Genomic DNA, 42,104 nt, shown 5'->3' on the forward strand with positions numbered 1-42,104 from the left:
CTGGGGTCTGTTCCAAAGTTCTGTCCGTAGATAACAAGACGCTGGCCTGCACCACCTGATTCAGGGGTGAAACCAGAAACCACAACGGGTTTCGAAGCGTCAAAGGGCGGATAAGTCATCTCTTCCTTATCATCACTTTGACAACCATAAAAGCCAATACTTACAAAAGCCAATATTAAACAAAGAGCATGAAATCTCCATTTATTGTATATTATATTTAAATACATAGTTTTTAGATTTTAAATTCACAATATTTACTGGGTTTATTTCCCATTTTTTCAACTGTATCGTTACGTTCCATTATTACCATTCTATTTGTTGGTCTTCATCTGGAATCTGAGTATTTAATTGACGCTCTAGAATCAACGATCCCGAAACTTTGTAATTAATATTTACATTAGGTACCAAAGTATAATCTGAAAATTCATAATCGATATTATTAATGGTTAAATATCTATGTAAAAGATAAGGACGAATATCATCCGCTTGTTCAGAGATTGTATAACTTGCATCTTTATTTAGCTGAAAGTTCATATCTGGGTTATCTGCAGAGAATGTAACGCCGCCAGTTTCGTCAAAAGTTGCATAAATTTTATAATTTTGGCGATCTTGACGTTCATCATCTATATTACCTGCATAGAAGAATATGGTATTCTCATTCACCACATAGGACTTTATTTCCGCTTTTACAAGAGGCGTCTCATTTTCATAGCCTTCCATCACGGTCTTGAGTGCAGTACCGCTATAGGTCCCGGAGTAGTCGTTAAAAGGGTTAATGCGTAAAAGTGCTTTTCGATAATGTTTCCGCGGATTTGCAACATAACCATAAGATGGATCATCTTCGATAGTTATGGGTAACACCCACTTATCTACCATATCGATGTCCTTTAATGTAAAATCGATAGCCATTAACGACGTATCCTCACCAGCTTTGATCTCTACAGTAGAAGGCATCGTATAATATTCACTATTTAGCTCCTTGTAATAAAAATCTTCCCGACTTTGAAAGCGCTCATAATTTAGTACATTCAACGTATCGGAGTCTATAGCGACATGTACTGTTATGTCTTGAGCGTTTGTTTTAGACCCACTCACGATCAAAGGTTGCTGGAATGTCGTTTTCTCATCTCCCTTATAGCGAACATAGATATCGCTAACGCCTTGATTTGTTATAGGAGCCTTGAATGATATATAATTTTCAAATTGCTCTTCGGTCCACTCATCATTACATGAACTGCCAATTAAAAGCAGCGTGAGTGAAAGAAACAGTATAAATGGTTTATTCATGATGATATATGTTTTATTAATCGTTGTAATTCCATCCTGGATTTTGAGTAAGACGGTTATTCCGTTTGAGTTCGGTTAAGCTAATCGGCCAAAACCACATCTTATCTGCAAAGGTGGTTTCGAGTGCCCATACAGCTACAGGTTGATGAAAAAGATCTCGTTCCTCACTATTCATAAGAACATTACAACCATATATAGGTAAAGACTCTTCTACAGGAGCATCCATCCACCGGCGCAGGTCGTAATAGCGCTGCCCTTCTGCTAAAAGTTCAATAAAACGTTCTCGCTTCAACCTTTTTCTTAGTTCATTCTTGTCATTGTATGCACTGGCCGAGTAGTCTGGTACACCGGCGCGGATACGTACAGGATGAATCCCTCTTTGTATTTCGGTGATATTGCGCGTGATATTGTAATTTCCGCCATTCCATGAAGGCATGTTGTACGACCCATCCAATTCATTCAACGCTTCTGCATACATAAGCAAAATATCTGCATAACGAATGGCAGGTTCGGATTTAAATACAATCTTATTAATATCTCCACCCTCATAAGTATCGCTCGGATGCACATATTTTTTTACTCCAAAACCTGTTCGTAACCAATATGCATTGGATGAATTAAATCCGTTTCCTTTAGCATTATTACGGTAATAAAACGCCTGTTGGTTACGGTTACGTTCTTGAGACTCATTTAACAATGGCCAGAAACTACCATTGAAGGCCACAGATGCATAAAACCTGGGTTCACGATTAGCATACTGTAAAGAAACATCAGCTCTTAACGGTCTGTAACGACCAGCATCATAATCCTCCTGTGTCACATAACCACTTATCCGTTCGGAACCATCCCCACGACCAATTTCACTATCCTTACCAGGTACATCGCTACCATCATTCATAGCATAAGCATCTACCAACTTTTGTGTTAACCCATGCGTATTCCAACCTGTAGCAGATCGTGGCAATTGATGAGCAACCATGGCTCTTATATCTTCTCCGTCTTGATTATTACCTCTAGTAAAAATCAATTCTGGATTTCCTGAAGGAGGTAAGGTACCGTCAAATACCTGAGCATATGATTTGGCTGGATCAATATCTGCCCATCCTTCTGGCCAGGCTTTTTCAGAAAAATTATTATCATCAGGAGGAATAACTGTAGCATCCTCACCTGTTTCCTGAACAGGTACCGTGTATAAATGGTATACACCAAGTTCAATCACATCTCTGGCTGCAGCAGCTGCTTTTGCCCATTTTTCCTCTTGGTAATCTGGAGAAAGCAACTGGTTTCCCTGATCATCAACTAATTGTGTAGCAAAATTTGAGGTATTTCCATTTGCCAACGGACTGGCCGCATAAATCAATGCTTTAGCACGGGTAGCCAAAGCTGCTCCAACAGATGGTCTGGCAGAACCATCTTGACCACGCACCATACCTCTTGCCTCCATTTCTTGCGCAGCAAGTAACATTTCACTACTTATAAACGCTGCGCAATCTTCGTAAGTACTACGTGGAATAGCCAGTTCATCGTAACTATCTGCATAATCCAAGCCTTCGTCCGGTAACAATGGTATAGGGCCATATTTACGTAATAGCAACCAGTATAGGTAAGCTCTTGCAAATCGAGCCTGACCTCTGTAGTCATCAATTTCATCTTCGGTCATCTCTATATTCATGTAAATATTATGAATGAAAGTAGATGCATTGCGAATACCACGATAACACTGGGTCCAGGTATCTTGTTTATCATTTTCATTATATTGCCCCATTCTGAACATATTGTAGGAAAGCTCATTTTTTGATGGGTCATAATCACTATCTCTATCGCCGTAATACATATCATCGGCAAAATTATGAGGTGTTACCCCTTTACTTGCAACATCGGCATTGATCCCTTTTAGTTCTTCAAATACGTGGGCAAGCCATTCTTCTGAATATACTTTGCCTTCAAATACCTTTTCTTCTGTGAGGCGATCTTTGAAATATTGGCCAGAATCAAGGTAATCACTACAAGAAGACATTAAACCTGAGCCACATACAAGTAATAAAACAGTATATATTATTTTTTTATTCATCATTTTTCAGTTTACAGATTAATACTAATTCCCATTGTAATGGATTTGGCAGGAGGGTAATCTTCTCCTCGAGGGGTAGCTAATTCCGGATCCCAAAGTTTGAATTTAGACCACGTTAACAAATTGGTTCCAACCACATATAATCTAATATTTTCTACTTTCATTCGACTTGTGAGGCTTTCAGGTAGATTATAGCCAACATCTATGGTCTTAAGACGCAGATACCTACCATCTTTCAACCAAAAAGTTGATTCCCTAAAGTTGTTAGGGTTGGGCCCAAAGCTCAATCGAGGATAGGAGGCATTAGGATCTTCGGTAGAAGGATCTCCCGAAATATCAGCAGAAATCCAACGGTTATCTCCCATAACTCCTTCCATAACTTGTCCCCACTCTCCTTCGCTAAATGCATGCACGGTCTTTCCATAGGTTGAAAAAGTAGATTTACCTGCACCTTGAAAATGAACTCCAAGGCTAAATCCTCTCCAATTGGCGGAAGCCCCTACTCCGTATATTAAGTTAGGACGTCTGGTTGCACCTATTGCCACGCGATCGCCATCATTAATAACACCATCACCATTTACATCTTTATATTTGATATCTCCTGGTTGATAATCTCCAAACGTTTGCGTAGGGCTGTTTCGAATATCATCATAATCTTTAAACATACCTAAAGCTATTAACCCTCTAGATTGGTCTATACGAAAACCTTCTTGATTTTGATAGGGGTAAACATTATTTTCTTCATCCCTTTCAATAATTTCATTTTTGCTATAAGTAACATTGCTCCTTGCGGTTAAGACTAACTCTCCAAGTTGTTTCCTGAATTGGAAACGCCCGTCGAAACCACGTGATTTTACGATACCTACATTAGCTCTTGGCGTACTTTCCAATCCGACCATACCAGGCAAAAAATTCCTTGCCATGTAAATACCGGTACGTTCCTCGTCAAAGAAATCTAAATTTGCTGTAATGTCCCTGGTTTCTATATCAAAACCTAGATTTTGTTTTGTTGCCACCTCCCAAGTGACATTGGATGAAGCTACTTGCGAATACCTGATGCCTCCATAATATCTATCAGAGCCATAGTCTGCCCACTGATAGCCGCCAGTAGGATCTCCATCGTCATTAAAAATCTCTGAGATCGTGTATAAATAAGGAAAACGTTCGCCTCCCAGTAACTGATCGTTTCCTACTTTACCGTATGAATGCCTAATTTTAAACAATTTAATCCAACTTAAATGATCTTTCATGAACTCCTCTCCGGCTATATTCCAGGCAAATGAAACAGCAGGAAAGAAACCATACTGGTTTCCAGGAGCAAAATTCTCTGAACCTGTATAACCGAAATTGAAGTTGAAAAAATAGCGATTTTCCCAGTTATAAAGAACCCGTCCAGACAAGCCTTGATTTCTTCTGGAAATACCGTTTTTGATATCATCGCCAAGATCAACTGTCTGTACAAACGCATCACGGGTTAATCGTACAGCTCCACCAAGATTATGGCTACCAAAATTACGGTCATAATTAAACATCAGATCATAAAATTCAAGTCTGTTACCCGATGAACTACTGGACTGAGTCAATTCACTTGGATCAGAAACCTGTGTAAACACCAAATCTCCGTTTGCATCACGGGCCCGGGCAGCTCGCCATTGCTCCGGCCATTTGCGGCGTTGTATGTTGTTCGTATTTTGGATGTCATAGCCCACTATTCCTCTCATACGGAGGCCTTCTGTAATGAAGCTAAAATCCTGTTCAACAGTAATATTGGTTTGGACATTATTCACCCAATTCTCATTAAACCCTGTTTGGGTAGCCATTACCCATGGGTTGGTCTGGTTTCCCGTTCCAATTGACGGTACATAGCCATTTGAATAAAGGACAGGCGTACGAATAGGGGAATAGCCAAATAGCGAACCCCAAAAATCAGCATCGCCAAGTCCGGGGCTGTTCCTTTTACTAAGAGAACCTGCAACGCCAACTTTTGCCACTGTTGTACTGGTGATATTAAAATCTGCATTGAGGCGGTAGTTCCAGCGTCTGTAATTTGCATTGGTATTATAATCGTCTTTCAGTGATTTATCGACTTCATACATCCCACCTTCGTTTACATAACTGCCCGAAACATAATACCGGGAAGTTGGCCCACCACCACTCATATTCAAATTAGCACGATATGTCATGCTTCCATCTCTTAGTAATCGGTCTTTCCAATCTACATTTGGATATAAATCGGGGTCCAGACCCAAACGTAAAATTTCCAATTCTTCTGGCTGATAAATGGGCCCTTCGTTACGGGTAATACGCGATTCATTTAACAGATTAGCATAGGTGATACCATCTACAAAGTTAGGTGTAATAGTTCGGGTATTGTAAATGAATTCATCTTTAAAATTAATTCTTATTTTGCCGTCACTTCCTCTTTTAGTGGTAATCAGTATCACGCCATTTGCTCCTCTGGAACCATACATAGCTGTTTCCGAAGCATCTTTTAATACAGTGATCGTTTTAACATCTTCAATGTTCAGTTCATTTAAATCACGCTCGATATTATCTACCAAAACCAGGGGACTGCTACCGCCTCCGAAAGTAGATATTCCACGAATCCAGAATTCAGAAATGTTCTTTCCCGGTTGACCTGATTGCATCATGCCCATAACACCCGCCACATTTCCAGCGAAAGCATTTGATATACTCGAGGTAGGGTTTGATTTGACATCTTCTAAATCTACAGTAGAAATCGCACCAGTTAGCGTTATTTTTTTCTGCTCACCAAAGCCTACGACAACAACTTCATCCAAACTGTCGGCTTCTTCAACCAGAACAATGTCAAGTTCTGTTTTTCCCTTTATCGGAACTTCTTGTACAGTATAGCCAATATAGGAAATAACCAATATGGCATCCTCATTTGTAACATTTATAGAGAAATTACCATCAAAATCGGTTACAACACCATTGTTCGTTCCTTTTTCAAGAATACTTGCACCAGGTAAAGGGGTATTGTCCTGAGCAGAAGTAATATGGCCTTTTATTTCTATCTGTTGTAATTTTGGTGTTAATGCCTCCCCGTCATTTAAAACTTTGTCCCCCTTTAACTTGTTATATGTTGAAAAATTGCTTGATAAAAATTCAGAGCTAGCTATTACTTCTAAGGCATTGACCTTTTCACTTAACTCATATTTTGAATTATTGATATTTGTATTTGCCTGAGTCTTAAATAATGATAATAAAAATAAAAATGCTAATAGTTTCCTTTTTAGATTTCTTCTAAAAAAGTAAAGAGAAGAATCCATGGTTATTGGATTTAACCTCTCCTTTATTATGATTTTTTTCATAATTTAGATTAGTTTAGTTTTGTTTTTTTTGGTTTGGTTTTCTTATTAATTCAATCGTAAAATTTGAGAAAAGCCAAATCTATTTCCCTAATTTTTGTGAATTGTTTTATTTATTTTTTATTTCATCCCATACATGTTTATTTCGTTAGTTATTAGTTTAGTTGTTATTGTCTTTGGTATGACATTTTTGGTAAAATTTATATCAAACATTCATTAAGCGTGAATCAATGTTGAACTGAAAATTCATATAAAGAAACCGTATGATAATTTTCTTCAGGTTTTAAAATTATTGATGGAAAACTTGGCTGGTTAGGAGCATCTGGAAAATGTTGTGTTTCAAGACAAAAAGCTGTTCTAAAATCATCTTTAGCACCGGATTTAAGGAGGTTTTTAGAATCCATAAAGTTACCACTATAAAACTGTACACCAGGTTCAACTGTATAAATATTCATTACGATCCCAGATTTATCTCCAATAACCCTAGCTGCATGGTTCATTCCATTCACTTTAGCCCCATTAAGCACATAATTATGATCATATCCCCCACCATACTTGAGTTGTTCATCATCAGCTTCAATTCGCTCACCAATAGTGTGAGGATTAATAAAATCGAATGGGGTCCCATTAACTTCCTTTAGTTCGCCAGTTGGGATAAGGCCATGATCTACAGGAGTGAATTTATTAGCGAATACCTGTAAAGAATGATTCAAAATTGTTCCGCTACCTTCGCCATTCAAATTAAAATAGGCATGGTTCGTTAAATTAACCACTGTTAGCTTATCTGTTGTAGCTTCATATTCCATTTTTACAGCATTAGAATCTGTTAAGGAATAAGTCACTTTCACTTTTAAATTACCAGGAAACCCTTCTTCCATATCTATGGATGTGTAATTAAGTTCCAATGTGTAAGCATTTGGTTGTTTAGCGTCCCATATCACATCTTGAAAACCCTTATAACCACCATGCAATGCATTGTTTCCATTATTTGTTGGAACTGAGTATTCTTCGCCTTCTAAACTAAACTTTCCGTTAGCAATTCGATTCCCTACTCTACCGATTGTTGCCCCAAAATAAGACTCATCATGTTCTATATAGTTCTTTACGCTTTTTAACCCTATATTTACATCTACTAGTTCACCTTTTCTATTAGGCACATAAAGACCTACAAATCGGCCTCCATAATTAGTAATGGCAAGTTTGATATCATTTTTTTCAAGCCAGTATAATTTAACTTTTTTGCCATCAATTATAGTATCAAAATCTTCTGGGTTTAATAAATTAGCGTTTGTAATTTGCTCTACTTTGGTATTTGTTTCAACTGTTTTTTTTGTGGTTTTTTTACAGGATATACATACTAAAACTGTAAACAAAATCAATATTAAATTAACTTTATTATGTTTCTGTTTCATCTCTTTTATTTTCTTATTTGGTTTGTTTAGTTTGTTACTATAATTAAGTAGCTAATTATCTTAAATCTGCGACCCCTTACCCTTTATATTAGCTTTACTCAAAGCCATTATTTAACAGTAACCGATCAACAAAGATTTATCAATATGTTAATTATGATGTTTATTTTTTGTCAAAAAAACAATTTAAAACACTATTAAATGTCATATTGACAGTGTTTCCAAATAAAAGAATTATTAAGATAATTTTAAACATACATTTGTTTCATTATTTCAATAATACAGTTCTTAATCCTCATACTTAGTTAATTAAAACCAATTTTGAGTATATATGTTGAATTTTGAGACATTTTATTGAACTTAAAATTCTTATATTTCCTAAAAAATTTAAAAGGTTGAAAAAAGTAATAATTGCTCTAAGTATTTGCCTATTTTATTCTAGCAGTATAGAATGTCAAGAATATTATTTTAAACACTATAAGGTTGAAGATGGCTTATCTCATAATACTGTTTTAAGTTCCATGCAGGATATGAATGGTTTTATGTGGTTTGGGACCAAAAATGGCCTTAACAGATTTGATGGGTATTCTTTTCGGCTTTTTCAAAATAACCCTGAAGACCCCAAAAGTTTACAAGGAAATTATATTGGCTTTTTACATGAATATAATAACACCATGTGGGTTGGCACAAATAATGGTTTATTTCGTTACAATGAACAACAAGAAAATTTTGATTGTATAGGAGAAACAAATGAAAAAGCGATAAGAGGCATTGATAATGATACGTCAGGTAATTTATGGTTTATAGCCTCTGGAGAAGTGTGTAAATATAATACTATCACAAAAGAAACACATATTTTTCCTGCCCATGATTTTTTCGGTGCAACATCAATTGTTAAATCTAATACTAACGAAATTTGGGCAACTTCTTCAACTAAATTGCATCAATACATTAAAGAAACCAATTCATTTAAAACATATTCTTTACAAGTAAAAGAAGATTCAAAAGCTCCTTTTGGAATAAACAAGCTTTTCAGTTTAAATGAAAATACTTTGCTTATAGGTACATCCAATCATGGTGTTTTAGTTTTTGATACAAAAGAAAAAAAGCAAATAAAAAATGTACTTCCTAATTTAAAAACATCCTTATTTATAAGAGATTTTGTTTTAAATGGAAATGAAGAATTGTGGATAGCTACAGAGTCTGGCATCTACATTTATAATTTAAAAACCCACCATTATACTAATTTAGTTAAAAATTATAATAACCCATATAATATATCCGATAATGCCGTTTACTCCTTAACAATTGATCATGAAGGTGGTATTTGGGCAGGTACTTTTTTTGGTGGATTAAATTATTATACGCCGCAATATAGCATATTTAAAAAATTTCTTCCAAACCCCTCTCAAAACTCAATAAGTGGTAATGCCGTTAGAGAGATTCGCCCAGACAAATATGGGAATATATGGATTGGAACAGAAGATGCCGGTTTAAACAAATTTAACCCTAAAACAGGGCTATTTACCAATTATACATCTAAAAGCAAAGGCGGGATTCTATCTCATTATAATATTCATGGTATTTTACCAATTGATGATAAAATATGGATAGGTTCCTTTGATCATGGATTAGACGTTTTAGACCCTAACAGTAATAAATTAGTAACTAATTTTAATATAGGAGGTGCTTATAATTTACTCGATAATTTTATTTATTCATTCTATAAAACAAAAACCAATAAAATTATCTTAATTACAGGTTCTGCAATACAATATTTTGATGCAGAAACTAATAATTTTCTTCGCTACGAAGCATTTCCAAATAACACTTTTTACACCAGTTTTTTAGAAGATAATGATGGTGTTTTATGGGCAGGAACAAGTACTAGTGGTGTGTTTTATTTTAACCCTAAAACAAAACAAAGTGGGCGTTTTTATCAAGAAAAAAATAAACCTTTTAGTATCAGCAGCAATGGTGTTAATGGAATATTTCAAGATAGCAAAAACAACATCTGGATTACAACTGAAAATGGTTTAAACCTACTAGATAGCACTAAAACAAAATTTAAAAAATATTCTACAAAAGATGGTTTCCCTAGTAACACGTTTTATTCTATTTTAGAAGAAAGTCCAGATAAACTTTGGATTACAACAGCTAATGGTTTGGTTGCTTTTAATACCCAAAATGGTGCTAAAAAAACACATACTAAAGTAAATGGCCTATTAAGTGATCAATTTAACTACAGTTCCTCATATAAAGCTCCAGATGGCACTATGTATTTTGGTAGCGTAAATGGCATGATAAGTTTTAACCCACAAGACTTTAACAAATACAAACACACACATACTTCCAGAACATTAATAACAGGTTTACAAATAAACAATCAAGATATCATTGTTAATGATTCTATTTCTCCATTAAAATCATCAATAACATTTCTTGATGAATTAATTCTTAAACCCAATGAATCTTCATTTAGTTTAGACTTTGCTTCATTAAGTTTTTCTGGTCCTGAAACAACAGAGTATTGGTATAAAATGGAAGGCATTAGCGATTCATGGATTCCGTTAAAAAAAGAGCACAAAGTCTTTTTCACAGAATTACCAGCTGGAGATTATAAATTCAAAGTTAAATCTTTAAATTACAATTATGATGAAGCCATTGAGTCTCCTACTTTAAAAATAAAAATTCTACCTGTTTTCTGGAAGAGTAAGTTCGCTTATTTATTATACACATTACTTTGTATACTAACCATTTATCTAACCGCAAGATATTACCATAAAAGAACGGTTTCAAAAAACAATCAAAAAATTAAAGAGCTTAATAATGTAAAGGAAAAGGAAATCTATCAAGCTAAAATTGAGTTTTTTACTAATATTTCCCATGAAATACGCACACCTTTAACGCTTATAAAAATCCCACTAGACAAACTATTAAAACAGATAAATAACATTACTCCAGAAATAAAGAATAACCTTTTTATAATGGAGAAAAACACATCTCGCTTACTAAACTTAGTGAATCAACTACTGGATTTTAGAAAAACCGAAGTAGAAAATATAAACCTAACCTTTGTAGAAACCAATTTTACTGCCTTAATAAATAATACGTATCAACGATTTACAGAGGTTATAAAAGATAAAAATATAGATTTTGAATTAAATTTGGGAATAACAGATGTTTATGCCTATATCGATGCCGAAGCAGTAAAAAAGATACTTAGTAACCTCATAGGAAATGCTATTAAGTATTCTAATGGCAAAATTAAAGTGACATTAAGTACTCAAGAAGCATCATTGTTATTAGAAATTCAAAACAATGGAGAGTTAATCCCTACTCATCTATTTGAGAAAATATTTAGTCCTTTCTTTAGGGTCTCAGAAGTCAAAGACCAAACTGGAACGGGCATAGGTTTAGCATTGGCCCATTCCCTTACAAAACTTCATAACGGTAGCTTGACTTTTGATGTAAAAGAAAAACAGTGGAATACCTTTTTATTAAGCTTACCAATTCATCAAGAAAAAGAATTTAAACTCTATAGCTCAAAGAATGACAATAAAAAAGATATTTCAAACGACCTTGTTACCAATTTGGAGAAAAGTGATAATAAAACAAAGGTGCTATTGATAGAAGATGATATTGATCTTTTAGATTTTGTTGCTAAAGATTTAAGTGATGTTTACAAAATTTTTAAAGCAACTAATGGCGTTGATGCATTAAAAATTGTAGAAAACGAAAATATTCAGTTAATAGTAACTGATGTTAAAATGCCTAAGATGAATGGATTTGAAGTTTGTAAAACTATAAAATCTTCATTAGAAACCAGTCATATACCAATAATAATATTAACTTCTAAAGATGCTTTAAATTCTAAAATTGAAGGACTAGAATCTGGGGCAGACGCCTATTTAGCTAAGCCATTCTCTTTACCTTATTTAAGAAAACAAATAAATAATTTAATAGAGAATAGAAAAAATATACTCTCTTATTATATTAGTTCTCCCTTGGCTCATCTTAAAAGTATTGCTCTTACAGAAACTGATGAAACCTTTATAGATAAACTAGATGAAATAATTTCCCAGCATATTCCAAATACAGATTTTAGCGTAGAAACTTTGTGTGATATAATGAATATGAGTCGCTCTACCTTGTATAGAAAAATTAAAGAAATGTCCAGTTTAAGTCCAAATGAACTTATAAATATTTCGAGATTAAAAAAAGCTGCCGAATTACTAAATAAAGGAGATTATAAAATTTATGAAGTTTCGGAAATGGTAGGTTATAGTTCTCAAACTAGTTTTGGTAGAAACTTCCAAAAACAATTTAACATGACTCCTACAGAGTATATGAATTCACAGTTATAACTATAAGAAGATTATTTTCAATTAAAATATTTAATGTGAGTTCGATGTAAACATAATGTTATTAAGTTGACTATCAATAATTTAATCCTAGCTGTCTGGTTGAGTACTTCGTCTGCGCTCAAGATAAACTAAAAGTCGAAAGGCTCAAGGCGACAAATCGCTTTATTGGTGATTTTATTGTTATAAACTCTGCCTGGTCGGCAGACAGGTTTTATACCAATTATGAATTAAAATGAGCTACAGAAAACGACATTGCTTTTTTGTTTTTGCCTGCTACGTGTTATTTGCATAGCCTAAGCTATGGAAATGAGGAGTAAAGTGATAAAACGAATTAATGAATGTGTATGAATTGCGTATTTTAATTCATAATTGGTATTAAATCGAACTCTCGTTATTTACGCATATTTTTCCATATCCTGTTTTTTATTGCATAAAAAATGCTCTTCTAAAAAGAAGAGCATTTAATCTAAAAAAACTAACTACTACTACTAACTACTACTAACTTACTTTTGTAATGTTTCAATAACTTGTTTATTAACTCTATTTACGCTTTCAATATCTAATTTATCAACCTTTCTATCATAAGTCATAAAACCATTAATCTCTCCTTCTACATCTGTTGTTTGCGTATAAACTGCTGCTGAAAAACCAAGTTTTATCAATTTTATCAAGTGCTTCGCATACTTTATATACTCATCGGTGGTTTCTTTTGAATTCTTAAACTTAACATATCCCCAGTTATTATCGGTTTTCCAAAGATGCCCTTCTAAAGGCAGTCCTATGCCTCCATATTCCCCTAAAACTGTAACGCGCTCTGCATCGTACAAGTATAAATCTGGTCCTGGATAATTATGAAGATCTAAAATATCTCCTGTTCTGTAATGATTACCTCCACTGGCAGGGTTAACCAATCTGCTTGGGTCATATGTTTTAGTCCAATCTGCAATTTCTTCGGTTTTAAATTGCCCCCATGCTTCATTAAATGGAACCCAAACCACAATACTTGGATAAGAATATAAATAATCCATAATGTCTTTCCATTCCTTTCTGTATATCTGTTCCGATTCTGCTGTTCTTTTTAACTCCTTTCCATCAAAATACTTTCTATTTTGCCATTGTGGAGACACGCCTCCGTTAGGCATATCTTGCCAAACTAAAATGCCTAATTCATCACAATGCGTGTACCAACGTGCGGGCTCAACCTTAACGTGTTTACGAATCATATTAAAACCTAGTTCTTTCGTTTTTACAATATCATATTTTAAGGCTTCGTCTGTAGGCGCTGTATACAACCCATCAGGCCACCAACCTTGGTCTAAAGGTCCAAATTGGAAATAATCTTTATTATTTAATTGCATCCTTACAATACCATTCTTATCCTTTTTTGATGCTATTTTTCGCATAGCAAAATAGCTCTTTACTTCATCGGTTACTTTTCCTTTACTTATTAATTTGAGTGTTGTACGATATAAAAAAGGAGATTCTGGCGACCACAATTTAGCATTTGGAATAGGAATATTAATGTCTTGAGATACTTCAGATTTTACTTTTGATATTACTTTTTTCCCATCAAAAACGCTAATCTCAATGACATCTCCGTATACGGCACCTTTTACATCGGTTTTTATTGTAACTGTATTGTTATCAATATTGGCTAAGGTTTTAATATCATTTATACTTTTAGCATTCACTGGTTCTAACCAAACGGTTTGCCAAATTCCTGTAACTGGTGTATACCAAATGCCATCTGGATTTTTTACTTGCTTACCCCTGGGTTGTTGCCCATCACTACTTGGATCCCATACTTTTACTGTTAAAGTTTGAGGCGTATTACTCAAAAAAGGTGTTATGTTAAAAGAAAAAGGGGTATATCCTCCAGAATGCGATCCAATTTTAATGCCATTAAGCCAAATATCCGCTTTCCAATCTACTGCACCAAAATGCAATAATATTTGTTTGCCCTTCCATTTTTTTGACACAGTAAAGTTAGTTTCATACCAAATTTCTTTTGAGGCCCCTACATTTTTCATGACTCCCGATAAACTAGACTCTACGGCAAAAGGCACTAAAATATCTCCATCAAAATTATTAGGTTTAGCTTGACCATATTCTGAAATGCTATATTTCCATAAGCCATTTAAATTTTTCCAATCTTCTCGCTTCATTATAGGTCTTGGATACTCATTTAAAACGTTATCTGGGTCGATAGTTTCTGCCCACTTTGTTTTAATTTTATCCCCCGCTGGTTTCCATTGAGCAGAAAGTAAAGTAGTAAACATTACAAATAAAATAAAGAATTTTTGTTTTTTCATTTTTGTGTTATTTATAAAATATTAGTTTGGATTTAATGTAACTCAATATATTTATTCCGGACTAAACTTAGTTTAGAGCTCATAGTCATTCTTAAATTACTTTAAAATAAATATTTTTCAAGTACCACATATTTCTTTAAATATTGTCTTTTTCATGTGTCATTATTTCGTTAAAACTAATCAAACAATAATCCAAAAAACATTTTTATGCTTATTTGACACATTTTAAAGAATAGTGAGATCATTTGATGTAAACATATTCTTTTCTGCCCCTTATATTTGAACCTTTCAGTAAATCTTGAACAAATAATTTTAAACTAAAATGAGATTATCAAAACACATCAAAACCCTCAGTATTCTACTACTGATTATTGGGACAACAACCTTATATGCACAAGAAAAATTAAGAGCGCCTGCTTATCCCTTAGTTACGCACAATCCCAATTTTAGTATTTGGTCTATGGATTCTGAACTCAATGGTTCAGCAACCCAACACTGGACAGAACAAGATCATTCTTTACTTGGTATTTTAAAGGTCGACAATGAATATTATCGTTTTTTGGGTGCGGAAACCAAAATTTATGAAACCATTTTAGCGGCTTCTGATGAAATTGATTACCAAGCAGATTATACCGAATCAAAACCTGATTTTGGTTGGGAAAAAATCAATTATAACAGTAGTCATTGGAAAAAAGGAGCTGCACCGTTTAGCAATGAAACCAGTGATGCAAAAACTATTTGGAAAAGTAACAATTTATGGTACAGACGTGTTTTTGATTTAGATAATAAGAATTTAAAAAATTTGTATTTAAAGCTTCGTCATGACGATAACGTGGTTGTCTATTTAAATGGTAATAAAATATATGAAACCGAAGGATGGCTGCATCGCTATAAGTACATTCCAATAAACCAAAACATCATCAAAAAATTAAAATCAAAAGATAATGTACTTGCTATCCATGTAAAAAACACGGCAGGTGGTCAATGGCTAGATGCGGGGTTGGTTACCGAAGCGCCATCTATGCAAAATGTAGAAATTAAAAAAGCTAAACAAACTAATGTCGTTCTAAATGCAAATCAAACTATATATAGGTTTGATTGTGACAACGTAACGCTTACTGCAACATTTACTTCTCCGTTATTGTTAGATGATTTAGATGTAATGAGTCGTCCAATATCCTATTTATCAGTAAAAGTAAAATCAAAAGACAACAAAGCTCATCAAACAAAACTATATATTGGTGCATCAAGTAACATGGCCGTATATACACCTCAACAAGAAGTTGTAGCAACAAAATATACACAAAGCAATCTTAATATTCTTAAAGCTGGTACTGTAGAACAACCCGTATTACAGAAAAAAAGCGATGATATGCGTGTAGATTGGGGTTATGTTTATTTATCTGCTCCTGCTACAACTAGTAAACACTACATAAGCGCTGCCAATACAGCACTACTTCCTTTTGTTTCAAACGACAAAATAAATACCAAAACAGAAATTACCGGTAAGAACTTGGTTTTAAATACAATTACTGATTTAGGTTCTGTAAGTACTAAAGAAACAGAAACTGTTTTAATGCTAGGTTATGATGAAGTATATACCATTAACTATTTTGGATCCAAATTAAAGCCTTGGTTTAAAAAACAGGGCATATCTATGGATGGTGCTTTAGCAACAGCTGCAGATGACTATAAAAGCATTATAAAACGTGTTGAAACATTTGACAAAAAAATATATGAAGATTGTTTAAATGCTGGAGGTAAAAAATATGCAGATTTATGTATTCTAGCATATAGGCAAGCCATTGCTGCCCATACTTTGGTAGAAAGTCCAGAGGGTGAAATTCTTTTTCTTTCAAAAGAAAACAATAGCGGGGGTTTTATAAATACTGTAGATGTTACCTACCCTTCAGCGCCACTGTTTTTAATTTACAACCCAGATTTGTTAAAGGGCATGTTAAACGGCATCTTTTATTATAGTGAAAAAAGCGGCAAATGGTCAAAACCTTATCCTACACATGATTTAGGAGTTTATCCTATAGCTACAGGCCATATTTATGGAGAGGATATGCCAGTAGAAGAAGCAGGAAATATGATTATATTAACCGCTGCTATTGCACAGCAAGAAGGACATGCTGAATATGCTAAAAAACACTGGGAAACATTAACTACATGGGCAAACTATTTAACTAAAGAAGGTTTTGACCCAGGAAATCAATTGTGTACCGATGATTTTGCCGGTCATTTAGCCCGTAACGCGAATCTTTCTGTAAAAGCCATTATGGGAATCGCTTCCTATGGTAAACTTGCTGGCATGTTAGGAAAGAAACAGGTAGAAAAAAATTACATTGCAATAGCAAAAAAATTAGCTAAAGATTGGAAAAAAATTGATGCGGATGGCAATCATTATAGTTTAGCTTTTGAAGCCAAAGGAACATGGAGTCAAAAATACAACTTAGTTTGGGATGACATATTAGATTTAAATATCTTCTCAAAAGATATTATAAAAAAAGAAATTAAATATTATTTAACCAAACAAAACAAATATGGCTTACCCTTGGATAGCAGAAAAACGTATACAAAATCTGATTGGATAGTCTGGACCGCTACTTTAGCAGAAAACGAAGCGGATTTCAAAGCTTTAATTAACCCTATGTGGAAATATGCCAATGAAACTCCAGATAGAGTTCCAATAAGCGACTTTCATGAAACTACCAATGCAAAACGTATAAACTTTAAAGGGCGTTCTGTTGTTGGTGGCTATTTTATAAAACTTTTAAAAGTTATGAAAAAGTAGATTATTATTATATTCCTAACGGAATCATCTTGACTTTTTAAGTTTATAAAATTTCTTTAACCCCATTACAATAAAGGCAGTATCCCGTAAAGTGAGCAAATTTTACGGGACCTGCCTTTATCTCTTTTGCACATTATATTACTCGATAAAGGTTTAATACCAAATGAATTTTAAAATGATTGGTAATAAATTTGAATTATTTTTTCTTTAGATGTGATAAAAAACAAATGCATAGCCTAGTTCAATGTCATTAAGTTAAGGCCGTAATGTCAGTCTGAGCCTTTCGGCTCCGCTCAAGACAGGCTAAAGTCGAAGACCTATTGGAGTTCTAGTTTTTATTAGCATTTCGACTGCGTTATTAGTTTTGCATTTTATATTTACAAGAAGTTTAACCTTATTAAATTTCTGAAAAACCAGAGGGCAAGGTGAACTATTTCCCCGCTACCGCTAAACTGTGTTTAGTGGCGGCAAACTAACTGAACATTAATAAATCAAAATATTATTGTAACGTGAACCTCGTTTAAGAGCTAACATGCCACTTTTGTAAGGGTTAACCAATTCGTGGGCATCTTCGAGTTAAATTTCATGGAAATTTAGTGTCGAAAAGTGCTCGGGAACTAGAAATTATCTTGTTTTCAATATATCAATCATAGATTTGATAGCCAAACTGACAAAAATTCCTGATTCATTATGAAACTTATAATTTCTACTCATGCTCCTAAAGTACGAAAAGCTACATATTTCCATAAAAGCTTTTATGAAATATTTTATTGCTTGTTGCTCACTGCTGAGACCACTAAACAGGTTTTACTTCTCAACTTTTAGCCCACAAAAAAGCTACCCCATCCTAAAGTAGCTTTTAACTTTTTATTTTCTTACTCGGTACGCCACTAAACACAGTTTAGCGGGAGGGGTTATAAACAAAAACCACACTACAACTATCTAATATGGCTTGTGTTTTTTCTTACTCGGTACGCCACTAAACACAGTTTAGCGGGAGCGGCGGTCAATTGACCAAAGAATAATTGGACAAACTGGTTCCAACAATTGAAATCGCGAGTTCTATGGTCACCATTGCATCGCTTGACACATTTCCCGAACTCATACTTGTTCACATATTGTAGGACTTGGGCGAAAACATATTTTCCTGAATTCATTATGGTCTTATTTAGACCACTAAGCTAAAATTCATTTCAAATCAAAAAATCAAAGAACGTCTTGAATGCACTGTAAACATTGCGATAAAATAGAAAATTAAAAAGTTAACGCATCACTAGTAATGATTGAAAAACAATAAAAGATCTGAAAAAGGGCATCCACTATGTCTTTCAGAACCAAGTGAAGTACCTATAATGCTAAACTAAACGAATTACGGCGGCTTCATACAAATTCTGGATTTCAAGCTGACTCATTCTTTTTTAACCTTTGCCCCCCTCATTAAAAGACGACCTATTTGAACTATATAGTAGGTAGTCTTTTATTTTTAAGAACTCTTTTAAAAATTAATCTATTTCCTATCCTTTAGGTTTTAATTACCTTTGCGAAACTTAATACATGCATTATGATATATTCAATGACAGGTTATGGAAAATCTGTATTGCAATTGCCCACAAAAAAGATAACCATAGAGCTCAAATCTCTTAACAGTAAAAATTTAGATTTAAATGCAAGGATGCCTTCTATTTATAGAGAAAAGGAACTAGTTATTCGAAAACTTCTTGCTGCTAAACTAGTACGGGGGAAAGTCGATTTTTCTATTTATGTTGAAGCTACTGCAGAAGATACATCTACACAAATAAACACCCCAGTTGTTAAACAATATATAGAACAGTTAAAAAATGTTGTTGATGGTGATGCCATAGAACTTCTTAAAATGGCAGTTCGTTTTCCAGATGCTTTAAATACAGTTCGTGAAGAAATTGATGATAACGAATGGAATGCTGTAGAAGCACAAATCAACACTGCCATAAATGACCTAATCGACCATAGGCTAGATGAAGGCAAAGTGCTTGAAGCGGATTTTAATAAACGGGTCATCACGATTGAGAACATCCTTGAACAGGTTATTGCCATGGATCCTGAACGTGTTGAAGGTGTTCGCGAACGGTTACTTAAAGGTCTTGAGGACCTAAAAGAGAAATATGATGAAAACCGCTTTGAGCAAGAGCTGGTGTATTATATCGAAAAGTTTGATATTACCGAAGAAAAAGTGCGTTTAAAAAACCACTTAAATTACTTTACAGAATGTATAAATTCTAAAGACTCCAACGGAAAAAAACTTGGGTTTATTAGTCAAGAAATGGGAAGGGAAATAAATACCATTGGCTCTAAAAGTAATCATGCGCCTATGCAACAGTTAGTGGTGCAAATGAAAGACGAACTGGAAAAAATTAAGGAACAATTATTAAACGTATTGTAAAACTATAATCGGGTCTGGTCTTTCGGCAAACCTTGTTTGCTACTTTCAAAACAAAATATATTTTGTTTCTCAATAATGCTCAAGATAAACTAAAGTCGAGATCTAAATTATTAAATAACACGCCTCTTGGTCAATCAAAATAAGAATATAGAAAAAGGTAAGCTCATCGTATTTTCCGCACCTTCCGGTTCTGGAAAAACAACTATTGTAAAACACTTGTTAGGTATAGAAGATTTGAATTTAGAATTTTCTATATCGGCAACTTCCCGAGAAAAACGAGGTGAGGAAATAGATGCAAAAGATTACTATTTTTTATCGGCCAAAGAATTTAAAGCCAAAATTAAAAATGATGAATTTTTAGAATGGGAAGAAGTATATCGCGATAATTTTTATGGTACTTTAAAAACAGAAGTGGAACGTATTTGGGCCATGGGCAAGCATGTTATTTTTGATATTGACGTATCTGGTGGTTTGCGTATAAAACGAAAATTCCCGGAGGAAACTTTAGCTATTTTTGTAAAGCCGCCAAGTATTGACGAGTTAAAAATTAGATTAAAAAAGCGCAAAACAGAAAGTGAAGACAAAATAAATATGCGGGTTGCAAAGGCCTCGGCAGAACTGGCAACAGCACCTTTATTCGATGTGATCGTTGTCAATGACAATTTAGATAAAGCACTTGAAAATGCGCATAAACTAGTTAGTGATTTTCTAAACTCTTAAAAGCATTAGAATGAAAGTTGGGCTGTATTTTGGTTCTTTTAACCCTATTCACATTGGCCATTTGGTTATTGCCAATCATTTAGCTGAATATAGTGATTTAGACCAAGTTTGGTTTGTAGTCACCCCTCATAATCCATTCAAAAAAAAGAGTAGTTTACTGGATAATTATCAACGTTTAGAAATGGTATATCGTGCTACTAAAGATTACACTAAGCTTCAACCATGCGATATAGAGTTTAACTTGCCACAACCCAATTATACCATAAATACGCTTGCTTATTTGCAAGAAAAACATCCAGACCATGCATTTTCTTTAATCATGGGCGAAGACAACCTAAAGAGTTTTCATAAATGGAGAAACTACGAGTTAATTCTTGAGAACCACCATATCTATGTATACCCTCGTATTTCTAAAAATAAGATAGAAACGCTATTTAATGGCCATAAAAAAATACATCATATCGATGGGCCTATTATGGAATTATCCTCAACATTTATACGTAATTCCATAAAAGTGGGTAAAAACATAAAACCAATGCTTCCGGAATTTGTTTGGGAATATTTGGACGAGATGAATTTTTACAAATAATCTTAAAAATTATATGGTAAAATCCCATACAAAAAATCTGTCTTTAAATAAGAAATGGATAAGGTACTAATCCAGAATTGGAATCCGTAACAATTGCCCTGGATAAATAGTATCCGGATCTGTTAACATGGGTTTGTTAGCCTCGAAAATAACTGGGTATTTCGTTGCATCACCATAAAATTCTTTTGCTATTTTTCCTAAAGTATTTCCATTAATCACGGTATGAAACTGTGCTTCAGGTCCTGCACACTCTACCGTCATTTGATCATCAACAATGGCTATTCCTTTAGAGTTCCCAATAATTAAAACTACTTTTTCTTTAGTAGCCTGATCGTAAGCTAACCCTTTAACCATAGCAATATCTTCATCAATAAAAATATTTAAATTTTCTACTTGCAAATGTAAATCTATAATGGTTTCTTTAAGTTTTTTTGCAACCGCTTTTTCTAATTTAAGTTCTGCTGCCGCCCTCTCTTCTGCATCTTCCACCTCTGTTATATCAATCCCTAATACGGTAGCACCTGCATTTTTAATAAATGAAAAAAATCCCATAATTTTTAATATCCTTTTTTTGGGTTATGATTTTTAGACACTCAAAAAATTATAAAGTCACATTTTTATGTTTTTTAAATAAAGATATTTCTTGTCCCTCCCCTTGAGGTAAGCCATAGAAGTATTTAGCTGTTTCTTTTTAACCCAAAAATCAACCGAAATGCTATTATTTAGATGCCCTCCTTTCGGCAAACGTTGTTTGCTACTTTAGTAGGGGTGACCATGGATCAATCCCAAAAGTTGTGTGCGATGTGAGATCATATATAACGAACCAAGTTCAAGTGTATAATAGTCGCTTCAAGATAAATTTAGATAACCTAGATATTCGAGAGAGAACCACAAAAAACACCTCTTTCTTCCAATTTTAAGCTTAAAATTGAAATTCATCTCCTCTTAAATTTAACTACGGTGTACCCACAAATAATCACACCAAGTTAATTAGTATCTACTTTGTGCCAAAGGCTTGTCCGAGACGGGTCCCTCCCTTTTTGGCTAAAAAGGGAGGTGGCTGTATGTGGTAACATACAGACGGAGGGTTTGTTTTTTTGAGTGTTCTTTACATGTTTAATTTGTCAAACGCCCTTTCTTTTCCTCCTGGCGTCGAAAAATTCATCCCCACTTCAGCAGAACTACCATGAGTACACATCTATAAAAAAGACACGAATGGCACAAATTCACACGATTCCAATGCTTTATGTTATTGATTGGACTCTGCATGAATATGAATCCCTAGTCTATATAGGCTTGAAATCTGTCAATAGCCTGAATAATTTGTGAAAATTTGTGCCATTCGTGTCCAATCTTTTTTTTGTGCTTTTTTTGTGTACTCACAGTAGTTTTGAAAAGGGAGGATAATTTCGACAAGGTCGAAATTTAGGAGGGTTAAACCAAGATAGGTCAACGGCGGGGTTTCTTTTCAGATGGGCCAAAACCTTTGCCTAAACACAACTTTTGTTCTTGTTCCGTGACCATCCTGTCTGCCAACAGGTTCAATGGAAAACCTGCCTTTGCAAGCAAGCCGAAGCATTATTTTTGATTGAGAAAAAAGAAACCGCTTAAAGAACAATTCTTTAAACGGTTTCCAAACTAAATAACCAACCAAAATTTTAGTGAAACCTATCCCGCTTCATGTGCTGAACTTGCCTGTGCTGAACTTGTTTCAGTATCTTAACATAAAGTGATCTCACTTTATTGTTTAACCCTAGTGCTTTCTCTCGGGTTTTCTACTTTATCTTTTCTATACTTACGCTTCTTATCGATCGAAGCTTTTATTTTTCCTTTTGTGTCTCCATTTTTCAGATATTGTATATACCCTCTACCCTCAAACTCATAAACTGTTTCAGATGATGGGTGAAACAATTCTATCTTTCTGTCGTTTATAACGCTCAATTCGAAGTATTCATTGTTGAAGAAATCATAATCTAATGTTAAAATTTTCAAATACTCATTTCCGTTAACATTTCCAACACCATATATTCCTGTATAATCCCATATAAGATTATTTGTATTTGTCCCGCTTTCATCTTGCGAACTTTTAAATGTCGAGTCGTTTCCACCAGCTAAAAACTGTAAATAATTTTCATTATCAAATTCATTTATAGCTCCAAACGCACTTGTATAAGTTTTTTCCCAAGCCTCATATTCTTGTAAGAAATAATGAATATTATCATAGAAAACAAAATCGTAATCAAAATTACTGCGTTGGTAACCTTCTAGAAAATAAGAGGTATCATTGTTAGGGTTGTAAAGCTCAATAGTATTACTGTTTATTTGAAAAACATCAAAAGTTTCAAACCCATCAATATCATGAGAAACATCTAAAATCATGTCATATGCATCATATACACCAACATCAATGCCAAACCCGCCTCCATTATCGCCTAATCCAACTATATTGTTGTTTGCATACATCACCCCATTTCTAAAAGATATGGTAAACGCTTTTTGTAAAAAAGGCGTTTCTCCAAACCCTACGGTGCTATTAATATCCACATACCATATCTCATACGAGCTCAATAGCTGATTTATAGATATTGTTGTTGGTTCGTCCTCAATATTTACTTCTGTATAACATGCTGTGAACAATGTTGCTGTTAAAGTAAAGCCAAGTAGTAATTTTACTATCCTCATAATCAAACGTTTTTAGGGGTTATATCTTAGTGTTTTCAAAACGCGTGCCAAAAAACAATTTCTTAATCTTTTCTCGACTTAGCAATGATTATTATTTTATGTATTTTTGAAATATGAATGATTTGTTATCTATGGATAAACCCCTAAAATACGCCGTGTTTGGAGCAGGAAGTTGGGCAACTGCTATTGTGAAAATGCTTTGTGAAAATTTAAATGAAGTTGGTTGGTATATGAGAAGTGTGTATACCAAAGAGCATTTACTAAAAGAACAGCACAACCCTAATTATTTAAGCTCGGTTGAGTTTCATTTAGAACAGCTAAAAATTAGTAATGATATTAATGAAATTGCTACTTATGCAGATGTTTTATTTTTTGTAATTCCTTCTGCTTTTATCCATGACGAGTTAGAAAAACTAAATATTGATATTTCTAACAAGATCATTGTTTCTGCAGTAAAAGGTATTATGCCCGAGTCCGGGCTTTTGGTTGGTGAGCATTTTCATGAGTTTCACAAAATTCCTTATGATAATATTGCTGTTATAGCGGGACCTTGTCATGCCGAAGAAGTCGCTTTAGAACGTTTATCGTACCTAACCATATCATGTTCGGATGCCGAAAAAGCAAAAATGATAGCTAAAAAACTATCCAGTGATTACATAAAAACTAAAATTAGTGATGATATTATAGGTGTAGAATATGCTGTTATGCTTAAGAATATTTATGCTATTGCTGCTGGAATAGCACATGGTTTGGGCTATGGGGATAATTTTCAAAGTGTACTGATGAGCAACTCTATTAGGGAAATGAAGCGTTTTATTAAAAAAATGCATAAAATGAAGCGTAACATTAACAACTCTGCTTATCTGGGAGATTTATTAGTAACCGGTTATTCGGTTTTTTCCAGAAATCGTATGTTTGGAAACATGATCGGCAAAGGTTACACGGTAAAATCGGCCCAAATGGAAATGAGTATGGTAGCCGAAGGGTATTATGCTACAAAAAGTGCCCATTTACTTAATCAGAAAAACGCAAAAAAAACACAGCTCCCAATTATTAATGCCGTTTACCAGGTTTTATATGAAGGTAAAAACCCAAAAAAAGTGTTTAAAAAATTAACTGAGAAGCTGGATTAATTATTCGTTAACATTCTTTCCTTTTTTGGAGCTAGCGTGTGCACATAAATATTGAACAATAATATTGGACACGAATGGCACAAATTCATGCGAATCTATAGCTAAATTATTATAAAAATTTTTACAGCTTAGACAGTTGAAAAACAACAAATAAGACCATAATTGTTTATGATTTAAAAAAATATCTTCGGATGACATTTTATCTTGATTGAACTATAAGTACTGTATATTATAGATTGGACTCAACATGAATATGAATTTCTAGCCTGTAAAAGCTTGAGATCTGTCTGTCATCAGATTAATTAACTCGATTTAGCTTAGGTCATTTAATTTCATCGCAAATCGTTGGGTTTATAATAATGATTGCATTTTTAAGACACCCTCCTTAATCCTCCCTCAAGGGAGGAATTTCACTCGGTAAAATTATCCCCTTGAGGGGACTTTAGGGGTGTTTTCAGAATAACTAATTGAAAATCAACAAATATTAAATCAAACTCCTTTAGATTTGTTTCTTAAAAAAGAATTAAAGACGGAAAGGTTTATTTCACCAATACGCCCATTGCATCCATTAAAGGAACCGTTTGCAAAGCTTTTAGATTAATCGTATTCTTTCTAAACAAATAGGTTTTATCGAACATGGTATTGCCTTCAAAAAAGGTCACTTTAAAAGTATTGTTTAAGGCAAACAATGCCTCTTGCATCAATTCTATTTTTGCATAACTTTTCTTTGGAAGCTTATCCAGCTTTTTTCTAAATACGGATGTTTGTTTATCTTTAGAATAACCACTGGTAACAATAAGAACCATATCCAAATCAACATCCTTATCGTTTATTATATAGGCATTCCAGTCCTGTGTCTTGTAAATGTCATTATATTCATTTACAACAGCGACGTAAACATCTTTAACTTTTGGTATTTCAATGTCTTTTTTCATTAAAAAGTGTTTTATTTCTCTAATTTTAAATCACTTCTACATATAAACCGCTGCAAAAATACGCTTTTATAGTGAAGTGTTTAAGCTTTTTCACTTCAATCCAAAAACATGTGCTCAGCTTGACTGGGTAGTTTAAAATGAGTTCAGTATTAAAAAATCCGATCCATTATACGTTTTATTTAAAAACTGATTAACTTCGTTAAAACATTAAACATTTCTAAATTGAAGACCATAGGTAAAAAAGTAAAAGACATAAAGCTAATAGTGCTTTTATTGTTAAGTTTTAATTTTTATGGACAGACTTCCATAATGACTTATAATATTAGGTTCAACAATCCTAATGATAATGTAAATTGGTGGAAAAACAGAAAAGAAGAGGTTGCGGGCATGATAAAGTATTATCATCCAGATATTTTGGGAATACAAGAAGGTCTAAACGATCAGGTAAATGACCTCTATAATAACCTGCCTAATTATTCTTACACCGGAGTTGGGAGGGATGACGGCAAAGAAAAAGGTGAATACGCTGCTATCTTTTACAATTCGGATAAATTTGAGCTCATAAACACGAAAACATATTGGCTTTCCAGCACACCTAATAAGGTTTCTGTGGGTTGGGATGCTTCTATGGAACGTATTACTACTTATGGTGTATTTAGAAACTTAAAGACGAACGATACGTTGCACGTTTTTAACTGCCATTATGATCATATTGGAAAAATGGCTCAACAAAAATCATCAGAATTAATTGTATCCCTAATACGACAAAAAGACCTTGAAAAAAGGATGGTCATTGTCATGGGAGACCTAAATAGTACCCCAAAAGAAAAAGCCATTCAAAGTTTAAAAACAGTACTGGAAGACAGCTTTGAAATAACAAAACACCCTATATATGGCCCCGTTGGGACTTTTAATACGTTTGATATCGATTTTATACCAGAAAAAAGAATAGATTACATTTTCACCAAAAATTTAGTGGTTGAGAATTATAGGAACATTGACGATCGTAGAAAAAACAACCTATGGTTATCCGATCATTTACCAGTTTTTATTGAAGTAATGAAATAGAGGTAAACGCTACAAAGCACTCTTAAACTGCTCTAAAAACCTAACATCGTTCTCACTTAACAACCGAATATCACCTATCTGGTGCAATAGCATGGCTATTCTATCTATACCCATACCAAAAGCAAAACCAGAATATTCTTTTGAGTCTATACCACAGTTTTCAAGAACATTGGGATCTACCATTCCACAGCCCATAATTTCTAACCAACCCGTTCCTTTTGTAATTCGGTAATCGATTTCTGTTTCCAAGCCCCAGTACACGTCTACTTCTGCACTTGGCTCTGTAAATGGAAAGTACGATGGGCGCAAACGTATTTTAGATTTTCCGAACATTTCGGTAGTAAAGTGCTGAAGGGTTTGTTTTAAATCTGCAAAACTCACATCTTTATCAATATATAATCCTTCTACTTGATGGAAAAAGCAGTGTGATCGCGCCGAAATGGCTTCATTTCTATAAACCCTGCCTGGCGAAATAGTACGAATTGGCGGTTTATTATTTTCCATATAACGTACCTGTACAGAGCTGGTGTGCGTACGCAACAGGATATCTGGGTTCGTTTGAATAAAAAAGGTGTCCTGCATATCACGTGCGGGATGATACTCTGGTAAGTTCAAGGCTGTAAAATTATGCCAATCATCTTCTATTTCCGGTCCCTCACTAACATTAAAGCCTATACGGGAAAAGATATCAATAATTTCATTTTTTACAATCGAAATAGGATGACGCGATCCAATTTGGATGGGGGCTCCTGGACGTGATAAATCGCCATAAATACCTTTTGCATCTTCTTTGCTTTCTAGCTCTTCCTTTAAAGCATTTACCTTATCTTCGGCTGTCTTTTTAAGTTTATTGATCGTTTGACCAAATTCCTTTTTCTGATCGTTAGCTACATTTTTAAACTCAGCAAAAAAGTCATTCAGCAACCCTTTTTTACCTAAATATTTTATACGAAATGCTTCTACCTCTTCTTTAGATTGTGTTTTAAAGGTTTCAGCTTCAGCAATGAGTTCTTTTATTTTATCTATCATGGCGTCATTTCAAAAATGAATGCAAATTTAATCAATTTATCGGGATTTGTATTAAGGATTTCGCCCTTCATCTTCGACCAGCATAAACTTATCCTGTTTACTTTTTGTAAAAATTAACGATGAGAAACTAATTAATATATTCGGTTTCTAAAAAATAGTTAACAATGGCTTCTTTCATTAAAACACTTTGCTCACCAGCTTTTAAATGGGGAAGGGCTTCAAGTGTTTTATAATGTGGCCACCCCTCATTATCTACAAAATCGAGTTCATAATACCCATATGGGGTAAGCAGTTTACAGATAGCAATGTGCATAAGGTCTAACTTCTGATCTTTTTTGAAGCTTCTATCCAACTGCCCCAACTCTTGCACCCCAATTAAATAAATAATGGCATCGAGGTCTAAGGTTTCACCATCTGCAAATTGATTGGATAGTTTTTTTACTACCAATTGCCACCGTTCTTTTAATTGTTCATCTCTAGACATAATAAATGCAAAGTTGCAAAGTTAATAAACCTAAATGGGACTATTATTTTATCTTTGTTTAAATTCTAAATAAAAAATTTCTTGAAGCCGACTATCCCCGAGGCAAGCCATAGGGGGTATGCTTCGACTTTAGTTTATCTTGAGCGCCCGCCTGCCGGACGGGCAGGAATTCGAAAGGCTCAGCACAGGTTTCGCAAGTTTTATTTTGATTTTTAGGTCAAAAATCGAAATTTTGTATTTAACCTCACCCAGAATTGCCAAAAAAGGCAATTCTGACCTCTCCAAAGGAGAGGTGGATAGGAAACCCCGACGCCAAAGGTCGGAGAATTTTTAGATTAACTATGGGAATTATAGACATTGTTTTAGGGGCTTTAATTTTATTCGGCCTTATTCGCGGTTTTATGAAAGGGCTTTTTGTTGAAGTTGCCTCTTTAGTTGCTTTAATTGCCGGTGTTTATGGAGCGATACATTTTAGCAATTTTGTGGGTGGGTTTTTAGAAAGCAAAGTAGACTGGAATGAAAGAACTGTTAATATAGCTGCTTTTGCTATAACCTTTGTAATCATCGTTTTAGCGATTGCACTCGCTGGAAAGGCATTAACCAAATTAGCAAATTTCGCAGCTCTTGGTATTTTAAATAAGCTCCTTGGCGGTCTTTTTGGTGGCCTTAAAATGGCCTTGATCTTAAGTGTGATTTTAATTATTTTCGATAAAATGAATCGTGCCATTCCATTTGCTGATGAAGAGGATCTGGAAACCTCTGCCTTCTACAAACCAGTAAAATCTTTAGTACCAATGATCCTTCCAAGTGTTTTAACTACAGAGGAAGACGATGATGCTACAAAGGATGATATATAAAACTACTTAATCATATGATCGTTAAGTAGTTTGTTTAATCCCATTTGAAACAACGTGCCTTTTACCAAATCTTGTATTTCCTTTATCTCTGTATAGCTCATTGCAAAAGTTATTTGCGGATTTGGAGCTTCGACCAATAAAGATCTACGGGCTTTATATTCCATACAATCTACACATGAGCAGTTATTATTTAAAGACCAATCTATATTTTTAGAGAATTCCACCAATTCATTGGGCGTTAGTAACAAGCCTGTGTCTCTAAAGATTAATTGAACCTTCTTAAAGTCCTTAACAGCACACCTTTTCCAATGAAAAGCTATTCCGAAATTATTGTAGTAAATGGTATTTATATCTTCCATAGTTAAAATTATGTTGTTGTTATACAGGAAACACCTGTTTAAGTGCGTTTTGGTTTTTATTTTTTCTTCAAAATATTTCCAACAATAAAAAATTTTAAAATGAACCTTGCCTTACCGACCTAAACAGAACCTCGAGGAACTCTTTTCGAGTGAAAAATGTTAAAGTCAATGACAGATTAAATCACAATAGTTTCATTTTCAATAAATTGACGTTACTTATCAAAAAAAAGCTAAAAAATATTTATTCTTATTTAGACTAAATTAAAATAACTTATATATTTGCAACAAAATAATTAAGAATGATTCTAAATAAAAAATATTTTTATATTTATTTTTCTCTTTTTTTTGTGAGTTATTCGTTTTCTCAAGAGACTCATGTCATTACAAAGGATTCTACAAAAACAGAACATTTAGATGACATTATAGTTACGGCAACACGAACCATTAGGCAATTATCATCTTTGCCCCTTCCTGCCCAAATAATCTCTAAAGAAGATATTAAGCAATCCAATACTATTCGTTTAAACGATATTTTGAATGAACAAACTGGATTAATTACTGTGCCCGATTTTGGAGGCGGAGAAGGGATACAGCTACAAGGTTTAGATTCTCAATATACATTAATCCTTATAGATGGTGTGCCCCTTATTGGCCGTTCTGCCGGTACTTTAGACCTTGGTAGAATTACGGTTGGTAACATAAAACAAATTGAAATTGTTAAAGGCGCCTCTTCAAGCCTTTACGGAAGTGATGCCTTAGGAGGTGTTATAAATATTATTACCGAAACCATTAAAAAGGGCTTTAAAGGCCATGTAAACTATAGATTGGGATCCTTTGGCAATCATGATTTAAGTTCGACCATTCATTATAAAAAACAAAAATTAGGCATGAGCGCTTTTTTTAACAGGTATTCTAGTGATGGCTATGATTTAAACAAGAGTGATGATTTAAAAACCGTTGATCCTTTTGGCAATTACACGTTAAATGCAAAGATTACTTATGACTTTTCTGGGGCTACTAAGCTTTTTATTTCAAACAAATATTATAATCAGAATCAAGATTATGTAGCTTCCTCAGAATTGAAAGGGGAAAGTGATATAAATGAATGGAATACCCATTTAAAGTTGAGTCATACTTACAATAAAAAATGGCGTAGTTATTTTGAATTTTATACCACTCAATATAAAGCAAAAGATTATTTAGATAATGAGGATGGTACCCGGTTTAGCGATAGTTATTACAACCAATTATTAATTCGTCCCGAAATTCGAGCCACATATAACCCAAATGATAAAAATGCTTTTATCGGGGGGCTAGGCTTTAATCATGAATCTTTAAACAGAACATATTTTTCCTTAAAACCCGTATTTAATTCACCCTACCTGTATCTTCAATATGATGGTACGCCTACTAAAAGACTTAATATTATTTTAGGTGCTCGTTTTGATAACCATAACAAATACAAATCCCAACTTAGTCCAAAAGCCGCTATTCGCTATAAGTTAAATGATAAGCTGTCTTTAAAAAGTTCTATTGGTTATGGTTTTAAAGCTCCGGATTTTAGACAATTATATTTCGATTTCTCAAATACAACCGTTGGTTATACAGTTTTAGGGTATAATACGGTTACAACAGCAATACCTGTATTACAATCTCAAGGACAAATAGCAAATATGACGATTCCTATTTCTGATTTTGAAGGCACACTAAATCCCGAAAATTCTATCGGTATTAATCTAGGAATTGATTATAACTTATCCTCTAGATTAAAATTTGGTCTTAATTTTTTCAGAAATAAGATTAACGACCTTATTGATACTAGAGTTATTGCCAATAAAACCAATGGCCAAAATGTATTTAGTTACTACAACGTCAATAAAGTATATACACAAGGTTTAGAGTTTAATACTGCTTGGCGTCCCACAAATAGGTTTAAAATATCTGGGGGTTACCAACTTTTATTTGCAAAAGATACTGATGCAGAAAAAGCCTTTGAAAATGGAAATGTTTTTGCCAGAGAGCGTCCAAACACACCTACTTTTCAACTAAAAAAACAGGACTATTTCGGGTTGTACAATCGATCCAGACATATGGCAAACTTAAAGGTCTTCTATAAAATTCCTAAATGGCATTTAGATACTAATATTAGAGGGACTTACCGAAGTGAATATGGAATGTTGGATACTAACGGAAACACTTATTTAGATAAGTATGATGATTTTGTTAATGGGTATTCTATTATTGATTTTGCTATAAATAAGACCTTTTATAAAAACTATGGTTTAGGTTTTGGAATTGATAACCTTTTGAATTTTACGGACACACAAAATATCAGCAATATAGCTGGTCGCATTATATATGGAAAACTTAACATTCACTTTTAATATAAACACTATGAAAACAATCAAATTTTTAACATTAGTAACATTATTTATAGGACTTGCTTCTTGTAGTAGTGACGATTCTAAACCTTTATTAGAAATAACCTCCAAAACCATTTCAAATTTACATGCACCTCAATCTGGCGGGCAGGGACAACCTGCATCAGGAGTTTTTACAAAGTTTAATTTTGCAACGGGTGTGGCAACAACACATGAAACCGATTGGGATATTGCTTTTAGGGGCACTTCTATTATTGTAAACGGTGGGGCATCTTTAGAAACAACAGATGAGCCTAATAGAACAGGCCAAGCTGCTGTTTATATTGCTAGTGGAACCATGGCATCTATTACAGATGTTGACACCTCTTTATTTGTACAAGATTCTAATACAGGGTATGCCATTACCACCGGAAGCGGAAATGGATGGTATACCTACTCGGGGCCACCAACACATTTAATTACTCCCATTCCTGGAAAAATACTAGTGTTTAAAACAAGGGATGGAAAATATGCCAAGGTTGAAATTTTAAGCTATTATGAAAATGCCCCTGCAAATCCTGATATTTCCATTCATGCAACTCCGTATTATACATTTAATTATGTTTATCAGCCAAATGCAGATGTCACCGCATTTTAATGGTGGGCGGTAAGAGATTTCAAAATTAAAAGCATAACTCCTCGAGCACAATCGAAACTTAGTCCTATTGAAATTTGAGCTTATACCAGTTCTGATTTAAATTTACTCAAAAGAAAAGTAGTAGATTATTGACTTAGATGCTGTTTTATTGAGTAAATTTAAGTTAGAAATGGTTTTATTTAAAAACCGCTCGTTAAGCTTCGCTAGGGACCTTTAATAATTTTATATGTCGATAACGCTCGAGGAGATAGCTTTTAGTTTATACTGCTTTTTGAGTCTCTTTTATAATCAATGATAAAAGGGATTATACCAATTATGAATTAAAATGAGCTACTGAAAACGACATTGCTTATTTGTTTTTGCCTGCTGCGTGTTATTTGCATAGCCTAAGCTATGGAAATGATGAGCAAAGTGATAAAACGAATTAATGAATGAGTTTGAATTGCGTATTTTAATTCATAATTGGTATTAAACCCAAAGCAAACCCTAGATACTCAAATAAGTTCTGCACATGATGCAGGATTAGCTCTTATTTGCTTTAATCCAAGCCATACATTGGTCAAAGCGTTTAAATATATGCTCTCTTGGAATTAAATCAGGAATGATATCAATGCGTTCCATCATATATTTTGGCTGCCTTAATAGACCTACAAACAGCACCTCCACGTTTTTTTTATTTAATTCCTGTAACATATCTTCCATAGCATATAGCCCAGATTGATCCATATACTGCATACGTCCTAACCTTATAACTACTGTTTTAGCAGTATCGGGGATTTGGGCGGTAAGTTGCTGAAAATCGCTCGTTGATCCAAAAAAAAGTGGTCCTTTAAGGTGCTTTATAAAGACCTCTTCTTTTAAATTATTTGGAAAACTGACTTCATCTGACCAGACTTCTTCTTTAAGTGGTTTCACATCCGAGCGCTCTGCCGTTAGGTCTCCAATTTTTTTCATAAATGACAATGAGGCAATTACAAGCCCAATGCCAACAGCAAAGATTAAGTCCCAAAAGGTTGATAAAATAAGTACGACAAGCATAATCAACACTTCTGAACTTAATTTAAATGGCCCCATATTAACATCTTTCGGTAAACTAGGGATGGCCTTTAAACCTCTATAATCCATAACACCAATCCCAACGGTTACTAAAATACCCGCTAAAACGGCTGCTGGAATTTTTGATGCTATACCACTAAGGCCTAATAATATTATCAATAATAACACACCTGCTATCATACCTGATAATTTGGTTTTCCCTCCTGAATTAATATTTACAACAGTACGAATGGTAGCTCCTGCTCCTGGAATACCTCCAAAAAGAGCTGCTATACTATTACCAATGCCTTGACCTACTAATTCTTTATTGGGCTTATGCTTTGTTTTTGTCATATTATCTGCCACCACACTGGTTAACAAAGAATCGATCGCCCCCAAAAGGGCCAAGGTAAGGGCCGTAAAGAAATAAGGTGTCACCGAACCCAATTCAAACCCTGTAAAAATATCCAATCGTAATTGAGGCAATCCATCGGGGATGCTTTCAATAGGTCTATAATCTAAACCAAAACCAACGGCAATACCAGACATAACAACTAAAGAAACCAATGTGCTTGGTACTGCTTTTGTAATACGCTTAAAACCATAAATAATAAAAATAGTTCCCAGAGCTAATATTAATTCTAACCAATTTATGTTTTGTAATGCTCTTGGTAATACTTTTAATGCTCCTACAGTCCCCGATGCCTCTTTGGCCGCTAAGGTCTGCGATTCATTTAAAATCTGATCTTGGGAAATATCCTCTGCTCTATCAATAGTTTCTTTAAAATTTTCAAGGACCAATATCCCCTCACCTGCTTCTTCTTTTAAAATATTTTCAAGAATCACCTCTTCCGCCTGTGGCTTAAACTGGTTTACAAATTCTGCATCTTCTTTGGGATAGTATCCTAAAGAAGGTAAAATTTGCGTTATTATAATAATAACGCCAATAGCCGTCATAAAGCCCGATACTACGGGATAAGGAATATACCTTATATATTTTCCCAAGCCTAAAACTCCGAGGCCTATTTGCATGAAACCTGCTAACAAAAACACAAGAAGTATAGCAGGTAAAGCTTTATCGACATCACCGTCATTAGTAGCAATAATACCTGCAATTATTACCATGCTCACAGCAGTCATTGGTGCTGTTGGTCCAGATATTTGAGTACTGGTACCACCAAAAAGAGCAGCAAAAAAGCTAATAAAAATAGCTCCATACAGTCCAGCACTAGGACCCAAACCTGACGATACGCCAAAGGCCAATGCTAATGGTAATGCTACGATTCCCGCAGTAATGCCTCCGAAGGCATCTCCTTTAATATTTGAAAATAGAGTCTTCATATTATATCTTTTATGGTTTCTAATTTAACTCAAAATTTATAAAAAAGCTGTGTTAAAATATTTATTTTAAATATAATAAAGAACCCCTTAAGAATCATAATGCATTGATTTTCGGAAATATAAAACTCCCTACCTATCGACAAACAAGCTCACTTTGACCTGAATGGCAAAATATGACACTTTTTAGACCTTTTATAACATCTAAAAAGTGACAAATGTGATAATGTTAAATTGGTCTCTACTGCTGGTTTCAAAAAACTGATTCATATAACCTGCCTCTAACCTTATGCTCTTATTAATATTATAGCCAACGCCTGCATAAAGTCTATTTCTATCGAAAATAGACGTTCTGGTATTTAAAAATATTTCATTGTATGCAGAAAAATAATATGGACTGTTTTGGTTTTCTTCATTGCAAAAAGGGATGTTTATCCCTAAAAAATAACGAAAACGTAATTTAAAATCGTCTTCAACAAAACGTTGTTCAAATCTATAACGGTGATTTAATTTTACACGGCCTACATTTTGTTTTGATGTAAACTGCTGAAAAATTCTATGTTCGTTCACAGAAACCTTATCGTCTGTATTACCTATATAGTTTTCAGAAAGGATGTATCCATATCCTAATAGTACATTATTCTTGTTTTCATTAAACGTATAGCCCAGCCCCGTTCTTAAAAGCAACTGTTCCAAATCTCCAATGGCATCATAATTTCTGTATTGAACTTCGTTATGGATATTCCATTTTTGGTTAAGCTTTTTATTGCCTATGTATATTAACCAATTACCAAAATGACTATCTTGACTTTGCATAAGTAAAGGCAGCATTAATATTAACATTAATGCTGCCACACTTATTTTTTCTTTCATACTTTTCTTTTCCATCTATAAAGTATTACTCATAGAATGTCACGGCACCTGAATGGATATCGTACATAGCACCAACAATCATAATCTCACTACTATTCTTCATATCTGCTAAAATATCGCTTTCTTTCATGATTCTTTCAATGGTCAATTCCACATTTTTCTTTGAAACATTATCTACAAATTCCAAATTCCTTGAATTTCTTAAACTGTCATCTGTAGGTTCTGAAACCGCGTTTACTGCCGGTGTGATTTTTTCAATAAGTTTTGTTAAATTACCCATTTTAGCATTGTCGCAAGCGCCTTTTATAGCACCACAACTGGTATGGCCCAATACAACTATGATTTTGGTTCCAGCCAATTTACAAGCAAATTCCATGCTTCCTAAAATGTCTTCATTTACAAAGTTTCCTGCTATTCTTACACTAAAAATATCTCCTAAACCTTGATCGAAAACCAATTCGGCCGATACCCTGGAATCTATACAACTTAAAATAGTTGCAAACGGAAATTGCCCTTCACTCGTATCATTTACCTGTTCCAGTAAGTTTCTGTTTGCTTTTAAATTACCTAAAAATCTCGTGTTTCCTTCTTTTAAATATTGCAATGCCTTCTGAGGGGTCATTGTTGCCTGTGTTTCTCTTGTATGTGCTTTCATTTTTATATTTTTAATTACTTAATTATGCTGATTTGGGTCTTAATTTAAAGAACTCAATGTAACTGGGAGGGTTTTCAACGGTTCCCCGTTCGGAAACTAACTTGATATCAATGTTTCTTTCTTTTGCTTTAAAAGCAAAATCATCGAGAATCTCAATGATATCATTATCTAAATATCTTGTCTTTCTAACATCCAATTCTAAAAATGAATTATCTGGAATTCTATCTAATTCTTTTAAAATAGCTCCTTTATTAAAGAAAGTCACTTCTTCGGCTAATGTCATTTTTATTTTTCTATCACCGTTCTCTCCTTCTTCTTTATGTAGAAAATGCGAGTTTTGGTAACTCTTTATCAAAATAACAACAATGCCTACAATTAAACCTAGTGCCAGACCGATTAAAAGATCTATAAATACAATACCCAAAACAGTTACCGTAAATGGAATAGACTGCTTCCATCCTAAATCGTACATTTTTTTAAATAATGAAGGTTTGGCCAGCTTATAACCAACAATTAACAGGATAGCCGCTAAAACAGATAGCGGAATCATGTTCAATAGTCTCGGAATTAAAATTACCGAAATTATTAAGAGAAAACCATGAATAATTGCAGACAGTTTTGACACACCTCCCGATTGAATATTTGCCGAGCTTCTTACAATCACTTGCGTTATTGGTAAACCTCCTATCATCCCTGAAATAATATTACCGGTTCCTTGGGCCAATAACTCTCTATTTGTTGGGGTTACATTTTTATGAGGATCTAATTTGTCTGTTGCCTCGACACACAATAAAGTTTCTAAGCTTGCTACTAAGGCAATTGTAAAGGCAACAAGCCAAACATCTGGATTCATAATAGCTCCAAAATTAGGGAAACTAAATTGACTAAAAAAAGATGATGCGCTTTCGGGAACAGGAACTTTTACCAAATGTGATGGTGAAATTCCTAAAACCTTATGAGATTGTGTTAAGGCGAAGAAAATAATTCCAACGACAACAGCTACAAGTGGTCCTTGTATCAATTGAAATATTTTACCTTTTTTAGATAGGACTTTATCCCAAAGTATTAAAATACCCAGTCCTATTAAGCCTATTAACGCCGAGCCTAATTTTATATGGTTAACAGTTTGCATTAATTCTGAAAAAGTTCCTTTGCTATCTACTTCAAAGAAAAATAAATCACCTTCTGGATTGGAATCATAACCAAAAAAGTGAGGTATCTGTTTTAAAATAATAATGATCCCTATACCTGTTAACATGCCTTTGATGACTGATGATGGAAAATAATATCCAATAATACCAGCTCTTAAAACTCCAAACAATAATTGAATAACACCTCCCAACACGACAGCTACTAAAAAGTTTTCGTAGCCTCCCAATGTTCCTATGGCGGCCAAAACGATAGCTGCTAAACCAGCTGCGGGGCCACTAACCCCAATTTTAGAACCACTTAACATCCCTACAATAGTACCTCCAACGATACCTGCAATTAGCCCCGAAAATAATGGCGCTCCACTTGCTAGTGCAATACCTAAACATAATGGTAATGCAACAAAAAATACGACTATACTCGCCGGTAAGTCATTTTTAATAGTTTTAAACATAATTATAAATAAACTTTACTCCTTGGTAAAAACCAAAGAGTGATTAACTTGACAAAAAGGCTTTTAAAGCCAACAAAAATTTAAATTATAAATTATGCGTAATCTGGAGGGGGGGAAATAAGGTTTAAATGAGGCTTAGGGTATTTTTTAAAATAATACTCTAAGTCGTTCTCTGTTTCGTTCGAGGCAAAATCTAATTCGTTTACATGGAGGTCAAAGAACAAAACCTCTACATTTTTGTTTTTTTTACCCCCTTTTTCTTCTTCTTCGGATAAAGAAAAGAAGAAAGAGATATCAATAGAATCGTCTAATATGGCAGTAATAGTTGGTGTTGTTAAAAACAACATAAAAATTATCGAAAAGCATATAGAAATTATATTTCTAGACATTCTATCTATTAAAAATTTTGAAAGACAAATATATGTCATTTTTTGTTAAAGAAAACCTAAATATGGTTTAACAATTTTATATCTTTTGAGTCAATCCAACCCATTTTACCATCCGAAAGCTTAATCTTTTTCCAATCGTTATATGATTCCAATACTTGTATTTTAGTGCCTTCGTGCAATCTAAAAGACTCTTCGCTTCTGGAGTTAGGGTCGCTTTTCACTTTACTTTCTTGCGCAAACACAATAGCTGGATTGTCTTTTTTATCTAAATTATATTTATGAAATGCCAATACGAGTGATAGACACAATAAAAGTAGTGATGTTATACTCCCTATAAATGTTAAACGTTTTCTCCATGTTGAGTAAGCGAAATAATAAATGAGAAATAAAACAACAAAACAAAATACCAACCCTATAGCTGTTTTTGCCCAATTATCAAAACTCATTGTATTGGTAATACTTTTCAAGAGCTTTGATAGTCCTGCTTCAGGAATAACATCTATAGCATCAATGGTCATGTTCTGTGCAAACGATAAATTGTTCTTAATATCATCATCATTAGGAGCCAATTGTAATGCCTTTTCATAAAAATAGACACTTGGCGCGATATTGTTTAATTTATAATGTGCATTTGCCAAGTTAAAATACAAATCGGCCGAATGGTTCCCTGTATCTAAAATAGCATTATAATTATCTATCGCCTCTGCATATTTACCTTCGTTATACAGCGCATTGGCTTTTTCAAATAATACCTGATTTTGAGAAAAAGCGGTTAAGCTTAACAAAAACGATACGATGTAAAAAACTTTTTTCATGTTAACGTGCTTGTTTATCTATTAAAGAAATTGTTTTTGCTGCCTTATCATAATCTTCTTGCATGGTAACAATATCTATTGGTGTGTATCTTGCTAGTTCGCAATTTTCTACAATGGCAATAAAATCTTTTATTGCCCCATCAGCGACTTGTCTTTCTTTTAGTAAACTATTGATCTTATCCTTACTTAAATCGCCTGTTTCTATATGTAATCTTGCTTTTAAATAATTATGTAATGCTTTTTCTAAAGCGATATAAAAGGCTTCTTTTTTACCAAGTGATTTTTTAGCATTGCTTAAATATTTCTTTGCCAGTTTATCTGCTTTCCTAATTCTATTTCCATAGACATCGGCATCCCTACTGGCTTTTCTCTTACGGACAATAATCGCTATAGGAATGACTAAAAAGGGCAATAATAATAAGCTCCAGAACAAATTTGTTTTAAAGAAATAAGTTGATTTTGTGCTAATAAAATCTGTTTTGGTTTTTATAAAGGCAAATTGATCGTTATTTAAAACAACCCGTTGTTTAGCGTTATTTGTAGTATTTCTATCTGAAATCCCATTGGCATTATTTGTAGGGCCACTTAATACGTCAATTACAATTTCGTCGGATGATAAGCGCTTATAACTTTCTGTTTCTAAATCGAAATATGAAAAAGAAATACTAGGTATTGGATACTTACCTTTGTATTGTGGCACCACAGTATAACTGTCTGAAATATGACCTCTCATTCCAGATAGATTTGTCTTTACTTCCTCTTTATGCTCTGGCTCATAAACCTCTAAAGAACTTGGTAATGAAATTTTTGGTAATTTAAACAGCTTTAAATTCCCGCTACCACTAACACCTACTTTTATTTGAAATGATTCAGAGGCATCTAATTCTTTTTTAGAAGTTACGACATCAAGCTTGAAATCGCCCACAGCTCCTGCAAAATCTACTGGCTTACCTGCCTCTGGTAAAGGCTTGACATTAATTGTTTTATTACCCGCAGAAACCCTTTTGTTAACGCGTGTCATTAAAAGGCTTCCAAAAATATCCCGTCTATTGGAAGGCACCCGTAAAGCAATATCCAAACTTAATGGCTCTATATTTAGCTTACCTGTTTTTTGAGGATATAATACTGCTTTTCGCAAAATTAAAAAACGATAATCTTTGCCATTATAAGTGCCATTTTGAACTTTTTGCCCTTGTGTGTTTATGTTCTGGCTCCAAAAGTCATTATATCTTGGACTATCGATCTCGTTCCAATTATCAACGGCTATGGAAGGTGATACATAGAGTTTATAAACCACTGTAATGGCTTCGTTTAAATAGGGGTTCGTTTTTGAAACTTCTGCTACTAAATGAATGTTTTCCGAAGCTATATAATTGGCGTCATTGGGATCTTTTGGTTTGTCTACTGCCGCAGTAACTTCAATTTTTAAGGGTAATGTTTTATAGGTTTCTCCATTAATAGTAATGGTTGCCTGTTTAATAGTGAAATTACCCCGTTTTTTTGGTGCTAAAAAATAACTATAGGTCTTTTTATAAGTTCTCACACCATTAATCCAAGAGTTGCTTACCGATTGATTGGGGCCGCCTACTACTGTGAAATCTGAAAAACTGGGGGGATTAAAGTTATCCCCGTCTTTGTTCATTTCAAAGTCAATACGTAAGCGTTCGTTAACGCCTAGTTTTTGCTTACTTGCTTTGGCTTCAAATTTAACCTGCGCAGAAACAATACTTGTTGTAAGTACTAATAATAATATGGGTATGTGTTTAATAAATTTCATAATGATTAACGATTTTAGATTGATGATTTTAGATTGACGATTTACGAAGGCTAACATTCGTAATTCATAAATCGTAATTCATCATTCGTAATTCGTTTTACCGTTTTCCTTTTATTCCATTGTGATTAACGATTTTAGATTGACGATTTTAGATTGATGATTTACGAAGGCTAATATTCGTAATTCATAAATCGTAATTCATCATTCGTAATTCGTTTTACCGTTTTCCTTTTATTCCATTGTGATTAACGATTTTAGATTGATGATTTTAGATTGACGATTTACGAAGGCTAACATTCGTAATTCATAAATCGTAATTCATCATTCGTAATTCGTTTTACCGTTTTCCTTTTATTCCATTGTGATTAACGATTTTAGATTGACGATTTTAGATTGATGATTTACGAAGGCTAATATTCGTAATTCATAAATCGTAATTCATCATTCGTAATTCGTTTTACCGTTTTCCTTTTATTCCATTGTGATTAACGATTTTAGATTGACGATTTTAGATTGACGATTTACGAAGGCTAACATTCGTAATTCATAAATCGTAATTCATCATTCGTAATTCGTTTTACCGTTTTCCTTTTATTCCATTGTGATTAACGATTTTAGATTGATGATTTTAGATTGACGATTTACGAAGGCTAACATTCGTAATTCATAAATCGTAATTCATCATTCGTAATTCGTTTTACCGTTTTCCTTTTATTCCATTGTGATTAACGATTTTAGATTGACGATTTTA

Annotated in this window: 30 protein-coding genes (1 of these 30 running past the window's edge); 10 read left to right on the forward strand and 20 right to left on the reverse strand. The window is 33.8% G+C overall.

Features of this window, described 5'->3' with window-relative positions; all coding sequences use genetic code 11:
* The 5 genes from PQO00_RS01890 to PQO00_RS01910 form a co-directional block, all read right to left on the reverse strand.
* Positions 1-227, reverse strand: partial view of an IPT/TIG domain-containing protein gene (locus PQO00_RS01890; protein WP_274183123.1) — the beginning only. Its footprint begins 1,219 nt before the window's first position; the window shows 227 of its 1,446 coding nt (coding positions 1-227); the start codon lies at positions 225-227; its stop codon lies beyond the left edge, outside the window.
* A gap of 76 nt (positions 228-303) precedes the next feature.
* The gene (locus PQO00_RS01895; RefSeq protein WP_274183124.1) at positions 304-1,287 is read right to left on the reverse strand and encodes a DUF4973 domain-containing protein; all 984 of its coding nucleotides are present in this window, start codon (positions 1,285-1,287) and stop codon (positions 304-306) included.
* Positions 1,288-1,303: 16 nt separating this feature from the next.
* Positions 1,304-3,358, reverse strand: a complete 2,055-nt coding sequence (locus PQO00_RS01900; RefSeq protein ID WP_274183125.1) for a RagB/SusD family nutrient uptake outer membrane protein — start codon at positions 3,356-3,358, stop codon at positions 1,304-1,306.
* An 11-nt stretch (positions 3,359-3,369) separates the two neighbouring features.
* Positions 3,370-6,693, reverse strand: coding sequence for a TonB-dependent receptor (locus PQO00_RS01905; RefSeq protein ID WP_274183126.1), 3,324 nt, complete (start codon positions 6,691-6,693; stop codon positions 3,370-3,372).
* A 224-nt stretch (positions 6,694-6,917) separates the two neighbouring features.
* A complete protein-coding gene (locus PQO00_RS01910) occupies positions 6,918-8,102 on the reverse strand; it encodes an aldose epimerase family protein (protein WP_274183127.1) in 1,185 nt (394 codons plus the stop codon).
* A gap of 392 nt (positions 8,103-8,494) precedes the next feature.
* On the opposite strand from PQO00_RS01910, the gene PQO00_RS01915 reads away from it, so the two are divergent.
* Positions 8,495-12,466, forward strand: a complete 3,972-nt coding sequence (locus PQO00_RS01915; protein WP_274183128.1) for a hybrid sensor histidine kinase/response regulator transcription factor — start codon at positions 8,495-8,497, stop codon at positions 12,464-12,466.
* 503 nt (positions 12,467-12,969) lie between these two features.
* On the opposite strand, the gene PQO00_RS01920 is transcribed toward PQO00_RS01915, so the two are convergent.
* Positions 12,970-14,778, reverse strand: coding sequence for a glycoside hydrolase family 2 protein (locus PQO00_RS01920; protein WP_274183129.1), 1,809 nt, complete (start codon positions 14,776-14,778; stop codon positions 12,970-12,972).
* Positions 14,779-15,100: 322 nt separating this feature from the next.
* On the opposite strand from PQO00_RS01920, the gene PQO00_RS01925 reads away from it, so the two are divergent.
* Positions 15,101-17,575, forward strand: coding sequence for a glutaminase family protein (locus PQO00_RS01925; protein ID WP_274183130.1), 2,475 nt, complete (start codon positions 15,101-15,103; stop codon positions 17,573-17,575).
* Positions 17,576-18,513: 938 nt separating this feature from the next.
* On the opposite strand, the gene PQO00_RS01930 is transcribed toward PQO00_RS01925, so the two are convergent.
* The gene (locus tag PQO00_RS01930) at positions 18,514-18,732 is read right to left on the reverse strand and encodes a DUF4372 domain-containing protein (RefSeq protein ID WP_274183131.1); all 219 of its coding nucleotides are present in this window, start codon (positions 18,730-18,732) and stop codon (positions 18,514-18,516) included.
* A gap of 404 nt (positions 18,733-19,136) precedes the next feature.
* On the opposite strand from PQO00_RS01930, the gene PQO00_RS01935 reads away from it, so the two are divergent.
* The 3 genes from PQO00_RS01935 to nadD all read left to right on the forward strand — a co-directional run bounded on the left by PQO00_RS01935 (position 19,137) and on the right by nadD (position 21,303).
* Entirely contained in the window at positions 19,137-19,994 is an 858-nt protein-coding gene (locus PQO00_RS01935; RefSeq protein ID WP_274183132.1) for a YicC/YloC family endoribonuclease, read from the forward strand.
* Positions 19,995-20,141: 147 nt separating this feature from the next.
* Complete coding sequence (gene gmk / locus PQO00_RS01940; RefSeq protein ID WP_274183209.1) at positions 20,142-20,714, forward strand: guanylate kinase; 573 nt, start codon at positions 20,142-20,144, stop codon at positions 20,712-20,714.
* 10 nt (positions 20,715-20,724) lie between these two features.
* Positions 20,725-21,303, forward strand: a complete 579-nt coding sequence (gene nadD / locus PQO00_RS01945; RefSeq protein ID WP_274183133.1) for a nicotinate (nicotinamide) nucleotide adenylyltransferase — start codon at positions 20,725-20,727, stop codon at positions 21,301-21,303.
* A gap of 66 nt (positions 21,304-21,369) precedes the next feature.
* Here nadD and lysM read toward each other — a convergent pair whose 3' ends face one another.
* Complete coding sequence (gene lysM / locus PQO00_RS01950; RefSeq protein ID WP_274183134.1) at positions 21,370-21,855, reverse strand: peptidoglycan-binding protein LysM; 486 nt, start codon at positions 21,853-21,855, stop codon at positions 21,370-21,372.
* A 1,188-nt stretch (positions 21,856-23,043) separates the two neighbouring features.
* Positions 23,044-23,985, reverse strand: coding sequence for a nicotinic acid mononucleotide adenyltransferase (locus PQO00_RS01955; RefSeq protein WP_274183135.1), 942 nt, complete (start codon positions 23,983-23,985; stop codon positions 23,044-23,046).
* A 131-nt stretch (positions 23,986-24,116) separates the two neighbouring features.
* Here PQO00_RS01955 and PQO00_RS01960 point away from each other — a divergent pair, with 131 nt between their 5' ends.
* Complete coding sequence (locus PQO00_RS01960) at positions 24,117-25,118, forward strand: NAD(P)H-dependent glycerol-3-phosphate dehydrogenase (protein ID WP_274183210.1); 1,002 nt, start codon at positions 24,117-24,119, stop codon at positions 25,116-25,118.
* A 539-nt stretch (positions 25,119-25,657) separates the two neighbouring features.
* Here PQO00_RS01960 and PQO00_RS01965 read toward each other — a convergent pair.
* Positions 25,658-26,053: a hypothetical protein gene (locus PQO00_RS01965; protein WP_274183136.1), complete on the reverse strand. Its 396-nt coding sequence runs from the start codon at positions 26,051-26,053 to the stop codon at positions 25,658-25,660.
* Between the two features lie 222 nt (positions 26,054-26,275).
* Here PQO00_RS01965 and PQO00_RS01970 point away from each other — a divergent pair, with 222 nt between their 5' ends.
* A complete protein-coding gene (locus PQO00_RS01970; protein ID WP_274183137.1) occupies positions 26,276-27,121 on the forward strand; it encodes an endonuclease/exonuclease/phosphatase family protein in 846 nt (281 codons plus the stop codon).
* 9 nt (positions 27,122-27,130) lie between these two features.
* Here the strand turns inward: PQO00_RS01970 and pheS are convergent, their stop codons facing one another.
* Positions 27,131-28,150 (reverse strand): phenylalanine--tRNA ligase subunit alpha, encoded by a 1,020-nt coding sequence (pheS, locus tag PQO00_RS01975; protein WP_274183138.1) that lies wholly within the window; start codon positions 28,148-28,150, stop codon positions 27,131-27,133.
* A gap of 127 nt (positions 28,151-28,277) precedes the next feature.
* Positions 28,278-28,634: a hypothetical protein gene (locus PQO00_RS01980; RefSeq protein ID WP_274183139.1), complete on the reverse strand. Its 357-nt coding sequence runs from the start codon at positions 28,632-28,634 to the stop codon at positions 28,278-28,280.
* A gap of 341 nt (positions 28,635-28,975) precedes the next feature.
* Between PQO00_RS01980 and PQO00_RS01985 the strand changes: the two genes are divergently transcribed.
* A complete protein-coding gene (locus PQO00_RS01985) occupies positions 28,976-29,491 on the forward strand; it encodes a CvpA family protein (protein ID WP_274183140.1) in 516 nt (171 codons plus the stop codon).
* 2 nt (positions 29,492-29,493) lie between these two features.
* On the opposite strand, the gene PQO00_RS01990 is transcribed toward PQO00_RS01985, so the two are convergent.
* Positions 29,494-29,850 carry a hypothetical protein gene (locus tag PQO00_RS01990; RefSeq protein WP_274183141.1) on the reverse strand — a complete coding sequence of 119 codons (357 nt, stop codon included), beginning with the start codon at positions 29,848-29,850 and terminating at the stop codon, positions 29,494-29,496.
* Between the two features lie 299 nt (positions 29,851-30,149).
* Here PQO00_RS01990 and PQO00_RS01995 point away from each other — a divergent pair, with 299 nt between their 5' ends.
* Both PQO00_RS01995 and PQO00_RS02000 read left to right on the forward strand, forming a co-directional pair.
* Positions 30,150-32,234: a TonB-dependent siderophore receptor gene (locus tag PQO00_RS01995; protein ID WP_274183142.1), complete on the forward strand. Its 2,085-nt coding sequence runs from the start codon at positions 30,150-30,152 to the stop codon at positions 32,232-32,234.
* Positions 32,235-32,244: 10 nt separating this feature from the next.
* Positions 32,245-32,868, forward strand: a complete 624-nt coding sequence (locus tag PQO00_RS02000; RefSeq protein WP_274183143.1) for an HmuY family protein — start codon at positions 32,245-32,247, stop codon at positions 32,866-32,868.
* A gap of 522 nt (positions 32,869-33,390) precedes the next feature.
* Here the strand turns inward: PQO00_RS02000 and PQO00_RS02005 are convergent.
* The 7 genes from PQO00_RS02005 to PQO00_RS02035 form a co-directional block, all read right to left on the reverse strand.
* Complete coding sequence (locus PQO00_RS02005; RefSeq protein ID WP_274183144.1) at positions 33,391-35,244, reverse strand: SulP family inorganic anion transporter; 1,854 nt, start codon at positions 35,242-35,244, stop codon at positions 33,391-33,393.
* A 201-nt stretch (positions 35,245-35,445) separates the two neighbouring features.
* Positions 35,446-36,114 (reverse strand): DUF2490 domain-containing protein, encoded by a 669-nt coding sequence (locus PQO00_RS02010; RefSeq protein WP_274183145.1) that lies wholly within the window; start codon positions 36,112-36,114, stop codon positions 35,446-35,448.
* A gap of 25 nt (positions 36,115-36,139) precedes the next feature.
* Positions 36,140-36,769, reverse strand: coding sequence for a carbonic anhydrase family protein (locus PQO00_RS02015; protein WP_274183146.1), 630 nt, complete (start codon positions 36,767-36,769; stop codon positions 36,140-36,142).
* Positions 36,770-36,791: 22 nt separating this feature from the next.
* Positions 36,792-38,372: a SulP family inorganic anion transporter gene (locus PQO00_RS02020; protein WP_274183147.1), complete on the reverse strand. Its 1,581-nt coding sequence runs from the start codon at positions 38,370-38,372 to the stop codon at positions 36,792-36,794.
* A gap of 92 nt (positions 38,373-38,464) precedes the next feature.
* Positions 38,465-38,761, reverse strand: coding sequence for a hypothetical protein (locus PQO00_RS02025; protein WP_274183148.1), 297 nt, complete (start codon positions 38,759-38,761; stop codon positions 38,465-38,467).
* A 56-nt stretch (positions 38,762-38,817) separates the two neighbouring features.
* Positions 38,818-39,576 carry an SH3 domain-containing protein gene (locus tag PQO00_RS02030; RefSeq protein ID WP_274183149.1) on the reverse strand — a complete coding sequence of 253 codons (759 nt, stop codon included), beginning with the start codon at positions 39,574-39,576 and terminating at the stop codon, positions 38,818-38,820.
* Position 39,577: 1 nt separating this feature from the next.
* On the reverse strand, positions 39,578-41,353 hold the full coding sequence (locus PQO00_RS02035; RefSeq protein ID WP_274183150.1) for a BatD family protein: 1,776 nt from the start codon (positions 41,351-41,353) through the stop codon (positions 39,578-39,580).
* Positions 41,354-42,104 lie beyond the last annotated feature (751 nt).

The organism is Flavivirga sp. 57AJ16, from assembly GCF_028736925.1.
In the GTDB taxonomy this organism is placed as follows: Bacteria; Bacteroidota; Bacteroidia; order Flavobacteriales; family Flavobacteriaceae; genus Flavivirga.

Coding starts and splice junctions, on each gene's coding strand:
- PQO00_RS01895 (WP_274183124.1), bottom strand. CDS start 1,287: ATGAATAAACCATTTATACTGTTTCTTTCACTCACGCTGCTTTTAATT.
- PQO00_RS01900 (WP_274183125.1), bottom strand. CDS start 3,358: ATGAATAAAAAAATAATATATACTGTTTTATTACTTGTATGTGGCTCA.
- PQO00_RS01905 (WP_274183126.1), bottom strand. CDS start 6,693: ATGAAAAAAATCATAATAAAGGAGAGGTTAAATCCAATAACCATGGAT.
- PQO00_RS01910 (WP_274183127.1), bottom strand. CDS start 8,102: ATGAAACAGAAACATAATAAAGTTAATTTAATATTGATTTTGTTTACA.
- PQO00_RS01920 (WP_274183129.1), bottom strand. CDS start 14,778: ATGAAAAAACAAAAATTCTTTATTTTATTTGTAATGTTTACTACTTTA.
- PQO00_RS01925 (WP_274183130.1), top strand. CDS start 15,101: ATGAGATTATCAAAACACATCAAAACCCTCAGTATTCTACTACTGATT.
- PQO00_RS01930 (WP_274183131.1), bottom strand. CDS start 18,732: ATGAATTCAGGAAAATATGTTTTCGCCCAAGTCCTACAATATGTGAAC.
- PQO00_RS01935 (WP_274183132.1), top strand. CDS start 19,137: ATGATATATTCAATGACAGGTTATGGAAAATCTGTATTGCAATTGCCC.
- nadD (WP_274183133.1), top strand. CDS start 20,725: ATGAAAGTTGGGCTGTATTTTGGTTCTTTTAACCCTATTCACATTGGC.
- lysM (WP_274183134.1), bottom strand. CDS start 21,855: ATGGGATTTTTTTCATTTATTAAAAATGCAGGTGCTACCGTATTAGGG.
- PQO00_RS01955 (WP_274183135.1), bottom strand. CDS start 23,985: ATGAGGATAGTAAAATTACTACTTGGCTTTACTTTAACAGCAACATTG.
- PQO00_RS01960 (WP_274183210.1), top strand. CDS start 24,117: ATGGATAAACCCCTAAAATACGCCGTGTTTGGAGCAGGAAGTTGGGCA.
- PQO00_RS01965 (WP_274183136.1), bottom strand. CDS start 26,053: ATGAAAAAAGACATTGAAATACCAAAAGTTAAAGATGTTTACGTCGCT.
- pheS (WP_274183138.1), bottom strand. CDS start 28,150: ATGATAGATAAAATAAAAGAACTCATTGCTGAAGCTGAAACCTTTAAA.
- PQO00_RS01980 (WP_274183139.1), bottom strand. CDS start 28,634: ATGTCTAGAGATGAACAATTAAAAGAACGGTGGCAATTGGTAGTAAAA.
- PQO00_RS01985 (WP_274183140.1), top strand. CDS start 28,976: ATGGGAATTATAGACATTGTTTTAGGGGCTTTAATTTTATTCGGCCTT.
- PQO00_RS01990 (WP_274183141.1), bottom strand. CDS start 29,850: ATGGAAGATATAAATACCATTTACTACAATAATTTCGGAATAGCTTTT.
- PQO00_RS01995 (WP_274183142.1), top strand. CDS start 30,150: ATGATTCTAAATAAAAAATATTTTTATATTTATTTTTCTCTTTTTTTT.
- PQO00_RS02000 (WP_274183143.1), top strand. CDS start 32,245: ATGAAAACAATCAAATTTTTAACATTAGTAACATTATTTATAGGACTT.
- PQO00_RS02005 (WP_274183144.1), bottom strand. CDS start 35,244: ATGAAGACTCTATTTTCAAATATTAAAGGAGATGCCTTCGGAGGCATT.
- PQO00_RS02010 (WP_274183145.1), bottom strand. CDS start 36,114: ATGAAAGAAAAAATAAGTGTGGCAGCATTAATGTTAATATTAATGCTG.
- PQO00_RS02015 (WP_274183146.1), bottom strand. CDS start 36,769: ATGAAAGCACATACAAGAGAAACACAGGCAACAATGACCCCTCAGAAG.
- PQO00_RS02020 (WP_274183147.1), bottom strand. CDS start 38,372: ATGTTTAAAACTATTAAAAATGACTTACCGGCGAGTATAGTCGTATTT.
- PQO00_RS02025 (WP_274183148.1), bottom strand. CDS start 38,761: ATGTCTAGAAATATAATTTCTATATGCTTTTCGATAATTTTTATGTTG.
- PQO00_RS02030 (WP_274183149.1), bottom strand. CDS start 39,576: ATGAAAAAAGTTTTTTACATCGTATCGTTTTTGTTAAGCTTAACCGCT.
- PQO00_RS02035 (WP_274183150.1), bottom strand. CDS start 41,353: ATGAAATTTATTAAACACATACCCATATTATTATTAGTACTTACAACA.